Annotated in this window: 55 protein-coding genes (2 of these 55 cut by a window edge); 47 read left to right on the top strand and 8 right to left on the bottom strand. The window is 38.0% G+C overall.

The genetic code is table 11. From position 1 onward, the window contains the following. Positions 1 to 318 carry the 5' portion of a nitrous oxide reductase accessory protein NosL gene (locus NSU02_RS18170; protein WP_327848122.1) on the bottom strand. Its footprint begins 228 nt before the window's first position, so the window shows 318 of its 546 coding nt (coding positions 1–318); the start codon lies at positions 316 to 318; its stop codon lies off the left edge, out of view. Continuing rightward, positions 311 to 1,588, bottom strand: a complete 1,278-nt coding sequence (locus tag NSU02_RS18165; RefSeq protein ID WP_339193489.1) for a NosD domain-containing protein — start codon at positions 1,586 to 1,588, stop codon at positions 311 to 313. The genes NSU02_RS18170 and NSU02_RS18165 overlap by 8 nt, the downstream gene beginning before the upstream one ends. A 334-nt stretch (positions 1,589 to 1,922) precedes the next feature. On the opposite strand from NSU02_RS18165, the gene NSU02_RS18160 reads away from it, so the two are divergent. The 11 genes from NSU02_RS18160 (at position 1,923) to NSU02_RS18110 (ending at position 15,368) form a co-directional block, all read left to right on the top strand. Next, positions 1,923 to 2,606, top strand: coding sequence for a response regulator transcription factor (locus NSU02_RS18160; protein ID WP_063388886.1), 684 nt, complete (start codon positions 1,923 to 1,925; stop codon positions 2,604 to 2,606). After that, on the top strand, positions 2,603 to 4,006 hold the full coding sequence (locus tag NSU02_RS18155; protein ID WP_066251154.1) for an ATP-binding protein: 1,404 nt from the start codon (positions 2,603 to 2,605) through the stop codon (positions 4,004 to 4,006). The genes NSU02_RS18160 and NSU02_RS18155 overlap by 4 nt, the downstream gene beginning before the upstream one ends. A 1,876-nt stretch (positions 4,007 to 5,882) precedes the next feature. Then, complete coding sequence (locus tag NSU02_RS18150) at positions 5,883 to 6,683, top strand: SDR family oxidoreductase (RefSeq protein ID WP_066251157.1); 801 nt, start codon at positions 5,883 to 5,885, stop codon at positions 6,681 to 6,683. Between the two features lie 119 nt (positions 6,684 to 6,802). After that, positions 6,803 to 8,740, top strand: coding sequence for a BglG family transcription antiterminator (locus NSU02_RS18145; protein WP_339193486.1), 1,938 nt, complete (start codon positions 6,803 to 6,805; stop codon positions 8,738 to 8,740). A gap of 4 nt (positions 8,741 to 8,744) precedes the next feature. Then, positions 8,745 to 9,197 carry a transcriptional regulator GutM gene (locus tag NSU02_RS18140; protein ID WP_186439333.1) on the top strand — a complete coding sequence of 151 codons (453 nt, stop codon included), beginning with the start codon at positions 8,745 to 8,747 and terminating at the stop codon, positions 9,195 to 9,197. 13 nt (positions 9,198 to 9,210) lie between these two features. After that, the gene (locus NSU02_RS18135) at positions 9,211 to 9,765 is read left to right on the top strand and encodes a PTS glucitol/sorbitol transporter subunit IIC (protein WP_066251165.1); all 555 of its coding nucleotides are present in this window, start codon (positions 9,211 to 9,213) and stop codon (positions 9,763 to 9,765) included. 20 nt (positions 9,766 to 9,785) lie between these two features. Next, positions 9,786 to 10,805 carry a glucitol/sorbitol-specific PTS transporter subunit IIBC gene (locus NSU02_RS18130; protein ID WP_063388882.1) on the top strand — a complete coding sequence of 340 codons (1,020 nt, stop codon included), beginning with the start codon at positions 9,786 to 9,788 and terminating at the stop codon, positions 10,803 to 10,805. An 85-nt stretch (positions 10,806 to 10,890) separates the two neighbouring features. Further along, positions 10,891 to 11,256: a PTS glucitol/sorbitol transporter subunit IIA gene (locus tag NSU02_RS18125; RefSeq protein WP_063388881.1), complete on the top strand. Its 366-nt coding sequence runs from the start codon at positions 10,891 to 10,893 to the stop codon at positions 11,254 to 11,256. 915 nt (positions 11,257 to 12,171) lie between these two features. Further along, a complete protein-coding gene (locus tag NSU02_RS18120) occupies positions 12,172 to 12,723 on the top strand; it encodes a glutathione peroxidase (protein WP_339193483.1) in 552 nt (183 codons plus the stop codon). Positions 12,724 to 13,296: 573 nt separating this feature from the next. After that, positions 13,297 to 14,268, top strand: a complete 972-nt coding sequence (locus NSU02_RS18115; RefSeq protein WP_339193481.1) for an MBL fold metallo-hydrolase — start codon at positions 13,297 to 13,299, stop codon at positions 14,266 to 14,268. A gap of 116 nt (positions 14,269 to 14,384) precedes the next feature. Continuing rightward, complete coding sequence (locus tag NSU02_RS18110) at positions 14,385 to 15,368, top strand: endonuclease (RefSeq protein WP_339193480.1); 984 nt, start codon at positions 14,385 to 14,387, stop codon at positions 15,366 to 15,368. 356 nt (positions 15,369 to 15,724) lie between these two features. On the opposite strand, the gene NSU02_RS18105 is transcribed toward NSU02_RS18110, so the two are convergent. Both NSU02_RS18105 and NSU02_RS18100 read right to left on the bottom strand, forming a co-directional pair. Continuing rightward, positions 15,725 to 15,892, bottom strand: a complete 168-nt coding sequence (locus NSU02_RS18105; protein ID WP_157727840.1) for a hypothetical protein — start codon at positions 15,890 to 15,892, stop codon at positions 15,725 to 15,727. Positions 15,893 to 15,894: 2 nt separating this feature from the next. Beyond that, entirely contained in the window at positions 15,895 to 17,031 is a 1,137-nt protein-coding gene (locus NSU02_RS18100; RefSeq protein ID WP_339193478.1) for a carbon-nitrogen hydrolase family protein, read from the bottom strand. A 716-nt stretch (positions 17,032 to 17,747) separates the two neighbouring features. Between NSU02_RS18100 and NSU02_RS18095 the strand changes: the two genes are divergently transcribed. From NSU02_RS18095 to NSU02_RS18055, 9 genes are all read left to right on the top strand, one after another. Continuing rightward, positions 17,748 to 19,799, top strand: coding sequence for a BglG family transcription antiterminator (locus tag NSU02_RS18095; RefSeq protein ID WP_063388869.1), 2,052 nt, complete (start codon positions 17,748 to 17,750; stop codon positions 19,797 to 19,799). Positions 19,800 to 19,833: 34 nt separating this feature from the next. Further along, positions 19,834 to 20,313, top strand: coding sequence for a PTS sugar transporter subunit IIA (locus tag NSU02_RS18090; RefSeq protein ID WP_082829602.1), 480 nt, complete (start codon positions 19,834 to 19,836; stop codon positions 20,311 to 20,313). A 1-nt stretch (position 20,314) separates the two neighbouring features. Then, positions 20,315 to 20,599 (top strand): PTS sugar transporter subunit IIB, encoded by a 285-nt coding sequence (locus NSU02_RS18085; protein ID WP_063388867.1) that lies wholly within the window; start codon positions 20,315 to 20,317, stop codon positions 20,597 to 20,599. Between the two features lie 45 nt (positions 20,600 to 20,644). Beyond that, positions 20,645 to 21,907: a PTS galactitol transporter subunit IIC gene (locus tag NSU02_RS18080; RefSeq protein WP_339193477.1), complete on the top strand. Its 1,263-nt coding sequence runs from the start codon at positions 20,645 to 20,647 to the stop codon at positions 21,905 to 21,907. 38 nt (positions 21,908 to 21,945) lie between these two features. Continuing rightward, entirely contained in the window at positions 21,946 to 22,980 is a 1,035-nt protein-coding gene (locus tag NSU02_RS18075; RefSeq protein WP_063388865.1) for a zinc-binding dehydrogenase, read from the top strand. A gap of 105 nt (positions 22,981 to 23,085) precedes the next feature. Further along, positions 23,086 to 23,268, top strand: coding sequence for a hypothetical protein (locus NSU02_RS18070; protein WP_066251194.1), 183 nt, complete (start codon positions 23,086 to 23,088; stop codon positions 23,266 to 23,268). Positions 23,269 to 23,292: 24 nt separating this feature from the next. Next, positions 23,293 to 24,348, top strand: a complete 1,056-nt coding sequence (locus NSU02_RS18065) for a galactitol-1-phosphate 5-dehydrogenase (RefSeq protein WP_339193475.1) — start codon at positions 23,293 to 23,295, stop codon at positions 24,346 to 24,348. A gap of 1,118 nt (positions 24,349 to 25,466) precedes the next feature. Then, positions 25,467 to 26,525: a glycoside hydrolase family 130 protein gene (locus tag NSU02_RS18060; protein WP_327848109.1), complete on the top strand. Its 1,059-nt coding sequence runs from the start codon at positions 25,467 to 25,469 to the stop codon at positions 26,523 to 26,525. Positions 26,526 to 26,781: 256 nt separating this feature from the next. Then, entirely contained in the window at positions 26,782 to 27,723 is a 942-nt protein-coding gene (locus tag NSU02_RS18055; protein WP_063388861.1) for a DUF1861 family protein, read from the top strand. 422 nt (positions 27,724 to 28,145) lie between these two features. Here NSU02_RS18055 and NSU02_RS18050 read toward each other — a convergent pair whose 3' ends face one another. Next, positions 28,146 to 29,438: an MFS transporter gene (locus tag NSU02_RS18050; RefSeq protein WP_066252165.1), complete on the bottom strand. Its 1,293-nt coding sequence runs from the start codon at positions 29,436 to 29,438 to the stop codon at positions 28,146 to 28,148. A 610-nt stretch (positions 29,439 to 30,048) separates the two neighbouring features. Next, on the bottom strand, positions 30,049 to 31,020 hold the full coding sequence (locus NSU02_RS18045; RefSeq protein ID WP_339193473.1) for a D-glycerate dehydrogenase: 972 nt from the start codon (positions 31,018 to 31,020) through the stop codon (positions 30,049 to 30,051). A gap of 670 nt (positions 31,021 to 31,690) precedes the next feature. Here NSU02_RS18045 and NSU02_RS18040 point away from each other — a divergent pair. Further along, entirely contained in the window at positions 31,691 to 32,131 is a 441-nt protein-coding gene (locus tag NSU02_RS18040) for a hypothetical protein (RefSeq protein ID WP_339193471.1), read from the top strand. A gap of 212 nt (positions 32,132 to 32,343) precedes the next feature. Here the strand turns inward: NSU02_RS18040 and NSU02_RS18035 are convergent, their stop codons facing one another. Then, complete coding sequence (locus tag NSU02_RS18035) at positions 32,344 to 33,264, bottom strand: LysR family transcriptional regulator (protein WP_063388857.1); 921 nt, start codon at positions 33,262 to 33,264, stop codon at positions 32,344 to 32,346. A 156-nt stretch (positions 33,265 to 33,420) separates the two neighbouring features. Here NSU02_RS18035 and hpaB point away from each other — a divergent pair, with 156 nt between their 5' ends. The 18 genes from hpaB to NSU02_RS17945 all read left to right on the top strand — a co-directional run bounded on the left by hpaB (position 33,421) and on the right by NSU02_RS17945 (position 51,182). Further along, positions 33,421 to 34,881 (top strand): 4-hydroxyphenylacetate 3-monooxygenase, oxygenase component, encoded by a 1,461-nt coding sequence (gene hpaB, locus NSU02_RS18030; RefSeq protein WP_063388856.1) that lies wholly within the window; start codon positions 33,421 to 33,423, stop codon positions 34,879 to 34,881. A 163-nt stretch (positions 34,882 to 35,044) separates the two neighbouring features. Further along, positions 35,045 to 36,025: a 3,4-dihydroxyphenylacetate 2,3-dioxygenase gene (hpaD, locus tag NSU02_RS18025; RefSeq protein ID WP_063388855.1), complete on the top strand. Its 981-nt coding sequence runs from the start codon at positions 35,045 to 35,047 to the stop codon at positions 36,023 to 36,025. Between the two features lie 26 nt (positions 36,026 to 36,051). Then, positions 36,052 to 37,476, top strand: coding sequence for an aldehyde dehydrogenase family protein (locus NSU02_RS18020; protein WP_144597408.1), 1,425 nt, complete (start codon positions 36,052 to 36,054; stop codon positions 37,474 to 37,476). Positions 37,477 to 37,501: 25 nt separating this feature from the next. Next, entirely contained in the window at positions 37,502 to 37,978 is a 477-nt protein-coding gene (locus NSU02_RS18015; protein WP_144597410.1) for a flavin reductase family protein, read from the top strand. A gap of 4 nt (positions 37,979 to 37,982) precedes the next feature. Further along, positions 37,983 to 38,867, top strand: a complete 885-nt coding sequence (locus tag NSU02_RS18010) for an FAD synthetase family protein (RefSeq protein ID WP_158640170.1) — start codon at positions 37,983 to 37,985, stop codon at positions 38,865 to 38,867. Positions 38,868 to 38,972: 105 nt separating this feature from the next. Continuing rightward, positions 38,973 to 39,890: a 2,4-dihydroxyhept-2-ene-1,7-dioic acid aldolase gene (hpaI, locus tag NSU02_RS18005; protein ID WP_130156668.1), complete on the top strand. Its 918-nt coding sequence runs from the start codon at positions 38,973 to 38,975 to the stop codon at positions 39,888 to 39,890. A 49-nt stretch (positions 39,891 to 39,939) separates the two neighbouring features. Next, entirely contained in the window at positions 39,940 to 40,731 is a 792-nt protein-coding gene (locus tag NSU02_RS18000) for a fumarylacetoacetate hydrolase family protein (protein WP_339193468.1), read from the top strand. Further along, on the top strand, positions 40,728 to 41,462 hold the full coding sequence (locus tag NSU02_RS17995; protein WP_066252144.1) for a fumarylacetoacetate hydrolase family protein: 735 nt from the start codon (positions 40,728 to 40,730) through the stop codon (positions 41,460 to 41,462). The genes NSU02_RS18000 and NSU02_RS17995 overlap by 4 nt, the downstream gene beginning before the upstream one ends. Before the next feature lie 56 nt (positions 41,463 to 41,518). Continuing rightward, the gene (locus NSU02_RS17990; protein ID WP_063388848.1) at positions 41,519 to 41,905 is read left to right on the top strand and encodes a 5-carboxymethyl-2-hydroxymuconate Delta-isomerase; all 387 of its coding nucleotides are present in this window, start codon (positions 41,519 to 41,521) and stop codon (positions 41,903 to 41,905) included. Between the two features lie 22 nt (positions 41,906 to 41,927). Then, a complete protein-coding gene (hpaE, locus tag NSU02_RS17985) occupies positions 41,928 to 43,442 on the top strand; it encodes a 5-carboxymethyl-2-hydroxymuconate semialdehyde dehydrogenase (protein ID WP_339193466.1) in 1,515 nt (504 codons plus the stop codon). Between the two features lie 56 nt (positions 43,443 to 43,498). Continuing rightward, positions 43,499 to 44,155, top strand: a complete 657-nt coding sequence (locus tag NSU02_RS17980) for a GntR family transcriptional regulator (RefSeq protein WP_063388846.1) — start codon at positions 43,499 to 43,501, stop codon at positions 44,153 to 44,155. Between the two features lie 379 nt (positions 44,156 to 44,534). Further along, positions 44,535 to 45,722, top strand: a complete 1,188-nt coding sequence (locus tag NSU02_RS17975; RefSeq protein ID WP_066252139.1) for an ABC transporter substrate-binding protein — start codon at positions 44,535 to 44,537, stop codon at positions 45,720 to 45,722. A gap of 76 nt (positions 45,723 to 45,798) precedes the next feature. Beyond that, positions 45,799 to 46,680: a branched-chain amino acid ABC transporter permease gene (locus NSU02_RS17970; RefSeq protein ID WP_063388844.1), complete on the top strand. Its 882-nt coding sequence runs from the start codon at positions 45,799 to 45,801 to the stop codon at positions 46,678 to 46,680. A 13-nt stretch (positions 46,681 to 46,693) separates the two neighbouring features. Further along, a complete protein-coding gene (locus tag NSU02_RS17965; RefSeq protein WP_144597425.1) occupies positions 46,694 to 47,746 on the top strand; it encodes a branched-chain amino acid ABC transporter permease in 1,053 nt (350 codons plus the stop codon). Next, positions 47,739 to 48,515 carry an ABC transporter ATP-binding protein gene (locus tag NSU02_RS17960; protein WP_144597427.1) on the top strand — a complete coding sequence of 259 codons (777 nt, stop codon included), beginning with the start codon at positions 47,739 to 47,741 and terminating at the stop codon, positions 48,513 to 48,515. The genes NSU02_RS17965 and NSU02_RS17960 overlap by 8 nt, the downstream gene beginning before the upstream one ends. Beyond that, positions 48,515 to 49,252: an ABC transporter ATP-binding protein gene (locus tag NSU02_RS17955; RefSeq protein WP_066252126.1), complete on the top strand. Its 738-nt coding sequence runs from the start codon at positions 48,515 to 48,517 to the stop codon at positions 49,250 to 49,252. Before NSU02_RS17960 ends, NSU02_RS17955 begins: the two co-directional genes overlap by 1 nt. A 102-nt stretch (positions 49,253 to 49,354) precedes the next feature. After that, positions 49,355 to 50,689: an aromatic ring-hydroxylating dioxygenase subunit alpha gene (locus NSU02_RS17950; RefSeq protein WP_144597429.1), complete on the top strand. Its 1,335-nt coding sequence runs from the start codon at positions 49,355 to 49,357 to the stop codon at positions 50,687 to 50,689. Further along, the gene (locus NSU02_RS17945) at positions 50,682 to 51,182 is read left to right on the top strand and encodes a 3-phenylpropionate/cinnamic acid dioxygenase subunit beta (RefSeq protein ID WP_144597431.1); all 501 of its coding nucleotides are present in this window, start codon (positions 50,682 to 50,684) and stop codon (positions 51,180 to 51,182) included. The genes NSU02_RS17950 and NSU02_RS17945 overlap by 8 nt, the downstream gene beginning before the upstream one ends. Positions 51,183 to 51,561: 379 nt before the next feature. Here the strand turns inward: NSU02_RS17945 and NSU02_RS17940 are convergent, their stop codons facing one another. Then, a complete protein-coding gene (locus tag NSU02_RS17940) occupies positions 51,562 to 52,197 on the bottom strand; it encodes a hypothetical protein (RefSeq protein WP_094244352.1) in 636 nt (211 codons plus the stop codon). A gap of 221 nt (positions 52,198 to 52,418) precedes the next feature. On the opposite strand from NSU02_RS17940, the gene NSU02_RS17935 reads away from it, so the two are divergent. The 8 genes from NSU02_RS17935 to NSU02_RS17900 all read left to right on the top strand — a co-directional run. Next, positions 52,419 to 52,898, top strand: coding sequence for a V4R domain-containing protein (locus NSU02_RS17935; RefSeq protein ID WP_144597435.1), 480 nt, complete (start codon positions 52,419 to 52,421; stop codon positions 52,896 to 52,898). A 61-nt stretch (positions 52,899 to 52,959) separates the two neighbouring features. Further along, positions 52,960 to 53,439 carry a hypothetical protein gene (locus NSU02_RS17930; RefSeq protein ID WP_144597436.1) on the top strand — a complete coding sequence of 160 codons (480 nt, stop codon included), beginning with the start codon at positions 52,960 to 52,962 and terminating at the stop codon, positions 53,437 to 53,439. A 44-nt stretch (positions 53,440 to 53,483) separates the two neighbouring features. Continuing rightward, the gene (locus tag NSU02_RS17925) at positions 53,484 to 53,666 is read left to right on the top strand and encodes a hypothetical protein (protein WP_144597438.1); all 183 of its coding nucleotides are present in this window, start codon (positions 53,484 to 53,486) and stop codon (positions 53,664 to 53,666) included. 147 nt (positions 53,667 to 53,813) lie between these two features. Further along, positions 53,814 to 54,017, top strand: coding sequence for a hypothetical protein (locus NSU02_RS17920; protein WP_144597440.1), 204 nt, complete (start codon positions 53,814 to 53,816; stop codon positions 54,015 to 54,017). A 561-nt stretch (positions 54,018 to 54,578) separates the two neighbouring features. Continuing rightward, entirely contained in the window at positions 54,579 to 54,746 is a 168-nt protein-coding gene (locus NSU02_RS17915) for an aspartyl-phosphate phosphatase Spo0E family protein (protein ID WP_082829641.1), read from the top strand. Positions 54,747 to 55,022: 276 nt separating this feature from the next. After that, the gene (locus NSU02_RS17910) at positions 55,023 to 55,739 is read left to right on the top strand and encodes a 5-formyltetrahydrofolate cyclo-ligase (RefSeq protein ID WP_339193462.1); all 717 of its coding nucleotides are present in this window, start codon (positions 55,023 to 55,025) and stop codon (positions 55,737 to 55,739) included. 250 nt (positions 55,740 to 55,989) lie between these two features. Beyond that, the gene (locus NSU02_RS17905) at positions 55,990 to 56,943 is read left to right on the top strand and encodes a MoxR family ATPase (protein WP_094244358.1); all 954 of its coding nucleotides are present in this window, start codon (positions 55,990 to 55,992) and stop codon (positions 56,941 to 56,943) included. Positions 56,944 to 56,948: 5 nt separating this feature from the next. Beyond that, positions 56,949 to 57,671, top strand: the 5' portion of a protein-coding gene (locus NSU02_RS17900) for a DUF58 domain-containing protein (RefSeq protein ID WP_339195845.1). 480 nt of this gene lie beyond the right edge of the window; only the first 723 of its 1,203 coding nucleotides appear in the window; the start codon lies at positions 56,949 to 56,951; its stop codon lies beyond the right edge, outside the window.

Here is a 57,671-nt window from a genome sequence, read left to right as displayed (position 1 = left end):
TTGATCATACACGTAGGTTGCTTTATCAGATTCAACCCATTCTTTCGAATGATAATCTCTGACGAATTCCGCTTCGATGTTTTCATTTTTATTTTCGCTTTTCCATTTATACATACATCCGATATCATCAAAAACTAATGTTTTGCCATTTTTTAAAATAAGCTGTGTTGCAAACTGATTATCCATTACAGCCATGTTACATTGAGCGCATTTATCGTTTTTTTCATCAATGGCTCTTGGCGACACTTCCTTTTTTCCGCACGCAGCAGTGATAATCAGTAGAGCGCATAACATGAAAATGAAATACATTTTACGCATCCTCTTTTTTCCTCCCTATCCTCCATAAAGTAATGCTTCCTAAAAACAAGAGAAGACTGAAAACAATGATCACTCCAGAAGATGACTTTGATTCATCTTGTATTTTAGCTGTCATAAGCGGCGAGTCATCCGTCATCGCTTCATTGTCTGGACTTTTCCATAATTTTTGCAATACAACCATGCCTGGTGAATGGAAAAACAGCTGGTATTCTGGAATATCCTTCGTCAAACTTAAAAAGAACGGATTCGTTTTATAAGGTATGTCGCTATAACCGGATCCATCGGCATCAAGCTTTAGAGAGGCGTCCCAATAATTCCTTTTCACTTCATTGTCCGAGCTGCTCAAAGCTTGAGCTTCATTTACATTGCTAATAAACGTATTGTTTGAAACGATGTTTCCGTTCGCCTCTTTGAATTGAATGCCAATAAAATTCCCACGCACTTCATTGGATAAAATAAGGTTATTGGAGGCGCTTTCGGCCAAAATACCAACTCGATTATAAGAAATATTATTGCGAACCACCTTTGTCTCTGTCGCATCAAATAAAAGAATCCCCTGAGCATGAACATTGCGGTTGTTAAAAATGAATTCATTATTTTCGATTTTTCCACCCTTTGTTTCCATGACCATCGCTCCTGCCACGTTATTTTTGGAAATGTTTTTTTGAATTGTTATGTGGTCAGAATACATAATGTGTATGCCGTAATTTGATTGCTGGATGAGGTTTTGGACGGCCGTTGTATAATCGCTTTGCTCCATATAAATCCCATCTCTCACTTTTTCGATTCTGACTTTTTCAATGACATTTTGTTCTGACTTCCATAAATCAATCCCGTTATGTTGTTTTTCACCTTTTATCGAGCTTTGTGTGATGACGGTGTGATAGGCGTGTTCAAGCTTTAACCCGATCCCCTTTGTACGAATATGAACGTGTTCAATTCGGTGATGATTTCCTGATACTTGTATAGCGGCAGCGTTTTTCTCTTGGCTGCATTGAATGACCGTTACGTTTTTTACTGAAACGCGTTGACCTTTGATGGAGATGACGGGTTCTTTACGGCAGGATTGAATGGTTACTTGTCCATTTCCTTGTAACGTAACAGGTTTTGAGAGCACAATTGATTCATGATAAACGCCTCTCGGTATTCTCACGATTGAGTGCTCTGGAGCTTGATCAATCAGATATTGCAATGTGCTTTCGGCATGGATGCTGGATGGATGTGTCCAAAAAAGCATCAAAAAAACGATTAAATACCATAATTTTTTCATGACGGAATCCTTTTTTCAGTGTCATTGTTCTAATTGAAGGTTAGCGTATAATTGTGTGAAAACTATGAAGCCTATTTGGATATTTTTTTACATTTGTTTCCTTTCTTACATTCATTTACTGGCCTTTGCTTTTAAAATTGGCAATTTGTCAAATCCAATCGCAGGAGGTCTAAACATGATGGACAGTCATGTGAAGCATTTGCTTGCCTTTCTATCGCTCGGAGCTTACTAGGACAAATTTATGAAAAACTTCAAACAAATTTCATAATTTCTGGTTATAATTAATAAATTAGAAAATTCATTTAATAAGTTGAGAGAAGGTGTCAAGTGGCTGATGTCTTTAAAGGTGTTAATCGTTGATGATGAAGAAAAGATGCGAAAGCTGATTAGAACGTATTTGACAAGAGAAGGATATATATGTTTGGAAGCAAAAGACGGGTTTGAAGCACTTGAAAGATTAAAAAAGGAAAACCCGGATATGCTGATCGTTGATGTCATGATGCCTTACATTGATGGTTTTACTTTAGTCGAGGAAATGCGGCAATATCTTCAAATTGATTCTCCAGTCATTTTTTTAACGGCAAAAGGGAATGAGGAAGATAAGGTGAAAGGTTTAAAGATTGGGGGAGATGACTATATAGTAAAACCTTTTCATCCTTCAGAGCTTTTGGCGCGTATGGAAGTGATTTTTCGCAGAACACATCGAATTGCAAGCGATGTAAAAATAGCAGCTATTGGACCGTTGCAATTTGATCTTCAAGGCCGGATTGCCACTGTTGAAGGCCGCAGGCTTGCGCTCACACAAAAAGAATTTGATCTATTATTCCTTTTAGCCAAAAATAAAGGAAAAGTATTTACACGTGGTCAATTGCTTGACCAAATATGGGATTCCGATTATGCAGGAAGTGAACGAACCGTTGATACTCATATTAAAACGATTCGTCTAAAATTAAAGGAGCACAGCCATCTAATTCAAACCGTTTGGGGAATCGGTTACAAGTTTGAGGTGCCGTCTTGAAAAAAATAAAACATTTTTCAGTTAGTCAAAAAGTATTGCTGCTCTTTTTCATCAGCATTATTTTTTCCATCTTGTTTTCTTTTCTGTTCATTCACTTCCTATATAAAGAGCTTTACATTCGCAGTGTGAAAGAGCGGCTTATTTTTGAAGGAAAGCAGACAGCTGCTCACTTTCATTACGGCTCGCTTAGTGAAGATATTAAAGAAAAAATTGAATGGTATAATCTCATTTCACCTTATGAAGTAATAGCTGTTGATCAATTAGATGAGCTTCATCAACATTTTCCGTATCAAATTGATTACAAACATCTGATCAGTCAAGAAGATGAGAAAAAGCTCTCATCCGGGCAATACGTAGTTAAAGAGGGCTATGTTCATGAATTGGATCGAAAGATTGTCGGAGCAATATTCCCGCTAACCCACGAACAGAACTTAATAGGTTTTATATATATTTATATTCCTTTAGCCGAAATACCAGAGGTTTTTAGTAAAGGGATTCCGATTTTAATCTTGTTCGGTTTAATCTTTTTCGTATTGATCTATTTTGTTATCACGTACTCAATTCATTCGATCTTTCGTTCGCTGCGAACTATTCAAACGATTGCAAAAGAGATCAGCCGCGGAAATTTTTCTAAAAGAGTTCCTATCCAAACGTCAGATGATATAGGAGAATTGGCGAGCGCCTTCAACAAAATGACGGAATCTCTTGAAAAACAAGACGAGCGCAAGAAAGAATTTTTATCCAACGTGGCTCATGAATTAAGAACCCCTCTCACATATATTGGAGGATACACGCAAATCTTGCTGGATGAAGCTTATTCATCAAAAGAAGAGGCGAAAAATCATCTTCTGCTCATCAATAAAGAAACAACGCGAATGCAGAAGCTCATAAACGACTTATTACAATTAAATGAGCTGGAAAACAAAGATATGACTCTTGAAGCAGAGCCGATCGCCTTTTCCCAATTGATTCTTGATTCATTAGAACTGTTTGCGCCTGCGCTGAAGAAAAGGAATATATCCATCAAAACAGATTTAGATGATGAAATCATCATTATGGGAGATATGAACCGGCTGCATCAAGTTTTTTGTAATGTGATTGACAATGCCATTAAGTATTCCTTCGAAAACGGGATGATCAACATTGCATTGTATCAGAAAGAGAAGCGGGCTGTTGTTATCGTTCGGGATAATGGAATAGGCATACCGAAAAAAGAATTGGATCGTATAGGGGAACGTTTTTACCGGACAGATAAATCGCGTTCAAGAGAAACAGGGGGAACAGGCCTCGGGCTTTCCATCGTCAAACAAATTGTTGCTTTACATAACGGGACGATGAAAATTGAAAGTGAAGAAGGGCAAGGAACATCGGTTATTTTGTCATTTCCGATAGTAGAGTAGATGTTTAAAAAGGCTATACGAAATGTGGCCTTCAGGCAGTACGATAAAAGTTTCCTCTGGTCTGCAAATGCTTTTGATCAATCTTTTTTGAGGTTTCGCATTTTTTAACCTACTGACGAATATTTCAAGAAATTTTTTAGCTAAACGTCGTTCCTGTTTAAGATTCCTAAACAACCATCATTGAAACTCATCAGTATATTTATCCTTTTATTTCCGTGAAAAATCCCTCTGTGAGACAGGTTAGGTGTTTTTTGCAAAATAAAAGTGCAGAGAATTGCAAAATCCTTATGCAGTGATATGCAATGGGGCTTTACATGGAGGAGGAGCCATGATAACCTTTTTTGGTTTTGCCAAAACTGTTGAAGCTGGCGCTTGACTAAAGAATCATGGCTACAGAGGATTTACGCCAAGCCCTTGATGGATAGATCACATATACATTTATTCAAAATTTTGATAAAGATATACTGCAACACTCTGTATTTTTTTCTTGCAGAAAACGAAGGTTAAACTTTTTCCTAACTGTCTGCATAAGAGGGATCATAATAAAAGCCGGGTTTAATTTGTAAGATTGCTTATATGTTGTTGTTCAACATTTATTTTTATGTTCTTCATGGAAAATCTTTTGCCTTCAACATCCTCGCTCTCAGATAATTTGGAAGTGTTGACTGCTACATAATATGTTCCCGTTTTATCTATAGCTATATGAAATTTCTCCTCAAATTTTTGATTAGGCTTGATTTCGTCTTTATATAAAACTCTGTTTGAGGTTTAATCTTTTGAATAAATTACTTCACCTCGCTTATCCTTTATAATGAATGATTCTATTATTGGTTTACTATGAAATAAAGTTGTTTCAGCTCCGTTATTTTTAAAAGCTGCAATGATATCAAATTCTTGTTTGTTTTTAACCACTTTGGGGACTTTTAATTTCAGCTCAAAATTTCCGTAACTTGCAGTTTTCTCATCTTTCTTTAATTCATTTACATTATTGCAGCCAACCAAAAAAACATAATGAATAATAAAATAATGTTACGCAATCTTTTCACTCCTGAATCTATATTCATTTAAAACTAGTCTAATTCCTAATTGGGCATTAGTAGGTATATAAATGATGACCTCACTTAATATTCCTATAAGTCTATTTTGCCGCTCACAAGTAATTAAGCTTGTCTTATTCCCTTACGTATGATGCCAGAATAAACTTTTTTGTAATATTATGTAAATAAAAATCAGCAATTTAGAGTAATTCAAAAGCATTAAATCTTGCAAATTCAGTCCACACATTTGATAGTGTAAAAATGAAAACATGAAGACTGCTTCCCGTTAGTGAATACAAGGAGGAATACAATCGTGGTTCAACACCCATTGCCTTTGAAATGATAAGTTTTGCATCGTTTTTTGACTAAAAATTAGGGATTTATAGTCTAATCCTTCATTTGATAAGAAAGATTATTTTTTCGTTAATAAATGATAGATTTCCTGTAGTCTAAAATTCATGCAATAAAAATAAAACAATCCGATTCATTCATATATTTATCAGCTGCTGAAAGCGTGCGGTTTACACCATTTTGCTTTCATGAACGAATATCGCTTCGTTACGTCGTGCGCTTGCGTTCATTACGGTATTTCTTCTGGAACGTTGAACGTCTTTTTCTCGTTACTCCGTACTTTTATATGTCTTTTGGCTTATAGCCACCCTTGAAAGCAGGTAAGACTTTCTTTCATTTCTACAGCTCCAATCTGTTTCCACCGTTTTGTCCGCTCATGCACCACTTTTCAATTTTAAGTGAAAAACTGTGTATTAAATAAAAGGTTAAAACATTTTACACTAAAAGCATCTAATGAGCAGAGACTAGATCAAAAGGAGGAGATCGTAATGAGTGACTCATGGCTTGAATTAGAAGGAAAGGTGGCGATTGTAACAGGCGGCGCTTCCGGGATCGGATTACATATCACAAACGAACTGATCCGAAATGGGGCAAAAGTTGTTGTAGCCGATTTAAATGGAGAAGAAGGACCGCAAGATAATGGTTCTTATTTTCTAAAATGTGACGTTACAAAAAAAGAAAGCGTTGACAAAATGGTGGCCGAAACCGTGAAATTATTCGGCTCAGTCGATATTTTAGTAAATAATGCCGGAGTCAACCTGCCAAGACTGTTAGTCGATGTCAAAGGTGAAAAACCTGAATACGAGTTGAATGAGAAAGATTTTGACTTTATGGTAGCTGTCAATCAAAAAGGTCCTTACCTTTGTGCACAGGCGTCTGCCAGGGAAATGATTAAACAAAATAAAGGAGTTATTATCAATATTGCTTCCGAAGCCGGACAGGAAGGATCATCTGGACAAAGCTGCTATGCCGCGACAAAGGGAGCATTAATAGCTTTCACTCGTTCGTGGGCAAAAGAACTCGGCAAATACAATATCCGAGTTGTTGCGGTGGCGCCTGGCATCAACGAACCGACAGGCTTGACGTCAGATGCTTATAATGAAGCGCTTGCCTATACTCGAGGCGTCACAGTTGATCAATTGTCAACGGATTACAGCAATTCCATTCCTCTTGGGCGTCCGGGTAAACTAAAAGAAATAGCCGATTTAGTTTCTTACTTGGCTTCAGACCGTGCAAGTTATATTACTGGTACGACAGTTAATATTTCTGGAGGCAAATCCCGCGGTTAAGATCACAGCAGCCTAAAAAAATGGTCCTATAACGAAATATCACAAAATTCCAATCACTACCTTTGACTGATAGACGAAACTATGTCACTTTATTTTTACGTAAAAGGTGGTGAATATTGTTGGATTTTACAATTGATGGCCGTGTTGTTCAAATGCTAGAAACGTTTCAAAAAAAATCCTATTGTTCTTTGGATTATCTTGCCAACTCATTGGGGGTCAGCACGAGAACAATCCGCAATTATATTAAGCTACTTAACAGTGAACTGAATGGGATTGCAGCCATCAAAAACGAAAAGGGAAAAGGCTACCATTTGTTTATTGAAGATGGGCATAGGTTTGATGATTTCATTGAAACCGTTTCTAAGAAGAAAAACATGCTGGATTCATCACAAAGGCGTATCGCTTTTATCATTGATCGATTAATCAACAGCAAAGGAAGGAATACGCTGGATGAGCTCGCTTTTGACATGAATCTGGGGAGAACAACTCTTGTAAATGAAATAAAAAAAGCTGCCGTAGCGTTGGAATCTTACAATTTAGCCATTCATGGAAAACCGAACAGCGGGATGAGCCTAAAAGGAAATGAACTGGATATCCGTTTTTTTATATTAGATAACGTCTATGACTATTTATACGGGGATTACCCGCTGGATGAAGATATTAAAGAAGAAATAATGAAGATTGCCAATCACTACAATTTAGAGTCTACCACCCAAAAAAAGTTAATGCAATTTATTATTGTCATGTTGGATCGTTTTATAAAAAATCATCCTCTTACGGAATTGGATGAAAAATATAACAAACTATTAAATACACAGGACTATTCGATTGCTTCAGAAATCGTTTCCGTAATCGAACGGCATTTGCCGGTTGAAATTTCACAACCTGAAATACTGTTTATAACATTGCCGATCGCGGGAAGAAGAACGCCGACAAACATTCGAACAATTGCAGATATTACAATTTCCGACGATATTAAACGTCTCTTGGACTTAATAATCGAACAAGTAGGGTTTGATAAAAGCATTATTTTCGAAAATGAAACATTTTTCAAAGATATTCTGTATCATTTAACCTTTATGCTGAACCGCTTGATGTTTGATGTGCGTTTGAAAAATCCGCAGCTGGCTGATGTGAAGGAGAAGTATCCTGTCGCCTTTAAATTGGCCGAAATTGCCGGGCAAGTAATTGAGAAAGAGTATGGACTGAAGGTTCCTGAAGATGAGCTTGGCTACCTATCCTTGTATTTCGGAGTATTCATTGCCCAACATGATGAAATAACGAGAGCATTAAAAAAAGTTGCAGTCATTTGCGGAACCGGGCGGGGATCTGCCAAATTAGTCTCTATTCAACTGCAGCGCATATTAAATCCAAATACTCAAATTGATATTTACTCTGAAATTGAAGTTTCAAAAGAGCTTTTGAATCAATACGATATGGTCTTTTCAACAGTAAAGCTTCATTTTGCAATTGATCCACCTGTCATCATAATTAACGAAATCTTTGACGAAGCGAATGTTTCCAGGCAAATAGAAAAGATGACCTATCGGAAAAAATTTAAAATGAAAGATTTTGGCAATCACCGTTCAATTTTAAAACTTTTACTCAACAAAGATAAATTCTTCGTCTTAGATACAAATAAAGGCTACCACGAAAATGTGAATGATATGATCGACGTTTTAGTCAAGAAAGGCTATTTGGACGAAGGGTTTAAAGAGAGGCTGAGAGAAAGGGAAGAGAAAGGATCAATGGTTTTTGACCGGTATATATCCTTGCCGCATACAGTTAACTACAAGTCCAATCAGATTGAAATGGCGATCGGTGTTTTTCCTGAAAAAGCAGTGGTTGACGGGAAGGAAATCAAGCTTGTCTTTCTGTTGGGAATACCGGAAAAAGCCGATAATGATGCAAGCCTCCTGATTAAAATTTACGATGAAATCATCAAAATCGCCTCTGATCAGAAACAGGTAGAGGAATTGGCCGGTGCAGCCAGCTACGAAGATTTTACAAAATACCTCGAACAAGCAAGCAGTTCATCATCAATCTTAGGGATGTGATAGGATGCAATTGATCATCATTATGCTTTTTATAGCAGGAGCATTTATCGTGCAATTGGCATTAGGTTATTTTCAAATTAAACATTTTGCCAAAGCGTATATAGAGCTGCGAAAGATTGGAAAAGTGGCAATCGGAAAGCGCCCCGGCAGAATTCGGGCGGGCACCATTGTATTATTTGCCGTTTCCGACAGCGGGAAGATTCTGAAAGCAATGAAAATACAAGGGGTTACAGTTTTAGCGAAAGTTCGGGAATTGAAAGGCTTTACGGGCAAAAATATAAAAACGCTTGGAGAAGCCGATATGGCTCATTGCAACAAGCTATTGAAATCAGCTATTTTGGATGCGGTCAGCAATTATAAGATTATTATGAGCGGCGGGGAAATTCCCGAAAAGCCGAGTATCTTTAAACGAATCATGATGCAGGCAGAAAACATTGTTTCGGTAAAAAAATCATGAAGAGGTGAGGAACGTGGATATTATTGTTACGATTGCTGAAGGTTTTATGAATTTGTTTAAAACTGGCGCAGAAACATTTATTTCGTGGATGCAAAGCATTGTTCCGCTTGTGTTGCTATTGATGGTTTGTATGAATACATTCATTCAGCTTATTGGAGAAAAGCGGGTCAATAAACTTGCGATGGCATCTTCTAAAAACCCGTTGTTAAGATATTTAGTCTTGCCGCTTGTCGGTTCATTTATGCTAGGGAATCCAATGGCGTTGTCATTAGGACGTTTTTTGCCGGAAAGATATAAACCGAGCTATTTCGCTTCAGGTGCATATTTTTGCCATACCAGCAACGGTTTATTTCCACATATAAACCCAGGGGAATTATTTATTTGGCTCGGTATTGCGGCTGGAATTGAGAAACTAGGTTTGAGCACTGCAGAATTGGCTGTCCGTTATTTCCTTGTCGGTCTCGTGATGAACTTCTTCGCAGGCTGGATTACAGATTTTACAACAAGAATAGTAGAAAAACAGCAAAATATTAAATTGAAAACAGAAGTAACGTTACATCATCGTTAGAAAAGGAGGAGGAATGGGAAATGGCTAAATATCGGTCGATAAAAATTGTGAAGGGCAGCGGCGGTTTTGGCGGACCGCTCATCATTACACCGACGGAAAAAAGAAATAAAATTGTTTATATTACCGGAGGAGCAAAGCCTGAAATTGTAGACAAAATTGCTGAACTGACAGGTGCCGAGCCGGTCAACGGTTTTAAAACATCAGTACCGGATGAAGAGATTGCGCTTGCAATTATTGATTGCGGCGGTACATTACGCTGCGGCATCTATCCGCAAAAACGCATTCCAACTGTCAATATTATGCCAACAGGAAAAAGCGGACCGTTGGCCCAATATATTACGGAAGATATTTACGTTTCAGATGTGGGGTTGGATCAAATTCAGCCCGTTGAAGAGAGTGCTAGAGAGGCGGCTCCGGCTGAAGAAAAAATCCCGGAAGAAAAACCTGAAAGAGAGTTTAAATATAGCAGTGATAAAAAGATTTCTGAAACAATGGCAGCAAGCTCCAATAAAAACTTACTAACGAAAATTGGACTTGGCGCAGGAAAAGTCATTAGCACGTTCTATCAAGCAGGACGTGAAGCAGTGCAAACAATGATTAACACGATTATTCCGTTCATGGCTTTTGTATCATTGCTGATTGGAATTATTCAAGGTTCAGGAATCGGAAACGTATTTGCCAAGATCATGTCGCCGCTGGCTGGCGATATATGGGGATTGCTCTTAATCGGGTTTATCTGCTCGCTGCCATTTTTATCACCTTTGCTTGGACCTGGAGCAGTAATCGCTCAGATTATCGGGACGCTGATTGGAGTGGAAATTGGCAAAGGGAATATCCCGCCAAACTTGGCGCTGCCAGCATTGTTTGCCATCAATACGCAAAACGCCTGTGACTTTATACCTGTAGGTTTAGGACTTGCAGAAGCGGAACCTGAAACAGTAGAGGTCGGTGTACCGTCCGTCCTTTATTCAAGATTCTTAATCGGGGTTCCAAGGGTGTTTGTCGCTTGGCTGGCAAGCTTCGGACTTTATGATTCGTAAATTTTCTGATCATAACATCATGAGTTTTGCAAAAATCTGACATATGGGAGGGAAGGCACAACCGCAACAGGTTTGTGCCGACTTTATGACAATCATTTATAAGAATAAAATAAAAGGAATCGGAACAATGGCTGATCATTTTTTGAAAGAGAAAATGATTATTTTATTTGGCAATGAAGCTCCACAGGATCTGAAAGATTTTTGTTATGTCATTGATGTCGTAAAGGCGGAAGGAGTCATTCAAGCTGGACAGAAGCTTTATATTAATAATGAAAAATTTGAAATCACGTCTGTCGGCGATGCTGTGCAAAGAAACTTAACAACATTGGGGCATATTACTTTGCGCTTTGACGGATCGACAACACCGGAACTGCCGGGCACTTTGTACTTGGAAAATAAAGATATCCCTGAAATTGGATTGAATACCGAAATAAAGATTGCAAGTGAATAAAAATTTTGATGCTTTCCATTCGTAACGGCTATTCATCCGACTTTTTTCAAATAGGAGAGAAAAATGAGGCTGAATAGATTCAGTGAATGAATCATATACATAAAAGATTTTTTGCAGCTTCAATGGATAAACTGTGAAAGATTTAAGTGAAACAAGTAAATAAGACAGCAAACCGGGCACCCATTTTTTCGCCCGGTTTTTTTTGCTTTTTAATCCTTTCTCTTAACAGCAGTTTGCTTGCCGGCAATAATTTATGATCACTACGCCTTGACAACATTGAAAATAAGAAAAAGTCACGCAGGTTGTTCGGAATCATTTTCTATATGGAAGATTTGAGGTACAATTAAATTGGCATAATTAGTAAGAAAAATTCCAAATCTTCTTTGGTTAGATGGGATTTGTTCACTGTCCATTCAAGCCAACTCAAAGATTATGTTGATCTGCAGGCGGGAGCTTAAGATGAAAGGAAAGATTGGACAAAAAGTCCAGCTGGCACTAGTGGTTGAATACTTATAAGTATGGAACGGTTGAAGGAGAACTTTTGCCTGCTTACTTTATCACTTTAACACAAGAAATGAATGAAGGAATTAGTGAGTGTATCTAATTACAACTTAAATGCGAGCGCCGGAAAATAATCAATACTTGTGAAGGCTCGAGTTATTTACAAAGAGGAAACATATATTTTCAAAAATTAATGGATTCCGCCGAGAGCTCCCAAATTTTTATAGTAAAGGAGGACAAAGGCAGCCATTCTAAAAACATCAATGCTTCAAATTGAAAAAATAGGCGGGCATTCACCTTCTTTTTGATTCAGGAAAAAGTTTCCAAATTTGTAACTGAGAGCAATTTTTTTGCGTGATAATATTTTTATATTATAATAATTATAACTTAATAATAGATAAAGAGGTGTTTCCTATGTCTATTTATCAATTTGAAGTAGAAAAAGCAAACGGCGAAAAAGTTTCTTTAGCAGAATTTAAAGGTCAAGTGCTCTTAGTGGTGAACACCGCTAGTAAATGTCGATTTACATACCAGTTTGAAGAACTGCAAAAGCTGTATAAAAAATTTCATGATCAAGGTTTTGAAATACTAGGATTTCCATGCAACCAGTTTGATCAACAGGAGCCGGGAACAAGCGATGAAGCAGCTTCTTTTTGCCAATTAAATTATGGCGTTACATTCCCGATGTTTGCAAAAATCGACGTGAACGGAAAAAACGCTCATCCATTATTCGAATATTTGAAAAATGAGGCGCCGTTCCGCGGATTTGATGAATCGAATACGGCAGAAAAACTATTAAAAATCAAACTAGCGAATGAATACCCTGAATGGCTGGTTGGCAACGATATTAAATGGAATTTTACAAAATATTTAATTGATGAAAACGGCCAAGTCGTGAATAGATATGAACCATGGGACGAACCGATTGATTTTGAGCAAGATATTCAGAAATTATTGAAAAACTAATTCCGGTTGAATCGTTTTTTCATTCGACCGGATTTATTTTATGTATAAGAATGCTAGCAAGAAGCTGCTAGTTCTTTTGCCTGTTTCGGACCTAGATCAACATGTAAAAAAGAATTTATGAATTTTAATGTTCAAGCAGATTTCCCTTTTCCATTGAAAATAAGGAAGAGGGTTATTTATTTCTCAGTAAAGAGCTTTGGTATTTAATATGAAGCGCGTCAATTTACAGTACCTTATCGGCCGGTTGGCGATGGGGATTTTTGATGTAAAATTAGCGTGAAATCAGCGGCCGTACTACCGGATCTATATTTGTTATTGCCTTACATGTTACAAATGGAAAATAAATTGGCAGCCTCTCTTTTACAAACCTTTTTAAAAAAACATATAATATGTTTATACAGTTCTAAATTTTCCAAAGGGTATGGCAAAAATGGGGATTTGGTTAAAGTAAGCGTCTGCACTGCAAGGACTGAAACAAATCACATAACTCTTTTTTTCGCTTTGTATCAAATTTTAAAGTCGGGGGTTTTAAGCGGTTTATTTGGTTCGTCAAAACAAAGGGGGAGTAAAAATATGGAGCTTCGCAAGCAAAATTATGAAATCATCCCGATTATCGTCGATGTTCCGTCTAATTTAAGAACGATCAACTTTTTTTTAGTGAAAGCAAAAGAATCCCTTGCTTTAATAGATGCTGGTTTGGATCATGAGGCTTGTTGGAATGCATTGTTGGAAACGCTGCAAAAAAACGGGTTGGCTTTGCATGACTTAACCGAAATCATTTTAACTCACAACCATATAGATCATGTCGGATTAGTGAATCGAATCATTGCGGATCACCCCATTCAAGTTTATGCCCACAAAAATGCGATCCCGCGCTTAAAGAGAGACCGCCAATTTCTTGAGATGAGGGTGGAGTTTTTTTCTAAATTATATGAGGAAATGGGATGTCATGAAGCAGGGAGAAAGCAGGTCGATTATTTAAAAGAATCGATTGTGAAAAACAGAAAACTTGCTATCCAAGCGGAGATCATTCCAGTCGAGAGCAGCCATTTGGATTTTCAAATTATCGAGGTGCCCGGACATGCTCCGGATCAAATTGCGCTGTATGATCCAAAGCATCGTTGGATGATTTCAGGTGATTTGCTGATTCAGCATATATCCAGCAACGCACTTGTCGAACCCGATTCTTTTGGACGGCGGATGCCGACTTTACTCCAGCATAAACATTCTTTAGAGAAAGTTTCGGATTTGCCTCTCGATCTCGTATTTCCGGGACACGGCGTATTCATTCAAGACCCGAAAGATTTAATAAATAAAAGATTAAAAGGGATTGAGAAAAAAGCAGAAAAAATTATGAATCTCATTTTAAACGGGGTAACAACCGCGAGCAGTCTAGCCCAAGCCTATTATGGAAATAAGTATTCGGAGCAGTTTTCGCTTGTGATGTCTGAAATTATAGGACATCTAGATTATTTGGAATTAAACGGAAAAATTAGAAAGGAGATGGAAAAAGGAGTTTGGCATTATTCCATTAATAAAGAATAATAGAAGGTTTTTGATTGGCTGTTGACGATGAAAATTTTTTCTTGTATTTCGCAAGCTGCAAAAGTAACAAAGTTTCATTGTTTGCAAGCATGATACTAATTATTGAGGTATGAGGAATGATGGGAAGAAAAAGGAGAAAAGATGCACCTTTAATTAAAAATATTGCAGAGCACAAGGAGTGGCAGAAAAAAGATCGTACTCGGACATCTCTTACTCTTTTGCAGAATCAGGAAAAAATCCGCCAAAACACGAAGTTTTATTATGATCCAGAAAAAGATAAAAAAGATATAGAGCATTATTACAAAAATGTCATCGGAAAAGAAATCAAGGGGCTGAACCTATTTTACCATTATCATAATCTAGTGAAAAAAACACATAAAAATCAGCTGCCGTATTTTATATGCAAAGATCATTATTTGTATACGTGGGTCGATTTGCAGCCGGATGGAACAGTGAAAAGCATCTATTCTGGCGAAAAAAGCGATCCTAGCCGAATCATACAAGAAGATTTCGAAATAATTCAAAAAAGATATGAGCAATTTCAAGCTCTTTTAGAAATAGTGAGCAAAAAGGACGTTTCTTTATTGAAAAAGATGAAAAGCATTGACTTGCGTTTAAAATATAATACAGAACATATTGTTCCGCAGTCTTGGTTTCAGACACGGGAACCGATGAAAAGCGATTTGCATCATTTATTTGTTTGTCATCCGGAGTGCAATGTCAAACGATCCAATTATCCTTTTCATGATTTTTCTTTTTATCAGCCGGAATCGCCAAAAGAAAAAATCCGCAATCGCTGCGGAGTTGTCAAAGACGGCCGATTCGAACCGGAACATGGCAAAGGTACTGTTGCGAGAGCAATGATGTATTTTTTATTGCGATACCCGAATGAAATAAAAAAAAGCAACCTTAAACAAATTAATCTTTCTTTACTGATTCACTGGCATGAATCGTTTCCCGTTTCCATCTATGAAAAGCATCGGAACCAATCGATTTATTATATACAGGGAAACCGCAATCCTTTTATAGACTTTCAAGAGTTAGCGTATAAAATAAAGTTTCCGTTTAATATTGGATCATGTGGCGTCAAGGAATCGTGAAATCATAGACTATAGGAGCATACTTAGAGCACCTCGTTTTGCAAAATAATCACAAGAAGAGCCGTTCTTTCGAAATACCGATTGTAAAGCTCCTGATTTTTCCTGCTTAACTCTGAGCTAAAATTTCAAGATGCTCTTTCCATACAAGATGACGGTCAATGGCAGCTTGCGGTCAGAAACATTTCGGATTTTGTTTGTCTCTGATTATTTGCAACCTGCTGATCCGTAATGGTTGCTGGTCGGCGATTTATAATGAAGAACAGACGAATGTTCGTTCGTTTGAAAAATTGGCTATATTTCTGTCATTCAGAACTCCCTAGTTTCGAGAAAAACAAGGGAGTTTTTGTTGCATATGCTTATAATGATTGACTTTTTCCCTTAGGCAACGCTTCACTATCTGCTTGCTCTTGTTTGTTCGTAACTAAAGTACGATCATTGATATTATATTTGAAATACGTTACTTTTGATTTTGTCACATCATAAGTGTGAACACCAGAATTCGGACCGAAAGAACAAAGACACATGGTTAATTCCCCCTTGTAAATGCATGAACGGCTTCGCGCTGAATTTCTGATAATCTTCTGCTGAGCTCATCTGATTCACTGCTTCGAAGATTTTGTTCTAATTGCTTTAACAAGTTCATTATTTGATCAACAGATTGTTGATCATGACCACTTCCATTCTTCGGATTACTAATGTTATTGGCATTGTTCATATCTCGGAGCACTTTATAAGGCTCGCGGTTTAACAGAAGACTAGTCACATCAGGTCGTGAATAATGTCCGATGGCATCGTGCCAATGTGCCATATCAGCAATTAATTTCATATCAACTTCAGCGTACAAAATACCTTCCTTTCCTTTTAAAGGACCGGATAATATGGAACCACCGGGTGCGATAATCGCCGTCCAGCCCCCTCCAGGCTTTATCCACTCTTTTTGATATTCAGTCTGTGTTAACTTTTCCACATTGTCCTTGTCGACTGTACTTTGACAATTGATAACAAAACATCCGCCTACTTGAGCATGATAACGCGCAGATAGTTCAGTAGACATATCAAATAATGTATCCCAACCCGTTATACTTGAAAATTCTACCCATACGGCACAATGCAGCTGGGAGCGTTGTGCGATAAGGGAATGACGTACCAAATCCATAGTATGCTCCCAGCAGACCAGCCCGCTCATTCGTCCCAGCTCTGTGTCATAAACATTTAGATAACTTCCATCTCCCATGCCCCAATGAACACGCTCAACATGAGTCGGCATCAATTTCCTGTGTTTGCCAAAAATTTTCCCTTTATTATCAATAAATAAAATTGTGTTATAGCATGTTTTTCCGTCGCGCTCTGAAATACCAATAACGACATGTATATTATGTTTTCGTGCAGCTTCACATAAAGCATCAGTTGTTTTACTAGGTACTTCTACAGAATTGAGAAACCATTCCTTAAATAGTTCATGATACCACATTGGTGTTCCTAACCAGATGTGATACGGATAGCCAGGAATATAAGACTCAGGCAATACAACTAATTGAGCCCCTTGTTTCGCCGATTCTTCAATTAGCGAAATAGCTTTTTCCAAGCATTTTTCCCTGTCATATAAAATCGAAGAGGCTTGTACGGCAGCAACCGTGAATTTCTCATTTGAAAAATCGCTCATCAGCTAATCCCACCCCATAGAATTTTTAATTATAAGAATAATTAGAATATACAGTAAATTTCATTTGAGTTCAATAAAAAAAATTACGTTTTTTATACGAATGAATAATAAGAATTTGTATTATGATTTCATACATCTTTCCTTAATTTATGATAAAATATGGATTTTCTATAATTATATTTTAAAATTTAGATAAAATTTTAAATATTTTTCATTATGTTTCTTTTATGAAATTATAAATAACATTATGTAATTGTGTTAGTATATTAGCTGATTCCTAACAAGACGGTTAAGAAGAGCTCGTACATCCAAGGACATTCGATTTTACAGTAAGTGTCAAACGAATCCCGTCTTATCTTTTCCGGATGGACAGTTTTTTCGTCGCTGTTGATTACAAGCGACTGGGTAAGATCTTTGACCTTGTACTTCTTTATATTCTAAATCCTTGTTGGGAAGTCTATAGATAAATTAAATAAGTAATTGGATTTAAATCCATTTACTTGATGCAGCATCCATTTCGGACTGCCTTAATGCCTGAAAATGAGACTTATCAGAAGGAGGATGTCATTCGTTCAGAAGGTGTCCTTAATATTTGATAATAACGAGAACAGATCAGTTCATCCCAAAATTGTAAAGCGAAAATTCAAAAAAAGGAATGAAAGCGTAATCAATTTTAGGAAAAGTGGCCTAAAATTGTGCTTAGAAAGGAGGTACAAATGCTACTAGACATTCGAAGCAATTGTCTTTTGAAAGAAGTAATCAAAAATCCAAACATTAGTAGCAATGAACTTGCTCAAAAATTCAACTTGAGCAAGAGACAGATCAATTATAGTTTTTCCAAGATCAATGATTGGCTTTATGAACAAAATTTCCCTCAGATTGAAAGGACAAATCACGGCTATTTTGTTGTAGATCCGAGTTTACTAAAAGTATTGAGTGAAAAGGAAAATACTCAATCAGTCGATTTTTATGATTTATCGAAACTGCAGCGCGTCCATTTCATTATATTGATGATTTTAACGAGAATGGATGCCTTATCGTTGGCTCATTTCACATCTGAACTAAAAGTGAGCAAGAATACCGTTATTGACGATTTGAAAAAAGTAAAGGATATTGTCGAACAACACGGCCTTGAATACAAGTATTCAAGAAAATATGGATACGTCATTGAGGGAGACGAATTTCAATGCCGGAAACTGTTAATCTCTATCACGAACAGCATCTGGACAGCAGATCAAGGAAAAGAAAAGATCATTCAGATTTCGCAATTATCTGTAGATGAGTTAGAGGAATTTAAAAATCGCCTCGAAAAAGTGGAGGCATCGTTAAATCTGAAATTTACAGACGAAAAACTTGAGTTAATGCCTTATATTTTAATTTTTATTTTAAGAAGAATACGGAAAGGCCATCATATCGGTTCTTTTAACCTTAATTATAATGAGATTTCCGGCACAAAAGAATACTTGGCAACGGAAGAGCTTTTGCATGATTTTCCAAATGTTTCAGAGGAAGAACGGCTCTTTATTACTCTGAACTTGCTGACAACGAATGTTTATTGGTCTAAAGAGGAGATTGATAAAGAAATTCCTGAATTAAAAAGCGCGCTAAGTCAAGTGATCGACAACTTTGAAAAAAATACGTTCATTTTTTTGAAGGATAAAGAGCAGCTTCTTCAAAAGCTCGTCCTTCATATGAAGCCAGCCTATTTTCGAATTAAATACAATTTAACTGATACAAATGATGTTCTTGATGATATCAATAAAAATTTCAAGGAATTGCATCATCTTGTTAAAAAATCGGTTAAACCGCTGGAAGATTTAATCGGTTCAGCTATTCCGGAAAGTGAGATTGCTTATTTAACAATTTTAATCGGCGGGTGGCTTTCTAGGCAGGGCGACAATATTAGCCAAAGAATGAAAGCCATAGTTGTCTGCCCAAAAGGAATATCAGTTTCCAGATTGATGTATGGGACGCTAAGAGAACTGTTTCCTGAATTTATTTTTCTTGATTCATTGTCTGTGCGCGAATTCCAACAATATGAAATGGATTATGACATTGTCTTTTCTCCAGTTTATTTGAAAACAAATAAAAAGTTCTTCCTTGTAGATCATTTTATTGGTGCTGAAGAAAAAAGACGATTGCGAAAAGAAGTGATGTCTGACTTATATGGGTTTGTACCTGAAGTAATAAATGTTGAAGAATTAATGGGAATTATTGAAAAGCATGCTGTCATTAAAAATAAAAAAGAGCTTTACAATGCGATTCAAAGCTATATTCACCAAGGCTCTAACAACAAGTTAGAAAATCATTCTATTAAAAATCCGAATTTATGCGATTTAATTACTCCTTCAACGATGATATTCCGCCATTCGGTTCGTAGTTGGGAAGAAGCGATTAAACTGGCGGCCCAGCCTTTGCTGAAGGATAAAAGCATTAAAGAACAATATGTTGAAGCAATGATCAAACATTGCCAATCAGATCCTTATTTTGTCATCAGTGAACATGTAGCCATTCCACATGCTTCACCTGATGAAGGAGTAAATCGTTTATCGATGAGCTTATTGAAATTGCGAAAAGGAGTAGCCTTTGAAAACTATCAGTCCATTAAGTTAATCATTGTGATTGCAGCTTTAGATAAAGATCAACATTTAAAAGCATTCATGCAATTAATGAATTTAGTGAGAAATGAACAGGATTTGAATAAAGTATTGAACGCACAAAGCATGAAAGACTTACATGAAGTTCTGAAATTATATGCACAAGAATAAAAGCTCTTTTATTAATGGAGTAGGTGATATACCAGTGATTGATTTGCATTTTGATGAATCTTTGATTTTTTGCGACTTAAAAGCGAAGGATCAGGAAGAAGTTTTGAAAGTAATGGGAAACCATCTTTACGAAAAAAACTTTGTAAAAGAGAGTTTTATAGATGCAATTATTGAGAGGGAAAAAACCTTTCCGACCGGTCTCCCAACTTCCAGTAATATATCTGTCGCCATTCCCCATACGGATTCCGTTCATGTCAATAAAAAGGCGATCAGCTTGGCGATACTAAAAGACGCTGTTGAGTTTGGAATCATGGGGGAGCAGGAGGCAAAAACTCCGGTAAAAATTGTGTTTTTATTAGCGATCGACAAGCAAAATTCTCATTTGAAAATTTTGCAAAAACTGATAAGCATCTTTCAAAACGAGGATGTCATCAAGTTTTTAACAACAGAAAAAAATAAAACATTAATCAAAACAAAAATTATAGAATGTTTAGATTTAAAGGAGATGAATTGAAATGAAGAAAAAACAAGTATTAGTCGCATGTGGTGCTGGAATTGCTACTTCAACTATTGTCAATGATGCGGTGCAACAGCTTTGCAAAGAACATAACATTGAATGTGAAATTATTCAAATAAAAATTACAGAAGTTGGTTCTTATGTGGACACGGCTGACTTATTAATTAGTACAACAATTGTACAGCAGGAGTACCCGTTCCCGGTTATTAATGCACGCGCTTTCTTAACAGGCATTGGACTGGATGAAGTGAAAAAAGAAATTTTGGAAGCGCTGAAAAATTAAACAAACGTTTGATTATTTTGGTAGGGGTTTAAGGAGGGGAAAAATATGCAAGGTTTTGTTGATGCGATACGAGCATTTTTAGATTTAGGTGCAACAGTTATTTTGCCCGTGGCGATTTTTATACTAGGGTTAATTTTCGGACAAAAACCCGGAAAAGCCTTTCGGGCCGGTTTGACGATTGGTGTTGCATTCGTAGGGATTTTCTTAGTAGTTGATCTTTTAGTCAATAATCTAGGGCCGGCAGCTCAAGGAATGGTTGATCGATTTGGAATCGAACTGAATGTTATTGATGTAGGTTGGCCGGCTGCTGCATCGATTTCTTGGGCCTCCCCAATTGCAGCCTTTATCATTCCTCTCGGATTGTTAGTAAATGTTTTGATGCTTGTGACAAAAACGACAAAAACAATGAATGTAGATATTTGGAATTTTTGGCATTACACTTTTACCGGTGCAATTGTATATACGTTATCAGGCAGTATTATTCAAGGCTTAATTGCCGCGGTATTATTCCAAATTGCTTGCTTGAAAATTGCAGATTGGACAGCTCCGATGCTTGATAAATATTTCGGGCTTCCGGGAATTTCTGTTGCAACGGGAAGCACGGTTTCATACGCAGTTCTTAGTATCCCATTGATCCAATTGATTCAAAAAATACCAGGTCTTAAAAATTTAAATGCTGATCCGGAAACGATTCAAAAAAGATTTGGGATCTTTGGTGAACCGATCTTTATGGGGCTAATTTTAGGTGTCGCATTAGGATTATTGGCTGGATATTCTGTCGGAGATACGATCGAAATCGGGATGTCTATGGCAGCAGTTATGGTGTTAATGCCGAGAATGGTGAAAATTTTAATGGAAGGTTTAATGCCGATTTCTGAATCAGCTAGAGAACTGCTTCAAAAGAAATTCGGCGCACAAAATATTTATATCGGGCTAGATGCTGCCGTTGCAATTGGTCACCCGTCCGTAATTTCAACAGCTCTTATTTTAGTACCGATCACAGTAGCAATCGCCATTATTTTACCTGGAAATAACGTTCTTCCGTTTGGGGACTTAGCTACCATTCCTTTCATTGTTGCATTTATTGTCGGTGCTGCAAGAGGAAACATTGTTCATTCGGTAATCGTTGGTACGTTGTTAATCGCCCTGTCACTGTACATGGCGACAGATTTGGCGGCGCTCCATACTGAGATGGCTGTAGAATCTAAATTTAACATGCCTGAAGGAGCGAGCAAAATCTCTAGTATCGACCAAGGTGGAAATCTGATCAATTACGTCATCTATAGAATTTTTGCGCTATTCAATTAATAGTCTCCAATATTGCAGCTTGCTGGAGGGATAAAGAAATGAAAGCTTTAGTAAAAAAAGAACTAGGATTTGGGAACTTGGAAATAGTAGATGTGGAAGAACCGAAAGTCGGACCGGATCAAGTCAAAATTTTAGTGAAATACAGCGGAATATGCGGTACGGACATTCATACGTATGAAGGACATTACAAAGTGAAAGCCCCCGTTACGTTAGGCCATGAATTTTCCGGTGTAGTAGCAGAAGTCGGGGAGAATGTAACTGAATTTCAGGTAGGAGATCGGGTAACCTCTGAAACTACTTATTATATATGCGGAACATGTAAATACTGTCAGTCCGGTGATTACAATTTATGCAGCAACAGAAAAGGGCTGGGCACGCAGCAAGATGGAAGCTTTGCAACCTATTTGATTGCACGTAAAGAAAGTGTTCATAAGCTTCCTGAAAATGTAGATTTTCTATCTGCAGCGATGACGGAGCCGCTTGCATGTGCACATCATGCAGTAAAGAAAGCTACGATTCATCAAGGTGATGTCGTTTTAGTACTCGGCCCCGGTCCGATTGGTTTATTAGTCGCTCAAGTCGTAAAAGATTTAGGAGCTAAAGTTATCATAACCGGATTAAGCAATGACAAGCTGCGGCTGGAAAAGGCAAAAGAGCTTGGACTGGATTATGCCGTAAACATTCAAGAAGAAGACGTCAAACAATTAGTCAATGAATTGACGGATGGCTACGGTGTAGACGCAGTATTTGAATGTACCGGTGCTGTACCTGCTTTGAACATGGGGCTCGATTTATTGAAAAAGAAAGGCCAATTTGTACAGGTTGGCATTTATGCAAAATCTGAAATCCCTATTGATATGGAAAAAATTATTCAAAAAGAAATTGTATTTACCGGATCTCGCAGTCAAAAACCAAGCGATTGGGAGCCGTCTTTAGCCTTGATGAATGAAAATAGAGTAAATACTAAAACACTTGTAACACATCAATTCAACATTTCTGAATGGGATAAAGCATACGAAGCAATTAAAAGCGGCGATGCAATTAAAGTTATTTTAACTCCTGTTCATGAATAATCAGTTGTTCCCCACCGCATAGCAGGTGGGGATATGTCTAATGTAAGTCTTGTCAAAGGGGAAGAAGTAAAGTATTGACAAACATGTCAATAAGAAGGTGAAAAAATGATTGAGAGCATCATAGATTTTATTCTTGGACCGTATGGGAGAATGGTCAGCGATTTTTATATTGAACATCAATTTATCATAAATTCAATCGTGTTGGCGGTTGCATTTTACAAGCTTTTCAAAAATAAATCTAAAGGTGTTCGTTCGGAGCAAGATATGAAGGTTCATAACGAAAATTAAACCATGCGGGAAAGGGAATAGGAAATGAAAGCGCTAAAACTTTACGGAAAACGAGATCTGCGGTTCGAGGATGCTATTGAACCAAGGATAGAAAATGAGAACGACGTGATCATTAAAGTAAAAGCAACAGGCATATGCGGTTCAGACATTTCAAGATATGCAAAACTGGGACCTTACGTACAAGGAATGATTTGGGGACATGAATTTTCCGGTGAAGTGGTAGAAGTTGGTCCTTCTGTCTCTCATGTAAAAGCAGGAGACAGGGTTGTCGGCTGTCCTGCTTTATATTGCGGTAAATGTGAAAGCTGCAAAAAAGGGATTTTGTCCCAATGTGAAAGCTTGCATGTTATTGGAGCCTTACAGCCGGGATCCTTTGCCGAATATGTGAAATTGCCTGGTGAAAATGTGCTTTTCATACCGGACGAGATAAGCTATGACTCCGCCGCTTTGATTGAGCCGTCATCCGTTGTCGTACACGGGCTTTACCGGACATCGTTGCAGCCGGGTGACAGTGTTGCTGTCATGGGATGCGGAACTATCGGGCTTCTCGCAGTCCAATGGGCAAAAATTTTTGGAGCAAGTGAAATTTTTGCGATTGATATCGATGATCAGAAATTAAATATTGCCAAAGAAATGGGAGCGGATTTTACGATCAACCCTCTTGAAAAATCGGCATATGATCAAATCATGGAGCTGACGAATGGAAAAGGAGTAGACATTGCTGTAGAATCAGCGGGATCCCCTGTAACATCCGCCCAAGTTTTTTCATTAGCGAAAAAGAGAGGGCAGGTTGTATTTATGGGAATTCCATACGGAGACGTCCTAGTCGAAAGATTTTACTTTGAAAAAATCGTCCGAAACGAATTAACCGTATTAGGATCTTGGAATGCCATATCGTCTCCGTTTCCGGGAAAAGAATGGAAAACGACAATCGATTGTATGAGAACCGGAAAATTAAACGCTGAGGCGCTGATCACACATCGCATCACGTTAGAGGAAGGACCGAAAATGTTTGAAAAAATTTTAGAAAAAAAAGAGTTCATCGGCAAAGTATTGTTTTATCCAGAAATTAGGCTTTAATTTTCAGCCGCTGTTTGAGCTATGTGGAAAGCTTATTCTTGCCATTTGAACTATTGTTACCTGCTTGGAGCTTCATTTGCAAAATATACAAATGAATAAAAACAGCTGAACAAAGTCTAGCCTTCCTTATTTGGGAGGCATTCAGACTGTCGGTGAATGCTTTCATCCAGCGTCACTGGCCTCGTCCGCTCATGAACTTTTTTGATTCGATTCGCATCTTCGCTAAAGATCAGTTCCTTGTTTGCCAAGCGTTTTTAAGACAGACTAAGGTGGAAAAAATCGAAATGAATAGACGCTTAAAATGATGGTAGGGCTGTCCAAAAAGTCAGGGTTAACTGACTTTTTGGAGCCATTCATTTGGTACAGTCAAAATATTCCGTTGGAGAGGTGCCCAAGTTAACTGACTTTTTGGAGCCACTTCATTTTAGGGATTTATCGGACAAACCATTTTTTCCTATCTTGTTTAATCCTTCAGAAGTCTTATGAAGGATTTTTCTGATGTTCTCTTTCTGAATTACGTTCTTCAAAAGTTTTATGATGGACATTCAGCACATACAATTGCTTCTTGTTGGACTTCATTGCCTCTATGAAGGACATTTACAAATTTTATTCGATTATTTTTGTCCTTCACAGTAGTATTCCTCCCCAATCCTTCATTTTAGGAACCCATCGGACTGTCATTTTTATATAGAGAATTTTGTTTGAATTTGCTCTGTACACTCCTTGATAACCATCCCTGTCATTATGCAGTATGTCAATCTTTCGTTTGTTTTGTCACCATAAAAATAATGGCTCATCTTTCAATACATAAGTGCTGCGTTTTGCCTTGCCAATCCATTCAAGAGGTGTTTGTGGATTTTTGGACAGCTGGATTTCATGCTTTAACTCTTACCTTTGATTGAAAATTGCCATATCAACCTTGATTTTTATTCTGAATATTTATATTAGCGACGCTGTATAAATGAGATGTTCTTTGGATAGATAATTCAAACGTTGATCATGGATTGTTTAACATTCGATCACAATTGGTAACAGGAATTGAAAAGGGGACATTGAAGAAAAATAACATGGCAATTCAAAAAACTTCCTAGATTTTTTTAAAACAGGAGGCATTGGTTGTGAAAGTTTTTCGTTTTCCAGAAAATCCACTGATTGCTCCGGACGATGTAAAACCTTTTCACCGTGGACATGAAGTAATAGGAGTTTTTAATGCTGGTGTTGCCCAGTTGAACGGCGAAGTGCTTTTATTGCTGCGCGTTGCTGAACGTCCTGTCTGTACTGATCCAAATGTCGTGAAAATTTCTTATATCGATTTTTCTTCAGGAAAAGGAAAGCTGAAAGAGATGGAATTGCAAAAAAATGACAAAAGATATGATTTTTCTGACCCAAGAATGATTTTTTACAGTGATTCCATGCATAGAGCTGCCTATGTCACATCTTTATCTTATTTTCGACTTGCCCGCAGCAAAGACGGACGGAATTTCACCATTGATGATAAACCTTTCATGTATCCGGAAACTGAACGTGAAGCATGGGGAATTGAAGACCCAAGAATTACTAAGATTGGTGCATCTTTTTACATTCAGTACAGCGCAGTGTCGCCTGAAGGCATTGGAGTGGGGCTTGCCTCAACAACTGATTTTAAAACATGCAGGCGGCTAGGGTTAATTTTTCATCCTGAAAACAAAGATGTGGCCATTTTTCCTGAAAAAATTAATGGCAAGTACTATGCGCTGCATCGACCTGTACCGAAAGGAATCGGCAGACCGGAAATATGGATTGCTGAATCGGACAATCTTTTATATTGGGGAAATCATCGGCATTTGCTTAGTCTTAGCGAAAAAGGATGGGACAGCTGCCGCATTGGCGGGGGAGCAGTTCCGTTTAAAACCGATAGAGGCTGGTTGGCTATTTATCATGGCGCTGATCAAAACGACTGCTATTCTTTAGGTGCTTTGCTTCTAGATTTGAATGATCCTGGGAAAATGTTAGCTAAGACGGAGGAACCCATTTTAAAGCCTGAAGCGGATTATGAAATGAACGGATTCTTCGGTCAAGTTGTATTTACATGCGGAGCTTTGACGGAAAATGGTACAGTTCGGATTTATTATGGTGCATCGGATCAATCGGTTGCAGGTGCGGAAATTTCTCTTGAAGAAATAATGGAAAAACTTTGAAAATGTTTTATTTGAAATAGGGCAGGGCATATAAATAATTTGCTGATCTTTGTAAATGATATAATTGACGAAATACTTTTGTTATGTAAAATAATTAAAAGAATTCTTTTGAAAAGGTAAATAATATGATGAATCCATTTGTAAAATATTTTTCCCCCGTTACACATCATTGTCAAGCATCATTGGAATTGAATATGATAAAACATCAGAAAATCTTTGCTAGAAACAGAAATGCAAAAGTGTGGAGGGAGCTTTTGTGCGGTTGGAGAAAACGGGCATTAAGTCAAGCGCTAAGCTGCTAAAAGAATTTGAAAATGCTCCTCAGCCGATCAATCCACAAAAGTTAATTTTCAAAGGTGTAGGAAATAGGGACGTATATAATATCTCGGCGCCGTTTTTAGATGATGGGGAACTTGTCATAGCTGGTAGAGTAGAGCCTCGAAACAGCGAGCATTCAGAAGTATATTTCTTTGTAAATCGGGATGGAAAGTGGATTCCGAAAGAAGGAGCGCCGAAATTTCAGCTGCAGGATCCGTTCGTGACGAGAATTGGCGGAGATTTAGTTTTTGGCGGAGTTGAAATTTTTCCGCATCCCACTTTTAAAAGCTCACTTTGGTGGAGAACGCTTTTTTATAAAGGGAAAAATATTGCAGATTTAGAAAAATTCGCTAAAGGTCCTGAAGGCATGAAGGATATCAGAGTGATTGAATTAAAAGACGGATCAATTGGAGTGTTGACGAGGCCTCAAGGCGAAAAAGGCGGTCTCGGCAAAATTGGGTTTATCCGAATACCGACTCTTGATGATCTTAATCCCGAAAATCTCGAAAAAGCCACGCTTTTAGAGGGCCAATTTACGGATGAAGAATGGGGAGGAGCAAACGAACTGCATTTGCTTTCTAACGGTCTGATTGGTGTGCTCGGACATATAGCAAGCAAAGATGAACAAGGGAACCGCCATTATTATCCGATGGTGTTTGTATTAGATCCTGATACAATGAAATTTTCTGATATGGAACTCATTGCAACGAGATCCCATTTTTTGAAAGGCGCTGCCAAGCGGCCTGACCTTGTCAATGTAGTTTTCAGCGGCGGTTTAATCAGAAAAGGGGATGGAACAGCTGATCTATATGTAGGCACCAGCGATGCAGAAGCGCAAAAAATTACCATTGCTGATCCGTTTGTGAAGTATGAAAAATAAGGAAGATTGCAAAATAAAAGGTTCATTATCAAAAGGCGGGGGTGACAAATTTCCTTCCCGTTTCTAGGCGGATACGAAAGAAAAGATGTGCGTTGTTTCGGTATCCATCCCCCCTTTTTGATGAGTTTTATTTTATTTTTTCCAAAAGCAAATGGGACAAAGAATGCATGGAGGTGCTGCTTGGGTTGGAAAAACAGCAGGCACTTCATCAGAAGGCATAGAAACCATAAAAAAGATGGTAATGGCAGCATAGATTTGATAAATTAGTTTGTCTAGTCAACAATTACGATACTAGAGTTTTCGCTTTTTTATACCTATTAATGGAAAAATTATTCATTTTTATATTAACAACCCCAAGTATGGTGAGAAATAAAGCCCAGATTATCCACATGGAATGGAATAATCTGGGCTTTGTAATTTTCTTAAGCCTTTATTTGTATTTTATCATTCAGCTCTCTATTCGCTCCATCTTTTACAGACCAAATAGCTATGAAGCTGATCAATGCAGCGAAAATAATATAAATGGCAACAGGAATGTAGGAATTGTTAAATTCCACTAATAAAGCGGTTGCAATTAACGGTGCGGTCCCTCCGGCAACTGCAGCCCCAAGCTGATAGCCTAGAGATATTCCCGTATATCGAACTTTGGCCGAAAAAATTTCTGAAATCATTGTGCCGAGAACTGCATTCACAGATCCCCAAATAACGCCTAGGCCGATCACCGTTGCTAAAATTAATAAAAACACCGAATTTTGTTGAAGCATCCAAAAATATGGGAACGCATATAAAATAGTGAGTATAATTCCGCTAATATAAATCGTTTTTCGTCCGATTCGATCTGATAAGCTTCCGACGAGCGGAATGACGATTGTAGCTACGATAGAGCCTATCAGTACAGCATTTAATGCATCTGTATTATCAAAATTCAAAGTTGAAGTGGCATACGATACAATAAACGTACCAAATATATAAAACGGTGCAGTTTCCACGACTTTTGCACCCATCGCAATTAAAACCTCTTTCCAATGGTAGCGAAGAGTGTCTACCAATGGAATTTTAGCAACCTCTCCTTCTTGTTGAGCTTTTTTAAAGGCAGGCGTCTCATCAATTCCTTTTCTAATCCACAGCCCGAAAATTACAAGCAATGCACTTAACAGAAATGGAACACGCCAGCCCCATGACATAAATTGATCATGCGGCAAAAGTGACATAATTGAAAGGGCAAGGGTGCCTAAAATCAATCCTAAAGAAATTCCCATTTGAGGTACACTTCCAAAAAAACCTCTATTATTTTTTGAAGCATATTCAACAGCTAGTAAAACAGAGCCTCCCCATTCTCCGCCAAGAGCTAAACCTTGTATGAAACGCAACAGAGTCAAAAAGATAGGAGCCCAAATTCCGATCACTTGATACGTAGGCATTACCCCCATGCCAAATGTGGCAATTCCCATTAAGCTAAGGGTTAAAACCAATGTTTTCTTTCTTCCTAACCTGTCGCCAATATGGCTGAAAATAATTCCGCCAACAGGTCTGAGGAAAAACGCTAAAGCAAAAGAAGTATAGGCAATTAATAATCCGACTGTAGGGTCTTCATTAACAAAAAACAATTGGTTAAAAACTAATGATGCAACTGTTCCATAAAGAAAGTAGTCAAACCATTCAATCGCACTTCCTACTAAACTGGCAATCAATATTTTCCATTTACCCTTGACCATGGCTTTCTCCCCCTCTTTAAATTTTTCGTTATAAAATCGAATTGTTTAAACGCTTTCATTTTCACGAAGCTTTCAGTTCATTTAGAGCTTTGTCCGCCTCCTTTCATTTTATTAAATTTTCTGACAACAGATAAACGGGTCATCTGATGACCGGAAAATAGAAATATCTTTTTTTATATTAACATAAATGACATTTTTGTAAAAAGTATCTTTTTAAAAAAATTCCATTTCACGAATTATTTAACTAAATACGTAAATAAAGCAGATCATCCAACGTTCGATCTGCAAATAAAAACTAGCATCCATGACTGCTGAATGCTTTAAGAAAACGATTTGATTATTTCAGCACAATCATCAGCAGCGAATGAAATATAACAGAAAAAGCAGCTCATTGCAAAAAGAGTGCGAGCCTCCTCAGCCTGGAGCTAAAGGCTGAACTTAGAACGGCTTGAATGAATCATTATTTATCCAGGTTTCAGCAAGCAGCAGTTTAAGGACTCACATTTTATGTTTTCAAAGAAAAAAAGCGCCTCCGTGGAGAACGCTTTTTTCTTTGAAAAGATTTTTTGGAAAGGAGTGTTTCCGATGGTCAATGTTTGAAATTAGCAATTCACTTTCGCATCACTTCTTGATTTATTAAATTGGGCGGACATAATCCTTTCAGCCCCTTTATTAAATTTTCCGCCGCCAGTTTTGCCATTGCATACCGCGTTTCATAAGTTGCTGAGCCGATATGCGGTAATGTGACGACATTATTCATTTTTAACAGAGGGTGATCTTTCGGGACAGGTTCTTGTTCAAATACATCAAGCCCGGCACCTAAAATGAGTTTGTTTTGGAGCGCGTAAATAAGGTCTTTTTCGTTGACGGTCTGGCCCCTTGAACCGTTGATGAAAATGGCGCTTCGTTTCATCAATTGAAATTGTTTTAGCCTGATTAAATGCTTTGTTTCTGATGTTAACGGCGTCATGAGGCAGACAAAGTCTGATTGTTTTAGTAAGTCCTCAAGCTCGCAATAGGTGGCATGAAATTGTTCCTCTGCAAATTGATTACGGGATCGGTTATGATATAAAATGTTCATGCCAAAACCGAAATGTGCTCGTTTGGCAATGGCGGTGCCGATTTTCCCCATGCCAATAATCCCAAGTGTTTTATGATGAACGTCAACACCAAATAAATTTTCTCCAATTGGGGCTTCCCATTTGCCTTCTTTTACGTAACGATCTAACTCCGCCATTCTTCTAGCTGTTATAAGGAGCAGCCCAAAAATTGCATCAGCCGTTGTTTCATTTAAAACATCAGGTGTATTGGTTGCCATAATGTTTCGTTTCGTTAATTCCTGAATGTCTAAATTGTCATATCCAACGGAAACATTGCTGACAATTCGCAATTTTGGAGCTTGCTTTAAAAAATGCTGATCGATTCGCATTCCTGCGCCAATCATCCCTTCAGCGTCATGTAAGTCATGCAAGAATATAGAATGGTCTTCACTGTCGGCGTAATATTTGATCTCACATACTTGTTTCAAACTGTTTAAAATATCTTCAGGCAATTTTTTATATACTATCACCTTTGGTTTCATGTATTTATCCTCCAAACATATATTTTACATCAAGGCGGAATCTATTATGGAAGAAATTGTGCTGCACGTATTCTAAAGGTGTCTTTCATGTGAGAAAAATGGAAGTAAGCGATTGACCGATCTAAAGTTGAGCATGGAGATTTTCCCAATTGTTATCTAGGAAAACAAAGAAGGTTATCAAGGCTGCTTGTCCACAAAACCTCTGTTGATTTTGCAATTTACCTCTTAACGGCGCGTTAACAATACAGGCTGCGAGCTTTCCCGCTTTTGGATCAGTTTCATAACATCTAATACAAGTTTGTCGGAGCACAGTTATAAATGGGCGCAGCGATTCAAACGTTTTGGACAAGTTTGTCTGTTTGCTGAAAGGATGATTTTCTCACTAGGCGATATGTCCTAGTGCCCCTGTCAGCTGAAAACAACTTAAAACCTAAAAGCGCTTTTCTCCGTAATCAGGACTTCTGGACATTTAGCACTATTTCATGCCCTTCAATTTTTCCTCCGTGTGTTGATTGAGAAGCAGCAATTTGTCATTCATAGATTGAAAGATACTATTCTTCAAAAATCGGTTCTTTCTACTAAATTATGTTAGTTCATTCGGAGGATGTATTTATGACCCACCCATATTATAATCAATCTGGATATTGATGGGATAGGAGGAATATTCATAATGAAAAAGAACTTCATAATAGGTGCAATAGCTGTTGTCTTAATACTTTTTGGTTTTGCTAGTTTTGGAGCAGCTCCGAAAAAAGCAGCAGGTCTTTCTCTTTTTCAATACAAAAGCGGCTATTTTACCAATTATGTCGAAACGCCAAGCTATCAAGAAAAGTGGACGAGCAGCACAAAAAAAGTCTCCATCTCATACGGACGCATTGAAGCTTCAAGTGCAGCAAAAGGAACATTTAAGCTGTATATACAAATTAAACAAAATAATAAAGGAAGCTGGAAAACGATCAAAACGATCAATGCTAACAAAAACGGCACAACCCGTTTCGATTCACCGAAATTTTCACCAAAAGATCGTTACAGATTCAAGCTCGTTAACGAAGGAACCAAAAAGAAAGTTACGTATAAATTGACATGGGCAACAACAGGATCTAAGAAGTGATGAGGAAATATATTTCTTCATCACTTTTTAGTTGATGAAAACTATCCACCGCCCAATATTTTGCGAACACAACCGTAGAATATTGAGAAAAGAAGCCAGCCTTTTAATCTAGTTAAGTCGAGGTCTTCTCTCGATTTCAATTTTAAGTCCTTGTGCCACTATAATAGACATGAATTCCAAACAAAGATTCTCTTCGGTGTGCATTTATTTATTTATTTATTTGGCTGCGGTCTGCCAAGCTGATCATCAATCGGATATTCAGTTTTTAGTATCTTAATAAAATTCGCTGCACTTTTAGACAGGTACCGATTTTTTTCGAAAATTATCGATGCTTCAGCTGTAATGGATGAATCCTCAATTTCCAGCATTTGAATGTTTGGAATTTGAAAATTGGAAACGGCAGATTTTGGGACAATCGTTGCACCTACACCTTCTGCAACTAATGATAAAAGAATCGTTACATCAGGACACTCGCATAAAATTTTTGGTTCAAATCCATGCCGCGCGCATTCATTCACAACCATTTCATACTGGCCTTTCCCGCTGATTCGGTGTAATAGAAGCAAAGGCATTTCTTTTATATCTTTCATTTGAATAGAATGATGTTTATAATTCCAATGCTGCGGGATGACGGCCACATATGGATCGCTTGGCAGTTTTATTGTTTGATATTCATCGGTATCAATGGGCAATCGTATAATCCCTACCTCTATTTCTCTGCTTTTTAAAAATTCACTGATTAAGAATGTATCTCCTTCTCTTAAATGGAATTTGACATTGGGGAATTTCTCAAGAAGCTTCCGCATTGTTTTGGGTAAATAGGAAAAGCATGATTTCACACATCCTATTGATAATGTGCCTTTCGTTCCATCGTTTATTTCTTGGACTTCCAAAATCATATCATTCAATTGATGAAGGAGCTGTTTCGTTTTTTTGTAGAAAATTTTCCCGGATTCCGTTAATTCAAGTTTTTTTCCGTTCCGTTCTAATAAAATGACTCCAAGCGTTTCCTCCAATTGCTTCAACTGATGACTTAAAGGCGGCTGCGCCATATGCAGCTTTTTCGCCGCGCGTGTAATTTGTCCTTCCTCGACAATCGCTGCAAAATATTTCAGCTGTTTAATGTCAATCAATCTGATCACCTCATGTGAAGGTGCATATTTTTTTTATATACAAAACCAATTTTTTTCATATTTTTCATATATGATATCATATGTTATATTATTTTTGAAGATTCAAAAAAGTAAATCGAATTGTGGATGAAAAAATCTATTTAAGGGGGAATGAAGATGCCTGCAAAAACTGGAAAAGAGTATATTGAGCGTTTGAAGAAAGCGAAAAGCAGCGTTTACATTCATGGGGAGAAAGTAGATGACGTCACGGAGCATCCTGCATTGAAAAATGTGATTCAATCAATGGCAAAGCTTTACGATCTTCAATATGAAAAAGCTGATAAGATGCTGTATACTTCACCAACAACAGGAGAAAAAGTCGGTATAACATTTATGCAGCCTACCACAAAAGAAGAACTGATTGCAAGACGCGAAGCAATACAGGAATGGGCTCGAACTTCCGCCGGAATGATGGGGCGGTCTCCGGATTATTTAAATGCTGAAGTGATGGCAATGGGAATAGCGAATGATCTGTTCGCAGAAGATGATCCAATGTATGCGGAGAACGCAAGAAAATATTATGAATATGCGAGAGAAAACGATATTTCTTTAACACATACCCTTATACATCCGCAGATTAATCGCTCTAAAGCTCAGCATGAGCAAAAGGATGCAAATGTTTCCTTGCATTTAGTCGAGAAAAATAAAGATGGAATTATTGTTGATGGGATTCGTTTGTTGGCTACGCAAGGCGGCATAACGGATGAAATATTAGTTTTTCCTTCAACAGTTAAAAAATCAAGTGAAGGGGATGACCCGTATTCATTAGCTTTTGCAATTCCAAATAATACTCCAGGCGTAAAATTTATTTGCCGCGAAGCCTTTGACTATGGAAAAAGTCATTGGGATCATCCGCTCGGGTCGCGATTTGAAGAAGGAGATGCTATTGTTTCATTTGAAAACGTTTTCGTTCCTTGGGAACGGGTATTTGTCTGTGGCAATTCTTCCATTTGCAACCGAACCTTCCGTGAGACGAATGCCGTTGTCCACATGTCGCATCAAGTAGTTGCCAAAAATGTAGTGAAAACTGAATTTATACTTGGAGTTGTCCTTTTAATTATGGAGGCTATTGGAATTGAACAGTTTCAGCATGTAAAAGATAAAGGAACAGAAATTATGCTGACTCTTGAGACAATGCGCAGTCATTTATATCGTGCAGAGCATAATGCAAAGCTTGATAAATGGGGAACAATGACGCCGGATTTTGCTGCGCTTGATGCTGCTCGAAATTGGTACCCAAGAATTTACCCTCGTTTAGTGGAAATCTTAAGGATTCTTGGCGCTTCTGGATTAATGGCCATTCCGACAGAAGCTGATTTTAATAATGAAGAAATCGGCGATATTGTCAGAAGAGCGATGCAAGGAGCAAATATTGATGGTTATGAGCGCGTTCAGTTGTTCCGTTTAGCTTGGGATATTACAATGAGTGCATTTGGTAGCCGTCAAACTCATTATGAATATTATTTCTTTGGAGATCCGGTCCGCATGGGTATGGTTTATTTTGACGGGTACGAAAAAGATTATTTCAAAGACTTGGTTCGTGAATTTTTAGGAGCTACAAAAGTAACAACTGTTTAACAAATAATAAATGAAGGTGCCACACGTTAATTGTGAAAGTGATCATGACAGCATAGCGAGTTGAACTTGACTTAATATACAATATCATATATGATTTTAGTGAACTATATTTTTCTGAAAATTTTCTATTCTCGGGGGAATTTAATAGGGAGGGACTTTCAAGATGGTAGATTTTAATATTATTCGTTGTGCAAGGGCGGTACTGTTGGTGACAAATTTGGAGGCTTCACGCGATTTTTATGAAAACGCTTTAGGGTTCGTTGTGACAGAGGCTGATGAAAACCATTTATATCTCAGAGGGTATGAGGAACATAATCATCACAGCCTGGTGTTGAAAAAAGCAGAGCAGCCTGGTGTGGAAGCGATCAGTTACAAGGTTTATTCCGATGAGGATTTAAACAAATTATATGACTATTTTCAACAAAAAAATATGAATCCAAAATGGATAGAAAATCAGCATGCAGTTGAAAGGGCTTTCCGTGTGCAGGATATTTCAGGTCTTCCAGTTGAGTTTTTTGCCAGAATGGACACGGTCGAAAGGCTGCTGCAAAGATATGACTTATATAAAGGAGCAAGAATACAGCGAATTGACCACTTTAATTGCATGGTGCCGGATGTACAAAAAGCATATGACTTTTACGTAAAAGAGCTGGGGTTTGCGTGCTCTGAGTATACCGAAACAGAGAATAATGAATTATGGGCTGCATGGCTGCATCGAAAACCTAATGTGCATGATTTGGCGTTTATGAATGGAAACGGCCCTCGTCTTCACCATATCGGCTTTTGGCTGTCGGATCAACTTAGTCTCATTCATGCCTGTGATGTGTTAGCGGCTATGGGATATGCGAAAAATATAGAAAGAGGCCCTGGACGCCATGGTCTTTCAAACGCATTTTTCCTCTATTTGCGTGATCCAGATGGACATCGAATTGAATTATACAATGGAGATTACTTGACAAGCGATCCGGATTTTCTGCCGATTCGCTGGGATATAAATGATCCAAGACGCCAAACATTTTGGGGGCATGAAGCACCGGACTGCTGGTTTAATGAAGCATCACAAGTATTTGATATTCATAGCGGAGAGTTAGTTGAACTAAAAGAGCCAAGTGTGCAAAAGCTAAAACCTGATTTTGTCATTTAATTTTAAGTAAGAAAAGAGAGGTAACGATGAAAAGAAAATTGTTTATTAATGGAAGTTGGGTAGGAGCAGAACATTATGCTCCTCTTTCCTCTCCATATGATAAAAAAGTAATTGCAGAAATTCCAATTGCTTCAGAAGCTGACGTTGAAAAAGCGATCGAAGCCGCACATAACGCCTTTCTGAAAATGGCGAAAATGCCAAAGCATGAACGCGGACATATTTTGGAAAAACTGGTGATGCTTTTAGATAAGAGGAAAGAGGAAGCGGCAGAAATTATTGCAAAAGAGGCGGCGAAGCCAATCAAAACAGCATTAGAGGAAGTGCAAAGAACCATTCAAACATACAAATTTTCGGCTGAAGAGGCAAAAAGAATTCATGGTGAGGCACTATCATTAGATGCGGCGCCCGGCGGGGAAAATCGGACTGCTTATACGGTTCGTGAACCGATCGGTGTAATAGGAGCTATCACTCCGTTTAATTTTCCAATGAATCTAGTTGCGCATAAAGTAGGACCGGCCATTGCCTCCGGAAATACGATTGTCTTAAAGCCGGCCTCCCAAACACCGTTATCTGCTTTCTTTATAGCTGAATTATTGCAGGAAGCAGGACTGCCTGATGGTGCATTAAATGTTGTAACAGGAAGCGGCAGCATCGTTGGCAAAAAAATCGTAGAAGATGAGCGGGTTAAAATGATTACGTTTACAGGAAGCCCGCAAGTCGGAAAAGAGATCAGAAATAAAGCAGGCTTGAAACGTGTCACGCTTGAGTTAGGTTCCAACTCGGCTTTGATCGTAGATGAAGGAATTGATGTTAAAAGCATCATTCCAAGATGTGTTAAAGGGGCTTTTTCTAACCAAGGGCAAGTATGCATCTCGCTGCAAAGAATTTACGTACATGAACATGTATATGATGAGTTTGTCAATGCATTTGTGAAAGAAACGGAAAAGCTGACAACAGGAGATCCGCTGGATTTTCAAACAGATGTTTCAGCGCTGATTTCCGAACATGATGTAATCCGTGTCATCAGCTGGATCGAAGAAGCTAAAAAAACAGGTGCAATAGTTGCAACAGGGGGAAATGCGAAAGGAAATATTGTCGAACCGACGGTTTTACTCAACACAAAACCTGATATGAAAGTTTCCTGTCAAGAAATTTTCGGCCCTGTAGTGTTAATCGAAAAGGTTTCATCGATTGAACAGGCTGTTGAGTATGTAAATGATTCCCGGTATGGACTGCAGGCAGGGATTTATACAAAAAATATCCACCATGCTTTATATGCGGCTGAAGAGCTAAAAGTAGGCGGTGTAATGATTAATGATATCCCGACGTTCCGAGTCGATCATATGCCATACGGTGGAGTGAAAGAGAGCGGAATGGGGAGAGAAGGAATTAAATATGCGATTGAAGAAATGACGGAGCTAAAATTAATCGTGATAAATCGGCAAGTATAAAAAAGCGTAAAAAGAGGTGTGTAACATGGATGATCGCACGTTTCGAAATGCAATGGGGAAGTTTGCGACAGGAGTCACTGTTATTACGACTGCCCTAAATGGGGAAGTACGCGGAATGACGGCAAATGCATTTATGTCTGTCTCTTTAGATCCTAAACTAATTCTCATTTCAATTGGAGAAAAAGCAAAAATGAATGAAATCATTAAGCAGACAGGAAAATTTACAGTAAATATTTTGTCTGAAGAACAACAAGATTTATCGATGCTTTTTGCCGGCCAATTAAAAGAGAAACAAAATGTTACTTTTGATTGGGTCGGTGATCAACCGGTGCTGCCCAATTCGTTAGCAAATATTTTATGTGACGTATACAATACACATGTTGCCGGCGACCACACTTTATACATTGGAAAGGTGACTGACATTTATATGAAGGAAGGTGACCCATTGTTATTTTTTGAAGGAAAATATAGAAATTTGGCTAGTCATGCCAACGCGGGGTGAATGGATGGAAGTCGTTTATATTAACAATTCCAAAGTATTAGCGGAATGCAAGCCCGAGCCGTGTGTCATGGCAGTCGGCTTCTTTGATGGAGTGCATTTAGGACATAAGAAAATCATTGAAAAAGCGAAAGAAATCGCGCAAGTAAAAAAACTAACATTTGCCGTGATGACGTTTTTTCCACATCCAAGTCAAGTCATTGAAACGGATAGAAAAGTTATCTCCTATCTGTCGCCGCTTCCTTCCAAAATGGAAATCTTTTCACAATTAGGGGTAGAGAAACTGTATATTGTAAAATTCGATAAAAATTTTTCTGAATTATCCGATCAAGACTTTGTGAATCAATACTTAAAAGGCTTGATGTGCAAACATGTCGTTGCCGGCTTCGACTTTACGTATGGTTTTAAAGGAAAAGGGAATATGGAGAAGCTGAAAAACGTTGGAACGGGATTTTTTGATGTGACGACTATTCCGAAAATCCAATATAAACAAGAAAAAATAAGCTCCTCCATGATTCGGAAGCTGCTAGAGTCAGGCCTTGTAAATGAAATACCTCATTATCTTGGGGATTATTATCGTGTTTCATGTTTAGTCAAATCGATGGAACGAGGGGATGCTGACAACAATTTTATTTTTAAAGCGCAAATCGATCATGATTATTTCCTGCCTAAACCGGGAATTTATAAAATCCAAATAGAATTCAATGAGACATTTTACAACGGTTTATGCCATATAACGAACAAAACATTAAAACCTTACTTATTTGAGGGTGTTATTGACGGATTGGATAGAATAGCAGAAAAAAATAATGTCCAATTGAGGTTCATAGAACAATTGCTTGATCGACCAGTTGCTGCTGCTTATGATCTTTTTAGCCGAACAGTCATATAATAATTTATAGTTGAAATCATATATGATTATATATATAATAAAAATAAATTAATGAGATTTGAAATATTCAGATAATAATCATTTTGTTCAGGAGGTTGCTTATATATGTCTTATAACGAAATAAAGCAAAGATTAAGAGGATCGATTGCTCCTGTTGTTACTCCATTTGATGCGGAAGGCAATATTGATTTTGAAACGATGAAAAATTTAATCAACTGGCAAATTGAAAGCGGCAGCCATGGGATTTCAGTGACAGGAACTTCTGGCGAACCCAGTTCATTAACAACGGAGGAACGCAAGCAGGTAATGGAGCTGGCGAAAAAAACAGTGAATGGCCGAGTCCCGTTTGTTCCGGCAACAGGATCGACTAATCATGATGAAACACTTGAACTAACGAAATTTGCACAAGAAATTGGCGCAGATGCTGCGATGGTCATTGTTCCGTATTATAATAGGCCGTCCCAGCATGCGTTGTATAAGCATTTTAAAGCAGTAGCTGATTCTGTAGATATTCCGATCATTATCTACAACATCCCAGGGAGAACAGCTGTAAATTTAGAGGTCAAAACAATGGCTCGTTTAGTGGAGGATTGCCCGAACATTATCGGTGCAAAAGAATCCAATAAAGATTTTGAGCATGTGAATCGGGTGCTGCTTCATTGCGGAAGAGATTTTTTACTATTTTCGGGAATCGAGCTTTTATGCTATCCAATGCTAGCAATCGGGGGAGCAGGTTCTATTAGTGCAACGGCTAATGTGGAACCGGCAAAAGTTGCGGAATTGCATGATGCTTGGTTTGAAGGCGATATAAAGAGAGCTCAGGACCTCCATTTCGAGTTAATGGAATTAAACGATATTTTATTTGCCGAGACAAATCCGGGACCTGTAAAGGCGGCGCTTGGAATGATGGGAAAAATCACGCCGAAATTAAGATTGCCTCTTGATTTGCCTGCGGAGGAGCTTCAAGAAAGAATTCGGCAAACGCTGCAAAAATATGGTCTTTTAGAGAAAGTAAAAAATTAAGGCAAGCTAAAAAGGGCTGATGTATTGCGCCTGCTAAGGAGTGAATTGGATGGGCAATGCAGTAGTGAAAATTTTTGGAATGCCAAATATAACGGAAGCCGAAGTGGATCCAGAAAACAATTCAATTTTTTTAAATGGAACTCAATATCACGTCAATCAGCTTTCTTGGGAGCCTCCGGTTTCAGGTACGATTTACGGTGTCCTTTTGAATTATCAAGGCGCCTTTCATCGATATCGTGAGCAAATGGCACATTCACCATATAACGAACCACCGAAAGCGCCAATTTTATATATAAAACCGATTAACACATTAAGTGGCTACAGGAGCCCCATACCATTGCCTGAGGATGCAGACGAATTAGAAGTAGGGGCAGCACTCGGCGTGGTCATTGGGCGTACTGCCACTAAAGTAAAGGAAGAAGAAGCCTTTCAATATGTTGCTGGATATACAGTTGTGAATGATGTAGCAATTCCACACGAAAACATTTATCGTCCGGCGATAAGGGAGCGGGCAAGAGATGGATTTAATCCGGTTGGTCCGTGGATCATCAAAAAGGAATCGATAGATGATCCTGATTCATTGGACATTCGCGTTTTTATCAATGGAAAGCTTGCGCAAAAAAATAACACGAAAAATTTCATCCGGCCAGTTGCTCGGCTGCTGGCTGATATAACAGAATTTATGACGCTTTATCCAGGAGATGTGCTGCTGACAGGTGTTCCTGAGCAAGCGCCTTTAGTAAAGGCAGGAGACCATGTTCGCATAGAAATTGAAGGTGTAGGCAGTCTAGAAAATACAATTGTTCATGAAGCGGATTATGTGAAGGGGGCTGTGCGATGAAACGAGCTAGAGTTGCTATGAACGGCACCATTTATGAAGCAATTGAAGATAACGGCTTCCTTCAACTGAATGATCATCGTAAAGTGACAGAAAAGGACGTAGTCTGGCTTCCGCCTGTAAGCCCGCGGACTGTTTTTGCATTAGGTTTGAATTATGCAGATCATGCTAAAGAGCTGTCATTTCATGCACCAACTGAACCGCTTGTGTTTCTAAAGGGACCGAATACGATTGTTGGGCATCGATCTGAAACGAAACGTCCTCCTGATGTAGATTTTATGCACTATGAATGTGAACTGGCAGTGGTAATCGGAAAAATGGCGCGTAATGTCAAGGCTAGTGAAGCGTATGAATACGTCTTAGGATATACGGTTGCAAATGACTACGCTGTCAGGGATTATTTAGAGAACTATTACCGGCCGAATTTGCGCGTGAAAAATCGCGATGCATTCACCCCGATAGGCCCTTGGCTTGTCGATAAAGAAGATATACCAGATCCGATGAACTTGGTCCTTCGTACTTACGTTAATGGAGCGTTAGTGCAGGAAGGAAATACAAAAGATATGATTTTTACAATCCCTATGTTAATCGAGTATTTAACTAGCTTTATGACCTTAAATTACGGGGACATAATTCTCACAGGAACACCTAAAGGAGCGGTCAATGTTAATGTTGGCGATGAAGTGATTACAGAAATAGAAGGGATTGGACGTTTAATTAATCGAATTATATGAAGCTGTCATTCAGAATCTTTTCTCCGTCACCAACACTTTAAAGGAGAGCTGACGTTATGCCGCATTTTATTTTAGAATATACCGACAATATCAAAAAAGAGGCAAAAATTCCAGAGCTGCTGAAAAAAGTTAATGATGTGCTAATTTCCAAAAGCGATATATTTCCAATTGGAGGCGTGAGATCTAGAGCCATTGAATTGAAAGATTATTGTGTTGCTGACGGCTCTGAGGATGATGCCTTTGTCCACGGTACGCTAAAGATTGGCGCTGGGCGTACTGAAGAGGATAAAAAAGCAGTTTGTGATGAGATCTTTGCAGTGATGAAAGATCATTTTTCGATCCTTTTCAAAAGGAGATATCTTGCATTGTCTTTAGAACTATATGAATTTAGTGAATTTGGAACGTACAAATATAATAACATTCATCAGCGCTACAAAAATTAATTGCATACTTGGAGGAATCGAAATGACCACATATAAAGTTGGGAAAGTTCTTCATTATATCAATGGCAAGTTTGTAGAGGGAGTTGCAGGGAAAAGCTTTGAGAATATTAATCCCTTTAATAATGAAGTAATCAATGAGGTAGCGGAAGGATTTGCAGAAGATATTGACTTAGCAGTAAAAGCTGCCAAAAAAGCTTTTGCTGACGGCCCTTGGGGAACAATGTCGGTAGATGAAAGAATGAAGTATATTTTACGAATTGCTGCATTAATTGAAGAAAATGCGGAAGAAATTGCTTATTTGGAATCTCTAGATACAGGATTGCCAATCAGTCAAACGAAAAAGCAAGCATCCCGTGCAGCTGAAAACTTTCGATTTTATGCACAAATGGTAAAAAGCCGCATGGTAGGAGAAGCGTATAAAGTAGACGGAGATTTTATTAATTATACTATTTACAAGCCAATTGGGGTGGCAGGTTTAATTACGCCATGGAACACTCCGTTCATGCTGGAAACATGGAAAGTGGCTCCGGCGTTGGCAACAGGCAATACGGTTGTCCTAAAACCTGCTGAATGGTCGCCGCTGACTGCTAACAAGCTGGCTGAAATTATTCATGAAGCGGGACTGCCAGAGGGAGTTTTTAATATCGTTCACGGCTTTGGGGAAACAGCTGGCGCGTCCCTCGTGAGACATTCTGATGTCCGGCTTATTTCCTTTACGGGCGAGACGACAACAGGTGCCGAAATAATAAAAAATAGCGCAGATACGTTGAAAAAAACCTCTATGGAGCTAGGAGGAAAATCTCCTGCAATTATCTTTGCCGATGCTGATTTGGAAAAAGCCTTGGATGCTGTCGTTTGGGGAGTATTTTCTCTTAACGGGGAGCGCTGTACAGCCAATTCGCGGTTGTTTTTGGAAAAATCGATTTATGATTCCTTTGTTGAACGGCTGAAAGAGCGTGTGCAAAATATTTCGGTAGGGGATCCATTGGATTCTTCAACAGAACTAGGGCCGCTAATTCACAAAAAACATTGGGAAACCGTTTTAAATTACATTGAAATAGCTAAAAAAGAAGGGGCAGAAGTGTTTTCAGGGAACGTTCCGCAATCATTGAAAAACGGCAACTTTGTTCCACCGACACTTCTTCTGAATTGCCATAACGGTATGAAAGTTGCTCAAGAGGAAATATTCGGACCTGTCATGGCAGTCATACCATTTGAGACTGAAGAAGAAGTCATAAAAATGGCTAATGATGTAAAATATGGGCTGGCTGCTTATGTATGGACAAACAACTTGAAGCGCGGACACCGAATTGTCCAATCGATTGAAAGCGGAATGGCTTGGGTAAACTCACAAAACGTCAGGGATTTAAGAATCCCGTTTGGCGGAACGAAATATAGCGGTATTGGCCGAGAGGGCGGACATTATAGTTTTGATTTTTATACAGAGATTCAAGTAATTCATGTGGCGATTGGAGATCATCACATTCCTCAGTTTGGTAAATCAAAAAAAGCCGAAACGATTTCGGCTCAGCAATAATAGAAAGCTAACTCGTTTTGCTTGTTAGTATATATTCTTTAATATATGATATAAGTATGGAACAGAAGGTAAAAAATAAAACACAAATTGCATATGATTATATTCTTTCACGAATTGAAAATGGTGCTTACGGGCCTGGATATCGAATAGTAATCGATCAAATTGCAAAAGAGCTGAATTTAAGCAGCATCCCTGTCAGAGAAGCGATCCGCCAATTGGAAGCAGAAGGCTTAATTCAATATAAGCCGTATAGCGGAGCAGTTGTAAGCAATATCAACGAAAAAGAGTATTTGCAAACCATTTCGGTTTTGGCGGTGCTAGAAGGCTACGCGACTGTTTTAAGTTCTAATATTATAAAGGAGGAGACGATCAAAAAATTAGAAGAATTAAACGAAAAGATGAAACAGTCGCTGCAAGATTTTGAATTAGAGCAATTCAGTGAATTAAATTATCAGTTCCACACCTTAATATATGAAAACTGCGGCAATAACTTTTTAGAGGAGCAGATTAAGCAAATTTGGCAGAGGATGAAGCGGATACGGACTTATGGTTTCACACTCGTTCCGAAGCGCTCTAAAGAGTCCATTAAAGAGCACGAAGAAATTATTCGATTGCTTCGAGAAAAGGCTCCGCCCAACCAAATTGAGGAATTTGTCCGCCAACACAAATTAAATACAGCAGAAGCATTCAGAAATCGGCAAAAATTTTCATAATAAAACAATTTCGAACAAATTCAACTGATCAAACTCAGTTGGATTTGTTCAAGGAAATTTTTTTGGCTAATATCATATATTATTTTATATATATTAATAGATAACAAGATCAAATTCTAAACCCTTGTTGTGAAGAAAATCAATAGATGAAGCTTCTTTCTCTACAAGTGGATTTTGAATGAGTAGAAAATGCTAGGAGGAAGAAAAGATAGAATTTTTTAAATATTTGAAACCATATCTTAAATCATATATAATATTATTGATGATTTGTTGGTCAAAGGAAAGGGGTGGTCCTCTGATTTCACTAATATGAAAGCGTTGTCACTAAGAAAGATAAAGCTTTTAAGGAATTTTGCCAAAAATAAAGGAGGGGGTTACGTTGAAAAAATTTGTTTCGTTGATCATTTTGATGTTATTTCTCTCTATGCTGGCAGCATGCGGAAATTCTGAAAGCGCCGGTGGAAAAAATAATGATTCCGGTGGTTCCGATGTCATTAAAATTGGTGCTATTTATTCAGCTTCGGGCGGCGGTGCTCCTTTAGGAAAATCACAGATGGAAACGGTAAAAATGCTGGTGGAGCAAGTAAATGAAAACGATGGAATAGATGGAAAGAAAATAGAGCTGATTGCCTATGATGATAAGTCCGATCAAAATGAAGCCGTGCTGTCTATGAAAAAATTAATTGAGCAGGATAAAGTATTGGCTGTTGTTGGGGGTACGCTAAGCGGAAATGCTTTAGCAATGGTGCCGCTTGCGGAAAAGTCAAAAACTCCATTCATTGCATCAGCTACAAGTAAACAAATTGTAAAACCTGATGATAATTCTTCACGGGACTGGATCTTCAAAACGACACAAAGTGATGATGTAGTAATTCCTAAAATTTTAGCCTATTTGAAAGAAAAAAATTTAACGAAAATTGCCTGGCTGAATGTTGCCAACCAATACGGCACAAGTGCTCATGAAGAATTTAATCGCCTGAAAGGTGAATACGGCATTGAAGCTGTTATTGAAGAGGAATTTGAAGCAACTGTTGATGATGCGAAAGCGATGCTGACTCGCGTAAAGAAATCAAATCCACAGGCAATTATCGTTTGGGGAACTGCTCAGGAGTCTTCAGTTATTACGAAAAATCTCCATCAATTAGGAATGAAACTTCCCATTATTGAAAGTCAGGGAATTGGTACTAAAGAGTTTATTGAGTTAACCGGAGAAGCAGCGGAAGGAGTTATTTTTCCTGCAGGGCGTTTAATTGTCGCTGAACAATTGCCGGATAATGATCCGCAAAAAGAAACACTTATTAAGTATAAAGAGGATTTTAAAGCAAAATTCAACTACGACGCAAATACGTTTGGAGGCCATACTTGGGACGCATTCTATTTATTAGTGAATGCAATTGAAAAAGCCGGAACTGACAAAGAAAAAATTAGAGAACAGCTCGAAAATACGAAAAATTTTGTTGGAATTTCCGGAATATTCAATTTTTCGAAAGATAATCATACTGGCCTTGATGAAAGCAGCTTAGTTATGGTTCAAATCAAAGACGGCAAATTTGTCATTGCAGAATAATGCTGTAAAGGGATCTTCAACGATTAAAAGTACGGGGAAGATCCCTAAAGACCAAAAATAGAAGGGAAGTGTGGGAATGGAACTGACCAGCCAATTTATTCAGTTAATTTTTTCTGGACTGACCATTGGAAGCATCTATGCACTGATTGCTATTGGATTTGTCATTATTTACAACATAACCGGCCTTTTAAATTTAGCACAAGGCGATTTTGCCATGCTGGGTGCACTTACTTGTATTTCGTTTGTCAATATGGGCTTTCCATTAATTATTGCAATAGCAGTAAGTGTTGTCATAGTCACGATTATCGGTGGTTTGTTCGAAAGGTTGGCAATTTATCCTGCAAGAAATTCATCAACCGCAACACTTCTTATTATTACGATAGGTGCAGCTTTTGTATTTCGGGGAATTAGCATTTTAATTTGGGGAACTCAGCCTTTGGCGCTGCGTCCTTTCTCTGGAAATCAGAATATCAATTTTTTGGATGCTACCATTCAGCCGCAAAGCTTATGGGCTATCGGCATTTCCTTATTAAGTTTAGCTGTCCTTTACTACTTTTTTAATAAAACCTACTTAGGAAAAGCGGTAACAGCTTGTGTTGTCAATCGTTTTGCAGCAAGGCTAATGGGAATCAGCCCCCAAAAAATGTCGTTTTGGGCAGTATCCATTAGTGCTGGTCTTGGAGCGCTCGCAGGAATAGTGATTGCCCCCATTTCGGGTGCTTCGTATGATATGGGAATCATGATTGGCTTAAAAGCATTTATTGCTGCAGTAATTGGAGGGTTGTCAAATGCACCTGCTGCTATTGCCGGAGCATTTTTAATCGGAATATTAGAATCTTTTACGGAAGGATATTTATCTTCAGGATATAAAGATGCCATTAGCTTCACTCTTCTTTTAATCGTATTATTCTTCATGCCAAATGGATTGTTCTCGAAAGTATCAGGAAAACGTGTTTAGAGGAGAGGAAAAAATGGATAACAATTTAACGAAAATATACAACAGGAGTTTGAAAGGTCCTCTTATCTTTTTTGTCGTTATTATGCTTCTTCCTTTTATTTTTCAATCAAATAATTATATTTTAAGTACTTTCATTATGATCGGTTTTTACTCATTGGTTACGACTGGACTGACGCTATTAATCGGATATGCAGGGCAAATTTCCCTCGGGCATGCAGCTTTTTACGGTATTGGTGCCTATACCTCTGCATATTTTACGGCTACATTGCAGATGCCTTCCTGGATAGGAATTTTAGTTGGGGCGATTATTGCATCACTCGTTTCTTTAATCATTGGTATTCCAGTATTTAAACTAAAAGGGCATTATTTAGCCTTAGCCACTCTTGGATTTGGAGTGATCATATTTACATTTTTTAAAGAGTGGAAAACAATAACTGGAGGATTAAACGGGTTTTTTGGCATACCTCCTTTAAGCTTATTCGGCATTTCATTTTCAACAGATTTTCAATTTTACTTCTTAATTTGGATCTTTGTCTTTTTAGGAATTTTCTTTGCGCGCAATATTGTTCAATCAAGAGTCGGAAGAGCTTTAATGTCTATCCATGGCAGCGAAATTGCTTCGGAAGCAATTGGTATAAATATTAATAAATATAAATTGCAAATTTTTGTATTAAGCGCCGTTTATGCTTCAATTGCTGGAAGCTTATACGCACACTATGTCACCTTTATAAATCCTCAATTGTTTGAAATGATGACATCTATCTACTTTTTAATAATGGTTGTCATCGGTGGGATAGGGAATATTTGGGGCGGATTGATCGGAGCAGCGATATATGTATTTTTAGGAGAATTGTTGAAAGATATTGTACCGAAAATTATTCCCAATGCTAGCGGGGAATTCGAAATTGTATTTTTCGGCGTGCTGCTTGTAGTTATTTTAATATACATGCCAAATGGAATTTCAAAAGCGATCTTTCATTTTATCAAAAGAATCACTTCAAACTTTAAAAATAAACCAGTTTCAGCATTTTCAAAGAAGTCAACGGGAAGTGATATTCATGACTGAGGAAACATTATTAAAAGTCGAAAATCTTTCAAAATCATTCGGCGGTGTAAATGCCGTTGAAAATGTTTCGTTTGAAGTGAAAAAAGGGGAAATTGTTGCTGTAATAGGTCCAAATGGCGCCGGCAAAACAACCCTTTTTAATTTAGTGACAGGTGTCATCCCTGCAACAAGTGGAAAAATAACCTTTAAAGGCGTTTCCATCATCGGGAAAAGACCTTATCAAATTGCAAGTCTAGGGATGACAAGAACATTTCAAAATTTGCAAGTATTTAATAATATGACCGTCATCGAAAATGTGATGACAGGAAGCCATATAAGATTAAAAACTGGAATTTTAAGCTCAGGCCTGCGATTGCCGAACGTTTATAAAGAAGAAAAAGAGGTAATGCAAAAAGCATTGCAATGCCTTGAACAGGTCGGTATTGCTGATTTAGCTTTTGAACGAGCTGAAACATTGCCTTATGGAAATCAAAGATTATTAGAGATTGCCAGGGCAGTAGCTGCAGAGCCTTCATTTATTTTACTGGATGAACCGATGGCCGGGCTGAATCCGCAGGAATCCCGCAATCTAGTGAATGTACTGAAAAATATGAGAAAACAAGGGATGACATTTTTATTTGTTGAACATGATATGGAAACGGTGATGTCGATTGCAGATAAAATTGTAGTTCTTGACTATGGGAAAAAAATTGCGGAAGGAACGCCTGAAGAAATTTCAAGCAATCCTAAAGTTATTGCAGCCTATTTGGGAGAGGAGGAAGCAATCTAATGTTAGTAGTAGACAACCTTCATACGTACCACGGATATTTGCACGTTTTGAAAGGGATTCACTTTGAAATAAAACAAGGCGAAATCTTTGCGATGGTAGGGTCAAATGGCGCCGGGAAAAGCACCCTTCTTGGAACAATAGCAGGCATTTATAAACCGAGATCAGGAACCATTGTATTTGAAAATGAAGAAATTTCTTATGGTAAAGTAGAAAAGATCGTTGAAAAAGGCATTTGTCTTGTCCCGGAAAGAAGACAAATTTTTGATGATCTTTCTGTTAAGGATAATTTGCTGTTAGGATCTTATCACCGATATAAAAATGACAAAAAAAGTGTTATGGAGGATTTCGAGCAAGTTCTAGACTTTTTCCCTAAATTAAAAACAATGTTGGATCGACCGGGCGGATTGTTGAGCGGCGGCGAGCAGCAAATGGTTGCCATAGGCCGCGGGCTGATGGCGAAGCCAAAACTAATGATGCTGGATGAACCGTCTTTAGGATTGGCTCCGCTTATTGTCAAAGACATTATGAATATTTTAAAGCAAATGAAAAAAACATTTGGAACGACCATTTTGTTAATTGAACAAAACGTCAAAGCAGCTTTGCAAATTGCAGATCACGCTTGTGTATTGGATCGCGGAGAAATTGTCATTCAAGGAAAAGCGAGCGATTTGCTGGAAGATGAAAAAATAAAAGATACGTATTTAGGTATAAGCAAAAAAGAAAGACTAAAGCTTTAGTATAAACAACAGGTCTGTACTAACCTAACTTGCCCAAAAGCCGGGAGTTTGGCGGCATAGTATTCCGAATATTCCAATAACCAAAGGAGGAAGGGAACGGATATGAGAACGATAGATTGGAAGGAAGTTGAGAAAAATATAGAAAACGGCCGATTTCCTCAATGGTTAGTTACAGATCCGGAAATATACGAACTAGAAAAAGAAAGAATTTTCGGCAGAACATGGCAGTTTCTGGCGCACGAATCGGAATTAAAAGAACCAGGAAGCTTTGTTACGAGGATGATGGTCGATGACCCGATTATTTTAGTGAAAAATAAAAATGGAGAAATCAACGCATTTTTGAACTCTTGTTCTCATAGGGGTGTTCGTTTGTGTACAGAAGATTATGGAAATAAAAAAGCATTTTCATGCCCTTATCATGGCTGGACTTATAATTTAAACGGTGAACTGATCGGGGTTGTTGCAGGGAATAAAGTATTTGGGGAATCGATGGATAAAAGCGAGTGGGGACTGCGCCCAGTTCCTCGTGTTGAAAGCTATCAAGGAATGATTTTTGGAAATCTTGATCCTGACGCTATGTCTTTAGAAGATTATTTAGGCGAAATGAAATGGTATTTTGATATAATGCTTGGCCGGAGCGACGGAGGGATGGAAGTGAGGGGAGTCCCTCAACGATGGGTGGCAAAAGCAAATTGGAAAATGACAAGTGAAAATTTCGCGGCAGATCCTTACCATGTTCAAACGACTCATAGATCCGCCGTGGAATTGAAGCTTACACCGAGCGATCCTTTGTATGCATCATATGGACATCAAGTTGTTTTGTCAAACGGACATGGAATTAATGTAATTACATCTGCTACTGGAAGATCGAATAACATATACCAAGGTATGCCTGAATCGATGTGGTCGATGTTTGAGAAAAATTTAAATAAAGAACAATTGGACATTTTTTCTAGAGTTCAAAATTTTGTTGGCGGAGTTTTTCCAAATCTATCATTCTTAAGCTCTTGCAGCGGAACAGAAGGAACAAAGTATAATCATCTTCAATTTAGAGTATGGCGGCCGTTAGGGCCCGATCAAGTTGAAATTTGGATTTGGTATATGATTGATAAGGCGCTGCCGGAAGATTATAAGGAAAAATCGTACAAAGGCTTTATTGCAACGTTTGGCGCGGCAGGTACTCTTGAACAGGATGATACGGAAAATTGGGCTCGCATTGTTGAGGCCAGCCAAGGGTTAATGGCAAGAGATCGAAATCTCAGCTACAACAATATGCTCAACTACTTAATGGGATTAGATTACTTAGATCCGGATGAGAATTTTCCGGGACCGGGAAAAGCGTACCCAACTTGCTATACAGATCATATTGCAAGAAGTATGCATAAATACTGGCTGGAGCTGATTACGAAAGAGCCAGAGGTGAAATCTCATGAATAGTGATATTCAATATGAAATTTCTCAATTTTTATATTATGAGGCCTATTTGCTTGACCACCGAAAATATCGGGAATGGCTTGAATTGCTTGATGATGATATTCAATACACGATGCCCCTGCGGGTAACTGTTGATAACAAAATGGGAAGCAATTTGAATACTGAAATGACTTATTTTGCAGATTCGAAAAAGGACATAGAGATAAAGGTCGAAAGACTTTATACGAAATCAGCCTGGGTTGAAAACCCGCCTACAAGGCAGAGGCATTTTATAAGCAATGTGGTCGTTGAGCCTTGCTTTAGCTCTAATGATTATAAGGTTAGAAGTTATTTTCTATTTAAGCGTAGCCGAAGTTCAGAAGCAAAAACCGAGGAATTGTTCGGAGAAAGAGAAGATATTATTCGAAAAGTGAATGGAAAATGGAAAATAGCAAAACGAACTGTGTATCCAGATCAGTCCGTATTATCAGTCATGAATGTTAGTATGTTTTTATAAAAAACGTGTATGTGCCAATATATTTTTTTTGCCCATTTCCCGAATTATCAACATATTTAGGCTGTTTGCTGCTTGATTTCTGTGCAGAAGAAAATGATTGGAAAGGATTTATGAAGCTTCTATATTTTCTGTAAAGGCGGAAATAGCTTAAAGGAAATGATAGATTTGCTGATATTCCAATCGTTTAGTTTATGATTCGAAATGTTTAACGGCTTTTTTTGCTTTGATTACATTGGGCATAAATTTGACAGCTTGCCATGTTTAGATGCATAAAACGCGAGAGAGTTATATTAGCTCCCTCGCATCGGGCATTCATTCATGATGTACTAGACTTAAAAAATGAATGATCGTGTGTTCGTCTTCATGAAAGCTCATTTTATCATTTGCCTTCCAGCTGTTGTTTTATAACTTCCAGCGTCCAATATTTCGGCGGTTTTTCTGCTTCTAATTTTGCCAAGCATTCCCGGTGGATTTCGGCAACTCGTTCTGGTGTGATGATGTCAGCAGGATCCACTTCTACAATTTTTACTGTACTTTTATCTTCGTAAAGATGCTCTCCCTTAAGTCTCCCCGTTTCATCATACGGCCATAAAAATACTTGACGGCTTGAGTAATGATAAATTTTGTCCGGATCATCTACTTCAAATCCTAAATCAAGCAATCCTTGGCCTTTAATTAATTGGTGGAAAGTCAGTTCATCTGCAATTCCCCAATCAGCCACAGCTAGCAAGTCATCAGAATGCCAAAGTACTGATTTTGATGCAATATGATAGAAGTTGAGGACTCCTTCTTTTCCTTCAATAACAGCAGGCTCGCTTCCCCAAGTAACACGATAAACGGGGTGATCGACCATCATATCGGAAGAAACAATTTCATTGAACATGCCGGCGCCTTCCAGATGAACGTGTCGGCGGAAGTTTTCAAGAATCGCAATATGCAGTGGATTGGTTGTTTTAGCCAGCAATTCTTCAACGGGTTTCATGCAATTATAAATTTGTTCTTCAAATTTATTCATATTATTCTCCCCCTCTTTTTGTTAACGCTTACATTTTTAACAGAATCAATTCTGTTCATTACTGATATCTTATATAAAATTTCCTGAAAATTTATTAAATATTATGATAATTTTGATAAAAAATGCTAATAGTTTGTGGTGAGGGGGACGGAAATGGGGGAAGTTTTAGACTCCAACGAAATGATGAAATTTTTGCCTGAATCTGGGCAATCTTAAATACTTTGCGAAATCATTTAATTTCAGCTTTAGGTCTCGACAGAGCTAAAGGTTTTTTATTACGGTATGGCTGGGATTGCGGCAATAATTTTTCAAATCATTTAAGAAGGAAAGATGCTTATCATACGCTGACATTGAAAGAACTGTTTATCGCTGGTTCGCATATGCACGGCATAACGGCTGATTTAGGCATTTCAGTTAAAGAGCTGCATATCGACCCTGTAACAAAAGATTATTATTCAGAAGGCTATTGGAAGCATTCACAAGAAGCTGAACACCATATTGCCACCTTTGGATTATCTTCTGATCCAGTATGTTTTACACTAATAGGATTTGCAGGCGGATATGTGAGCAATCAGTTGGGTAGAAAAGTAATTTTTAAAGAAGTTGAGTGTGAAGGAAAGGGTGATCCGCATTGTCATTGGATTGCCAAACCGGTTTTAGGATTGGGGAGAAGAAATCGAAAAAGAGCTGCCTTATTATGAAGAGGAAAATTTAGGACAAGAGCTAGACAAAGCTTTTATAAGGATAGAAAGGCAGAAAGAAATGTTTAAGAAAGCTCTTATGATTATTGAAAAGTTGACAAATTCGCTATTAAATGGGTGTGGACTAAAGGGGATATTGAACACTTTAGCGGTTGAGATGAATTGTGCTCTTCTGCTGGAAAACTCTCACCGTCAGTTGATTGAAGCGAGCGATTCGCTTCGAAAAATTTATTTAAACAGCGCTGATTATGTGAGGGAGAAAGTGGAAACAGTAGATATAAAAGAAAAATGTAATACGAATCGGATAAAAGTTTCTTCAGCAAAAGGCTATACATTTGAAAAATTAATATCTCCTGTTTTTGTAAGAAACAATATTTTTGGTTATGTTTCACTAATTCGTGAATCAGAAGGCTTTTCGGAATTGGACTATATCGTCATTAAAAAGGCGGCATCCATTTGTGTTATGCAAATAATAAATGAAACTTCTGCGTTTGAAAACGAACAACGAATTAAAAAGAGAATTGCTGAACGCCGTTTTTAGGGGGGGAATTTTCAGAAGAGGAGCTTACTTACCGATTAAAATTAATGGGATACAATCTTAATCAACCGCAATATGTGTTTTTGTTTCATCTGGACAGCAGCCAAGAGTTTAATCGAAAAGAGCTTGAAGATTCGCTTAATCATTATAAAACTGCAGCAGCTGAAAGCTTAAATAAATTGATCAAGCAGCAAGGTTTAGCATGCATAATGACAACAAAAGTCAATTAGCTGATTGCTGTTATTCCTGAAGATTTTATCCGTCAATTTTCATCTGAAGTTTCATGCGGGCAATGGCTAATTGATCAGATTTTCTCCGAGATTAAACCTTTTGAAATGAAATTGGGGATCAGCAGTTTATGTCAGCAAGCATCAGATTTGAAAAAAGGATTAAAAGAAGCAGAAAAAACAATTAAGATTATGAAGTTTTCTAAAAGCAATGCGAAAGTCAAAGCATTTAAGGAGTTTTTAGCGGTTGCGGAGTTAATATGCTCTGAAAATTTACCGGAAATGGAAGCCTTTGCACATACAATGCTTCAAAAAATAAAAAACTACGATGACAAGCATGCTCAGATTTATTAGAAACGCTTTATTGGTATGTTGAAAATAACGGACATCTATATAAAACAGCCGAAAGAATGCATGTTTCATTAGGGTCTGTTCGTTACCGACTGAAGAGGATGCAAGAAATTGGCGGGTTTGATTTATCGTCGAGCCAAGGCTTCTTTGATGTTCATGCTGCGGTCAATATTTATCTTTTCTTAGGGCTCATTGAAGTCAAAATGAAATAAAGCGCAAGTTTTATAATCATGACAATTTGTCCAATAAACTCTACTCCCTCTTGCACGCTCAGGCTGCTTCAGAGGATTTTCATCAGAAAATACAATCCATTCAGGAAATTTACAAAAATAATTATCCGATTTTTTAAGTGAACGCTATTTTAAAAATTTTACAATGGGTTTATTGTGCTAGGAACGTTTTTTTCTACACGGTGGAGAAAATAAACCCCAATACTTTTTAAATGGGGGAATTTACCCCCTTCTTCCGCAAATTTCTTCAATAAATTACAAATCTTTACATTATTCGTAAGAGTATGGTACTATTAATACTACTAAAACTCGTAAAAAATGGGGTTACTGAAAAATGAATAAAATGAATATTCTATCTATTAAAATAGAAAATGAACGAGCATATATGATTTCATTGGCTGAGAAATATGGATATACATCTGAGGTTGTGTTAAAAATCAGCCAGGAACTTGATAAGCTGATTCATCAATACCAAATCGAGCTCTTAAAAAAAACGAAGTGAACTTGGCAGTATTGATAAAATGATCTCCCATCTTGAATCAAAATGGTATCTACCTTTCAGCTTTCAAATTGGGCAATCGTAAGAATGGCAGCTCTTTTGATTTTCCGACACATATTTTAGATTCCCGGAGTATACCGCTGTTCTTGTTCTATGAGCCCCAAGATAGAATATGAAAACATCATCTTTTCGTTTGTCAATTGGCTGTTTTTACAAAGTTTCACCACTGCTTTTTTATTTGTAAAGGTTAAATCACGGCGCAGGAAGAAGGTTTAGAAGATGGATAAACAGGCCGTCAGGGAAAAAATATGGACTCAGCTTGAAAAAGAGAAGCTTGGACGCTTTCCGTTTCCGCTGAAAAATAGAATTCCAAATTTCAAAGGAGCTGAACAAGCTGCAAAAATTGTTGCTTCGATGCCTGAATATAAATTGGCAAACGTCGTAAAGGTGAACCCTGATGCTCCGCAGCTTCCAATTCGGACGAAAGTGCTAATTGATGGAAAGACTCTTCTTATGCCAACTCCAAGATTAAAATCCGGTTTTATCATGGTGAAGCCTGAATGGGTGCCAAAAGGAGAAGAGAGAAAAGCCGCCAGCTTGAAACATATGAATACGTTCGGAAGGGAGATCTCTCTCGATCAGCTGCCAACTATTGATTTCATCGTGGTTGGATCGGTTGCAGTCCATAGGGACGGGCGCAGAATTGGAAAAGGCGAAGGATATGCTGATCGCGAATATGCCATTATTCGGGAGCTTGGGCAGCCTTCTGTTCCTGTCGTCACGACTGTTCATAGCATTCAGCTGGTAGAAGACGATTTTCCTATTGATCCGTATGATTTGACGGTTGATTGGATTGCTACAGAAAAAGAATTGATCAAAACGAACACTCCTTATTCAAAGCCGGAAGGAATCATTTGGGAACAAGTAAGTGAAGAAGAGAAAGAACAAATGCCTGTTTTAAAAGAAATTTGGGCAATGCTATACAAGCGTTCTTAACGATCATTCCCTTGCATTTACTTTATTTAGCATGACGTCATCCCATTCATTTAGAAGCAGGAAAACTAGGAATACTCCACATAAAATTTGTGAAAATTCTAAAATTTATATTCCTGCTTCTTTTCTCAGAAGAAAACGGAACAATGTACAATAAATTTTAAACAGTTTGAAAACGAATCGTTTTTTTCTGCTATTAGGCAATTGTATAATAGAGTTAGAAGTGCAGATATGATGATTGGGAGGCCTATAAATGCAAGGGGAGACGATGCATCCAAAATTAGAAAAAATTGTCGAAAATGTTGAAAAAGTTATTGTAGGAAAGAGTGAACTGGTCATTTTAAGTTTGTCGGCATTGCTTGCTGGAGGGCATGTGCTTCTCGAAGATGTACCCGGAGTTGGAAAAACGATGATGGTGAAGGCATTGGCAAAGTCTGTTGGGGCTGATTTTAAAAGAATTCAGTTTACACCTGATTTACTGCCTTCAGACGTTACTGGAGTATCGATATATAATCCGAAAACGATTGAATTTGAATACCGACCAGGACCGATTATGGCTAATATTATTTTGGCCGATGAAATAAATCGAAGCTCGCCAAAGACCCAATCCGCCTTGCTTGAAGGCATGGAGGAAGGGAGTGTCACCATTGATGGCGTGACAATGCCGCTTGAAAAACCTTTTTTCGTTATGGCGACACAAAATCCGGTTGAGTATGAAGGAACTTATCCGTTGCCGGAGGCTCAATTGGATCGATTTTTGCTAAAACTGAAAATGGGCTATCCTTCCGTTACAGAAGAAGTAGAAGTGTTGACAAGAGCTGAAAAAGGACAGCCGCTTGATGAACTAACGTCAGTCATCACCAAAGACGAACTAACGGCACTTCAGGAAGAAATCAAACAAGTATATGTAGATGATACGATTAAACATTATATTGTAGACATCGTAAATAAGACGCGGAACCATGATTCCGTCTATTTAGGAGTCAGTCCCCGTGGTTCTGTTGCGCTTATGAAGGCATCTCAGGCGTATGCGTTTATTCATGCCCGAGATTATGTGATCCCCGATGATGTTCAATATTTATCCATGCATGTCCTGCCTCATCGCATTATTTTAACATCTGAAGCGCGTTATGAAGGGAAAACAGCTGAACAAATCATTGAAGATATTCTTGCCGAAATCCCTGTGCCTGTAGTGAGGTCGCTGTGAAATCAATGAAAAGCTTGCTAAAAGGCACACGGCTGGCGTGGAACCTTGCTTTTTTAATATTGCTTGTGGCGGCTTCCTTTGCATATGCCATGTTTCAAGGAGGATTTGTCAGCTGGTTTTTATTGTATTCATTGCTGCCGTTTGTTGTTTATTCTGTTGCGTTGGCTCTCTATCCGCTGAAGAAGCTGCGAGTTCGGCGCAAATTAACTAAAACAGAATTCCAAGCAGGTGAACCGCTTGTTTGTACTATCGAAATTGAACAGCCGTTTCCCTTCCCTTTTTTCTTTGGAATCGTTGAGGATGTCCTTCCTGAAAAGCTGAAAAATTCGGGATCAGCGAAGATTGTATTGTTTCCTTGGTGGAAAAAACGTTTTTCATTCCAATATTCGTTATCTAATCTTCCGAGGGGATCCCATCATTTTGAAACAGTGCGATTTAAAACAGGAGATTTGTTTGGAATCATTGAAAGAGAAAACATTTATTCGGCAAAAAATCACATGGTGGTCTATCCGCCATTTTTTGAGTTTCAGTACCGTCCCCAACAACTTTCACTTGAAAAGGATGCAGGTTTTGCCAGAACACGATATATAAAAGATGTTTCGATTGTTGCTGGGGTAAGGGAATATGAACCGGGAGATAAATTATCGTGGATAGACTGGAAGGCGACAGCGAGACGCCATTCGATCATGACAAAGGAATTTGAGCAGCTGAATAGCCAACAAATTGTT

This window comes from Aeribacillus sp. FSL W8-0870, from assembly GCF_037963755.1.
In the GTDB taxonomy this organism is placed as follows: Bacteria; Bacillota; Bacilli; order Bacillales; family Aeribacillaceae; genus Aeribacillus; species Aeribacillus composti.
The sequence above is the reverse complement of the archived record's forward strand: the minus strand, read 5'-3'. Positions and strand labels throughout refer to the sequence as shown.

Bases quoted from the DNA above. Each gene is read 5' to 3' on its own strand.
- NSU02_RS18165 (WP_339193489.1), bottom strand. From the start codon at position 1,588: ATGAAAAAATTATGGTATTTAATCGTTTTTTTGATGCTTTTTTGGACA.
- NSU02_RS18160 (WP_063388886.1), top strand. From the start codon at position 1,923: ATGTCTTTAAAGGTGTTAATCGTTGATGATGAAGAAAAGATGCGAAAG.
- NSU02_RS18150 (WP_066251157.1), top strand. From the start codon at position 5,883: ATGAGTGACTCATGGCTTGAATTAGAAGGAAAGGTGGCGATTGTAACA.
- NSU02_RS18140 (WP_186439333.1), top strand. From the start codon at position 8,745: ATGCAATTGATCATCATTATGCTTTTTATAGCAGGAGCATTTATCGTG.
- NSU02_RS18130 (WP_063388882.1), top strand. From the start codon at position 9,786: ATGGCTAAATATCGGTCGATAAAAATTGTGAAGGGCAGCGGCGGTTTT.
- NSU02_RS18125 (WP_063388881.1), top strand. From the start codon at position 10,891: ATGACAATCATTTATAAGAATAAAATAAAAGGAATCGGAACAATGGCT.
- NSU02_RS18120 (WP_339193483.1), top strand. From the start codon at position 12,172: ATGTCTATTTATCAATTTGAAGTAGAAAAAGCAAACGGCGAAAAAGTT.
- NSU02_RS18115 (WP_339193481.1), top strand. From the start codon at position 13,297: ATGGAGCTTCGCAAGCAAAATTATGAAATCATCCCGATTATCGTCGAT.
- NSU02_RS18110 (WP_339193480.1), top strand. From the start codon at position 14,385: ATGATGGGAAGAAAAAGGAGAAAAGATGCACCTTTAATTAAAAATATT.
- NSU02_RS18105 (WP_157727840.1), bottom strand. From the start codon at position 15,892: ATGTGTCTTTGTTCTTTCGGTCCGAATTCTGGTGTTCACACTTATGAT.
- NSU02_RS18100 (WP_339193478.1), bottom strand. From the start codon at position 17,031: ATGAGCGATTTTTCAAATGAGAAATTCACGGTTGCTGCCGTACAAGCC.
- NSU02_RS18095 (WP_063388869.1), top strand. From the start codon at position 17,748: ATGCTACTAGACATTCGAAGCAATTGTCTTTTGAAAGAAGTAATCAAA.
- NSU02_RS18085 (WP_063388867.1), top strand. From the start codon at position 20,315: ATGAAGAAAAAACAAGTATTAGTCGCATGTGGTGCTGGAATTGCTACT.
- NSU02_RS18080 (WP_339193477.1), top strand. From the start codon at position 20,645: ATGCAAGGTTTTGTTGATGCGATACGAGCATTTTTAGATTTAGGTGCA.
- NSU02_RS18075 (WP_063388865.1), top strand. From the start codon at position 21,946: ATGAAAGCTTTAGTAAAAAAAGAACTAGGATTTGGGAACTTGGAAATA.
- NSU02_RS18070 (WP_066251194.1), top strand. From the start codon at position 23,086: ATGATTGAGAGCATCATAGATTTTATTCTTGGACCGTATGGGAGAATG.
- NSU02_RS18065 (WP_339193475.1), top strand. From the start codon at position 23,293: ATGAAAGCGCTAAAACTTTACGGAAAACGAGATCTGCGGTTCGAGGAT.
- NSU02_RS18050 (WP_066252165.1), bottom strand. From the start codon at position 29,438: ATGGTCAAGGGTAAATGGAAAATATTGATTGCCAGTTTAGTAGGAAGT.
- NSU02_RS18045 (WP_339193473.1), bottom strand. From the start codon at position 31,020: ATGAAACCAAAGGTGATAGTATATAAAAAATTGCCTGAAGATATTTTA.
- NSU02_RS18040 (WP_339193471.1), top strand. From the start codon at position 31,691: ATGAAAAAGAACTTCATAATAGGTGCAATAGCTGTTGTCTTAATACTT.
- hpaB (WP_063388856.1), top strand. From the start codon at position 33,421: ATGCCTGCAAAAACTGGAAAAGAGTATATTGAGCGTTTGAAGAAAGCG.
- hpaD (WP_063388855.1), top strand. From the start codon at position 35,045: ATGGTAGATTTTAATATTATTCGTTGTGCAAGGGCGGTACTGTTGGTG.
- NSU02_RS18020 (WP_144597408.1), top strand. From the start codon at position 36,052: ATGAAAAGAAAATTGTTTATTAATGGAAGTTGGGTAGGAGCAGAACAT.
- NSU02_RS18015 (WP_144597410.1), top strand. From the start codon at position 37,502: ATGGATGATCGCACGTTTCGAAATGCAATGGGGAAGTTTGCGACAGGA.
- NSU02_RS18010 (WP_158640170.1), top strand. From the start codon at position 37,983: ATGGAAGTCGTTTATATTAACAATTCCAAAGTATTAGCGGAATGCAAG.
- hpaI (WP_130156668.1), top strand. From the start codon at position 38,973: ATGTCTTATAACGAAATAAAGCAAAGATTAAGAGGATCGATTGCTCCT.
- NSU02_RS18000 (WP_339193468.1), top strand. From the start codon at position 39,940: ATGGGCAATGCAGTAGTGAAAATTTTTGGAATGCCAAATATAACGGAA.
- NSU02_RS17995 (WP_066252144.1), top strand. From the start codon at position 40,728: ATGAAACGAGCTAGAGTTGCTATGAACGGCACCATTTATGAAGCAATT.
- NSU02_RS17990 (WP_063388848.1), top strand. From the start codon at position 41,519: ATGCCGCATTTTATTTTAGAATATACCGACAATATCAAAAAAGAGGCA.
- hpaE (WP_339193466.1), top strand. From the start codon at position 41,928: ATGACCACATATAAAGTTGGGAAAGTTCTTCATTATATCAATGGCAAG.
- NSU02_RS17980 (WP_063388846.1), top strand. From the start codon at position 43,499: ATGGAACAGAAGGTAAAAAATAAAACACAAATTGCATATGATTATATT.
- NSU02_RS17970 (WP_063388844.1), top strand. From the start codon at position 45,799: ATGGAACTGACCAGCCAATTTATTCAGTTAATTTTTTCTGGACTGACC.
- NSU02_RS17965 (WP_144597425.1), top strand. From the start codon at position 46,694: ATGGATAACAATTTAACGAAAATATACAACAGGAGTTTGAAAGGTCCT.
- NSU02_RS17960 (WP_144597427.1), top strand. From the start codon at position 47,739: ATGACTGAGGAAACATTATTAAAAGTCGAAAATCTTTCAAAATCATTC.
- NSU02_RS17955 (WP_066252126.1), top strand. From the start codon at position 48,515: ATGTTAGTAGTAGACAACCTTCATACGTACCACGGATATTTGCACGTT.
- NSU02_RS17950 (WP_144597429.1), top strand. From the start codon at position 49,355: ATGAGAACGATAGATTGGAAGGAAGTTGAGAAAAATATAGAAAACGGC.
- NSU02_RS17945 (WP_144597431.1), top strand. From the start codon at position 50,682: ATGAATAGTGATATTCAATATGAAATTTCTCAATTTTTATATTATGAG.
- NSU02_RS17940 (WP_094244352.1), bottom strand. From the start codon at position 52,197: ATGAATAAATTTGAAGAACAAATTTATAATTGCATGAAACCCGTTGAA.
- NSU02_RS17930 (WP_144597436.1), top strand. From the start codon at position 52,960: ATGTTTAAGAAAGCTCTTATGATTATTGAAAAGTTGACAAATTCGCTA.
- NSU02_RS17925 (WP_144597438.1), top strand. From the start codon at position 53,484: ATGGGATACAATCTTAATCAACCGCAATATGTGTTTTTGTTTCATCTG.
- NSU02_RS17915 (WP_082829641.1), top strand. From the start codon at position 54,579: ATGAATAAAATGAATATTCTATCTATTAAAATAGAAAATGAACGAGCA.
- NSU02_RS17910 (WP_339193462.1), top strand. From the start codon at position 55,023: ATGGATAAACAGGCCGTCAGGGAAAAAATATGGACTCAGCTTGAAAAA.
- NSU02_RS17905 (WP_094244358.1), top strand. From the start codon at position 55,990: ATGCAAGGGGAGACGATGCATCCAAAATTAGAAAAAATTGTCGAAAAT.